Source organism: Aureimonas pseudogalii (assembly GCF_014196835.1).
Taxonomy (GTDB): domain Bacteria; phylum Pseudomonadota; class Alphaproteobacteria; order Rhizobiales; family Rhizobiaceae; genus Aureimonas; species Aureimonas pseudogalii.
In genome coordinates this window covers 1-57,671 of sequence record NZ_JACIEK010000008.1, presented here as the reverse complement: position 1 = coordinate 57,671, position 57,671 = coordinate 1, and the positions used below count along the sequence as shown (strand labels likewise).

Annotated in this window: 40 protein-coding genes and 3 tRNA genes (1 of these 43 running past the window's edge); 21 read left to right on the top strand and 22 right to left on the bottom strand. The window is 67.3% G+C overall.

Annotated elements, in window-relative coordinates:
• Both argS and GGR04_RS14675 read right to left on the bottom strand, forming a co-directional pair.
• Nucleotides 1–1,252, bottom strand: the 5' portion of a protein-coding gene (gene argS, locus GGR04_RS14680) for an arginine--tRNA ligase (protein ID WP_183200680.1). It extends 500 nt beyond the left edge of the window; the window shows 1,252 of its 1,752 coding nt (coding positions 1–1,252); the start codon lies at nucleotides 1,250–1,252; its stop codon lies beyond the left edge, outside the window.
• Nucleotides 1,253–1,342: 90 nt separating this feature from the next.
• A complete protein-coding gene (locus GGR04_RS14675; RefSeq protein ID WP_183200679.1) occupies nucleotides 1,343–2,557 on the bottom strand; it encodes a deoxyguanosinetriphosphate triphosphohydrolase in 1,215 nt (404 codons plus the stop codon).
• Nucleotides 2,558–2,718: 161 nt separating this feature from the next.
• Here GGR04_RS14675 and erpA point away from each other — a divergent pair, with 161 nt between their 5' ends.
• Together erpA and xth are read left to right on the top strand one after the other, a co-directional pair.
• Complete coding sequence (gene erpA, locus GGR04_RS14670) at nucleotides 2,719–3,072, top strand: iron-sulfur cluster insertion protein ErpA (RefSeq protein ID WP_183200678.1); 354 nt, start codon at nucleotides 2,719–2,721, stop codon at nucleotides 3,070–3,072.
• 58 nt (nucleotides 3,073–3,130) lie between these two features.
• A complete protein-coding gene (gene xth / locus GGR04_RS14665) occupies nucleotides 3,131–3,940 on the top strand; it encodes an exodeoxyribonuclease III (RefSeq protein ID WP_183200677.1) in 810 nt (269 codons plus the stop codon).
• An 18-nt stretch (nucleotides 3,941–3,958) separates the two neighbouring features.
• On the opposite strand, the gene GGR04_RS14660 is transcribed toward xth, so the two are convergent.
• The 8 genes from GGR04_RS14660 to GGR04_RS14625 form a co-directional block, all read right to left on the bottom strand.
• Complete coding sequence (locus tag GGR04_RS14660; RefSeq protein ID WP_246393173.1) at nucleotides 3,959–4,768, bottom strand: tetratricopeptide repeat protein; 810 nt, start codon at nucleotides 4,766–4,768, stop codon at nucleotides 3,959–3,961.
• A gap of 618 nt (nucleotides 4,769–5,386) precedes the next feature.
• On the bottom strand, nucleotides 5,387–6,739 hold the full coding sequence (locus GGR04_RS14655) for a long-chain fatty acid transporter (protein ID WP_183200676.1): 1,353 nt from the start codon (nucleotides 6,737–6,739) through the stop codon (nucleotides 5,387–5,389).
• A 319-nt stretch (nucleotides 6,740–7,058) separates the two neighbouring features.
• The gene (locus GGR04_RS14650; protein ID WP_183200675.1) at nucleotides 7,059–9,833 is read right to left on the bottom strand and encodes a valine--tRNA ligase; all 2,775 of its coding nucleotides are present in this window, start codon (nucleotides 9,831–9,833) and stop codon (nucleotides 7,059–7,061) included.
• Nucleotides 9,834–10,000: 167 nt separating this feature from the next.
• On the bottom strand, nucleotides 10,001–10,972 hold the full coding sequence (locus GGR04_RS23980) for a PopZ family protein (RefSeq protein ID WP_246393172.1): 972 nt from the start codon (nucleotides 10,970–10,972) through the stop codon (nucleotides 10,001–10,003).
• Between the two features lie 157 nt (nucleotides 10,973–11,129).
• Complete coding sequence (locus tag GGR04_RS14640) at nucleotides 11,130–12,506, bottom strand: TolC family outer membrane protein (RefSeq protein ID WP_183200804.1); 1,377 nt, start codon at nucleotides 12,504–12,506, stop codon at nucleotides 11,130–11,132.
• A gap of 278 nt (nucleotides 12,507–12,784) precedes the next feature.
• Nucleotides 12,785–13,435: a protein-L-isoaspartate O-methyltransferase family protein gene (locus GGR04_RS14635; protein WP_183200674.1), complete on the bottom strand. Its 651-nt coding sequence runs from the start codon at nucleotides 13,433–13,435 to the stop codon at nucleotides 12,785–12,787.
• A gap of 107 nt (nucleotides 13,436–13,542) precedes the next feature.
• Nucleotides 13,543–13,616: transfer RNA gene (locus tag GGR04_RS14630), tRNA-Cys, on the bottom strand.
• Between the two features lie 95 nt (nucleotides 13,617–13,711).
• Entirely contained in the window at nucleotides 13,712–14,065 is a 354-nt protein-coding gene (locus GGR04_RS14625; protein ID WP_183200673.1) for a hypothetical protein, read from the bottom strand.
• A gap of 184 nt (nucleotides 14,066–14,249) precedes the next feature.
• On the opposite strand from GGR04_RS14625, the gene GGR04_RS14620 reads away from it, so the two are divergent.
• The 8 genes from GGR04_RS14620 to GGR04_RS14585 all read left to right on the top strand — a co-directional run bounded on the left by GGR04_RS14620 (nucleotide 14,250) and on the right by GGR04_RS14585 (nucleotide 21,968).
• A tRNA-Asn gene (locus GGR04_RS14620) sits at nucleotides 14,250–14,324 on the top strand.
• 424 nt (nucleotides 14,325–14,748) lie between these two features.
• Nucleotides 14,749–15,465, top strand: coding sequence for a class I SAM-dependent methyltransferase (locus GGR04_RS14615; RefSeq protein ID WP_183200672.1), 717 nt, complete (start codon nucleotides 14,749–14,751; stop codon nucleotides 15,463–15,465).
• Between the two features lie 206 nt (nucleotides 15,466–15,671).
• On the top strand, nucleotides 15,672–16,712 hold the full coding sequence (locus tag GGR04_RS14610; RefSeq protein WP_183200671.1) for a cysteine synthase A: 1,041 nt from the start codon (nucleotides 15,672–15,674) through the stop codon (nucleotides 16,710–16,712).
• Nucleotides 16,712–17,455 carry an alanyl-tRNA editing protein gene (locus tag GGR04_RS14605; RefSeq protein WP_183200670.1) on the top strand — a complete coding sequence of 248 codons (744 nt, stop codon included), beginning with the start codon at nucleotides 16,712–16,714 and terminating at the stop codon, nucleotides 17,453–17,455. The genes GGR04_RS14610 and GGR04_RS14605 overlap by 1 nt, the downstream gene beginning before the upstream one ends.
• Nucleotides 17,456–17,530: 75 nt before the next feature.
• Nucleotides 17,531–18,382, top strand: a complete 852-nt coding sequence (gene sseA / locus GGR04_RS14600; protein ID WP_246393171.1) for a 3-mercaptopyruvate sulfurtransferase — start codon at nucleotides 17,531–17,533, stop codon at nucleotides 18,380–18,382.
• Nucleotides 18,383–18,399: 17 nt separating this feature from the next.
• Entirely contained in the window at nucleotides 18,400–18,921 is a 522-nt protein-coding gene (locus GGR04_RS14595; protein ID WP_183200668.1) for a GNAT family N-acetyltransferase, read from the top strand.
• A 43-nt stretch (nucleotides 18,922–18,964) separates the two neighbouring features.
• Nucleotides 18,965–20,935, top strand: coding sequence for a bifunctional 2',3'-cyclic-nucleotide 2'-phosphodiesterase/3'-nucleotidase (locus tag GGR04_RS14590; protein WP_183200667.1), 1,971 nt, complete (start codon nucleotides 18,965–18,967; stop codon nucleotides 20,933–20,935).
• Nucleotides 20,936–20,987: 52 nt separating this feature from the next.
• Nucleotides 20,988–21,968 (top strand): alpha/beta hydrolase, encoded by a 981-nt coding sequence (locus GGR04_RS14585; protein WP_183200666.1) that lies wholly within the window; start codon nucleotides 20,988–20,990, stop codon nucleotides 21,966–21,968.
• A gap of 15 nt (nucleotides 21,969–21,983) precedes the next feature.
• Here the strand turns inward: GGR04_RS14585 and ilvA are convergent, their stop codons facing one another.
• Both ilvA and GGR04_RS14575 read right to left on the bottom strand, forming a co-directional pair.
• Nucleotides 21,984–23,237: a threonine ammonia-lyase IlvA gene (ilvA, locus tag GGR04_RS14580; protein ID WP_183200665.1), complete on the bottom strand. Its 1,254-nt coding sequence runs from the start codon at nucleotides 23,235–23,237 to the stop codon at nucleotides 21,984–21,986.
• 286 nt (nucleotides 23,238–23,523) lie between these two features.
• The gene (locus GGR04_RS14575; protein ID WP_183200664.1) at nucleotides 23,524–25,314 is read right to left on the bottom strand and encodes an adenine deaminase; all 1,791 of its coding nucleotides are present in this window, start codon (nucleotides 25,312–25,314) and stop codon (nucleotides 23,524–23,526) included.
• 187 nt (nucleotides 25,315–25,501) lie between these two features.
• Between GGR04_RS14575 and GGR04_RS14570 the strand changes: the two genes are divergently transcribed.
• Nucleotides 25,502–25,588: transfer RNA gene (locus GGR04_RS14570), tRNA-Leu, on the top strand.
• Between the two features lie 358 nt (nucleotides 25,589–25,946).
• Entirely contained in the window at nucleotides 25,947–26,153 is a 207-nt protein-coding gene (locus tag GGR04_RS14565; protein ID WP_183200663.1) for a hypothetical protein, read from the top strand.
• Nucleotides 26,154–26,258: 105 nt separating this feature from the next.
• On the opposite strand, the gene wrbA is transcribed toward GGR04_RS14565, so the two are convergent.
• Complete coding sequence (gene wrbA / locus GGR04_RS14560) at nucleotides 26,259–26,855, bottom strand: NAD(P)H:quinone oxidoreductase (RefSeq protein ID WP_183200662.1); 597 nt, start codon at nucleotides 26,853–26,855, stop codon at nucleotides 26,259–26,261.
• Nucleotides 26,856–27,056: 201 nt separating this feature from the next.
• On the opposite strand from wrbA, the gene GGR04_RS14555 reads away from it, so the two are divergent.
• Nucleotides 27,057–27,821, top strand: coding sequence for a competence/damage-inducible protein A (locus GGR04_RS14555; protein WP_246393170.1), 765 nt, complete (start codon nucleotides 27,057–27,059; stop codon nucleotides 27,819–27,821).
• Here GGR04_RS14555 and GGR04_RS14550 read toward each other — a convergent pair.
• On the bottom strand, nucleotides 27,799–28,506 hold the full coding sequence (locus tag GGR04_RS14550; RefSeq protein ID WP_183200661.1) for an LssY C-terminal domain-containing protein: 708 nt from the start codon (nucleotides 28,504–28,506) through the stop codon (nucleotides 27,799–27,801). The two genes, GGR04_RS14555 and GGR04_RS14550, sit on opposite strands and share 23 nt — an antisense overlap.
• 101 nt (nucleotides 28,507–28,607) lie before the next feature.
• On the opposite strand from GGR04_RS14550, the gene gpt reads away from it, so the two are divergent.
• The 5 genes from gpt to GGR04_RS14525 all read left to right on the top strand — a co-directional run bounded on the left by gpt (nucleotide 28,608) and on the right by GGR04_RS14525 (nucleotide 37,227).
• Nucleotides 28,608–29,105, top strand: a complete 498-nt coding sequence (gene gpt / locus GGR04_RS14545; protein ID WP_183200660.1) for a xanthine phosphoribosyltransferase — start codon at nucleotides 28,608–28,610, stop codon at nucleotides 29,103–29,105.
• A 517-nt stretch (nucleotides 29,106–29,622) separates the two neighbouring features.
• Nucleotides 29,623–33,480 (top strand): vitamin B12-dependent ribonucleotide reductase, encoded by a 3,858-nt coding sequence (locus GGR04_RS14540; RefSeq protein WP_183200802.1) that lies wholly within the window; start codon nucleotides 29,623–29,625, stop codon nucleotides 33,478–33,480.
• A gap of 295 nt (nucleotides 33,481–33,775) precedes the next feature.
• Nucleotides 33,776–34,918 carry a nucleotidyltransferase domain-containing protein gene (locus GGR04_RS14535; protein ID WP_246393169.1) on the top strand — a complete coding sequence of 381 codons (1,143 nt, stop codon included), beginning with the start codon at nucleotides 33,776–33,778 and terminating at the stop codon, nucleotides 34,916–34,918.
• Nucleotides 34,911–36,719, top strand: coding sequence for a ThiF family adenylyltransferase (locus GGR04_RS14530; RefSeq protein WP_183200658.1), 1,809 nt, complete (start codon nucleotides 34,911–34,913; stop codon nucleotides 36,717–36,719). The genes GGR04_RS14535 and GGR04_RS14530 overlap by 8 nt, the downstream gene beginning before the upstream one ends.
• Nucleotides 36,720–36,843: 124 nt before the next feature.
• Nucleotides 36,844–37,227 carry a hypothetical protein gene (locus GGR04_RS14525; RefSeq protein WP_183200657.1) on the top strand — a complete coding sequence of 128 codons (384 nt, stop codon included), beginning with the start codon at nucleotides 36,844–36,846 and terminating at the stop codon, nucleotides 37,225–37,227.
• Between the two features lie 796 nt (nucleotides 37,228–38,023).
• Here the strand turns inward: GGR04_RS14525 and GGR04_RS14520 are convergent.
• Nucleotides 38,024–39,157: an SAVED domain-containing protein gene (locus GGR04_RS14520; protein ID WP_183200656.1), complete on the bottom strand. Its 1,134-nt coding sequence runs from the start codon at nucleotides 39,155–39,157 to the stop codon at nucleotides 38,024–38,026.
• Between the two features lie 805 nt (nucleotides 39,158–39,962).
• Between GGR04_RS14520 and GGR04_RS14510 the strand changes: the two genes are divergently transcribed.
• The gene (locus GGR04_RS14510; RefSeq protein ID WP_183200654.1) at nucleotides 39,963–42,008 is read left to right on the top strand and encodes a DNA cytosine methyltransferase; all 2,046 of its coding nucleotides are present in this window, start codon (nucleotides 39,963–39,965) and stop codon (nucleotides 42,006–42,008) included.
• Between the two features lie 297 nt (nucleotides 42,009–42,305).
• Here GGR04_RS14510 and GGR04_RS14505 read toward each other — a convergent pair whose 3' ends face one another.
• The gene (locus tag GGR04_RS14505; protein WP_183200653.1) at nucleotides 42,306–44,066 is read right to left on the bottom strand and encodes an ATP-binding protein; all 1,761 of its coding nucleotides are present in this window, start codon (nucleotides 44,064–44,066) and stop codon (nucleotides 42,306–42,308) included.
• A 3-nt stretch (nucleotides 44,067–44,069) separates the two neighbouring features.
• A complete protein-coding gene (locus GGR04_RS14500; protein WP_183200652.1) occupies nucleotides 44,070–49,793 on the bottom strand; it encodes a DUF3320 domain-containing protein in 5,724 nt (1,907 codons plus the stop codon).
• 210 nt (nucleotides 49,794–50,003) lie between these two features.
• On the opposite strand from GGR04_RS14500, the gene GGR04_RS23715 reads away from it, so the two are divergent.
• Both GGR04_RS23715 and GGR04_RS14495 read left to right on the top strand, forming a co-directional pair.
• Nucleotides 50,004–50,453: an ATP-binding protein gene (locus tag GGR04_RS23715; protein ID WP_210291807.1), complete on the top strand. Its 450-nt coding sequence runs from the start codon at nucleotides 50,004–50,006 to the stop codon at nucleotides 50,451–50,453.
• Between the two features lie 113 nt (nucleotides 50,454–50,566).
• Nucleotides 50,567–53,914: an ATP-binding cassette domain-containing protein gene (locus GGR04_RS14495; RefSeq protein WP_210291806.1), complete on the top strand. Its 3,348-nt coding sequence runs from the start codon at nucleotides 50,567–50,569 to the stop codon at nucleotides 53,912–53,914.
• A 60-nt stretch (nucleotides 53,915–53,974) separates the two neighbouring features.
• Here GGR04_RS14495 and GGR04_RS14490 read toward each other — a convergent pair whose 3' ends face one another.
• The 5 genes from GGR04_RS14490 to GGR04_RS14470 all read right to left on the bottom strand — a co-directional run bounded on the left by GGR04_RS14490 (nucleotide 53,975) and on the right by GGR04_RS14470 (nucleotide 57,344).
• Nucleotides 53,975–54,340: a hypothetical protein gene (locus GGR04_RS14490; protein WP_210291805.1), complete on the bottom strand. Its 366-nt coding sequence runs from the start codon at nucleotides 54,338–54,340 to the stop codon at nucleotides 53,975–53,977.
• Nucleotides 54,341–54,398: 58 nt separating this feature from the next.
• On the bottom strand, nucleotides 54,399–54,863 hold the full coding sequence (locus GGR04_RS14485) for a hypothetical protein (RefSeq protein ID WP_183200650.1): 465 nt from the start codon (nucleotides 54,861–54,863) through the stop codon (nucleotides 54,399–54,401).
• Between the two features lie 165 nt (nucleotides 54,864–55,028).
• Nucleotides 55,029–55,685 (bottom strand): Thoeris type III anti-phage system protein ThcA, encoded by a 657-nt coding sequence (gene thcA, locus GGR04_RS14480; protein ID WP_183200649.1) that lies wholly within the window; start codon nucleotides 55,683–55,685, stop codon nucleotides 55,029–55,031.
• Nucleotides 55,686–55,687: 2 nt separating this feature from the next.
• A complete protein-coding gene (thcB4, locus tag GGR04_RS14475) occupies nucleotides 55,688–56,848 on the bottom strand; it encodes a Thoeris type III anti-phage system protein ThcB4 (protein ID WP_183200648.1) in 1,161 nt (386 codons plus the stop codon).
• A gap of 7 nt (nucleotides 56,849–56,855) precedes the next feature.
• Nucleotides 56,856–57,344: a TIR domain-containing protein gene (locus GGR04_RS14470; RefSeq protein WP_183200647.1), complete on the bottom strand. Its 489-nt coding sequence runs from the start codon at nucleotides 57,342–57,344 to the stop codon at nucleotides 56,856–56,858.
• Nucleotides 57,345–57,671 lie beyond the last annotated feature (327 nt).

Below are 57,671 nucleotides of genomic sequence, written 5' to 3'. Positions count from 1 at the left end.
CGCGCCCGACCTCCTGCACCACGTCGGCCAACGTCACGAACTCCCCGGCCCGCTTCGACATCTTCACCGGCTCGCCGTTGCGGAAGAGCTTCACGAGCTGGCACAAAACCACGTCGGACTGCGCCGCGCCGCCCGAAACCGCGCGCGCCACCGCTTCCAGCCGCTTGACGTAGCCGCCATGGTCGGCGCCGAGCACGTAGACCATCTCGTCGAAACCGCGGGCGAACTTGTCGGCGAAATAGGCGACGTCGGCGGCGAAATAGGTGTAGCTGCCGTCCGACTTGACCAGCGGCCGGTCGACGTCGTCGCCCACCTCGGTGGAGCGCAGCAGGGTCTGCTCGCGGTCCTCCCAGTCGTCCGGCAGCTGCCCCTTCGGCGGTGGCAGCGTGCCCTGATAGACGAAGCCCTTGCCGCGCAGATCGTCGATGATCGCGGTGATGCGGCCGCCATTGCCCTCGTGCAGCGTCTTCTCCGAGAAGAAGACGTCCTGCTGGATGGCGAGCGCGCGCAGGTCGTCGCGGATCGACATCATCATCGCCGCGATGGCGTAGCTCTTGACGAGCGGCAGCCATTCGCTCTCGTCCTGCGCCAGGAGATCGCGCCCGTAGCGGATCGACAACGCGGAGCCGACGGTCTTCAGATAGTCGCCGGGATAGAGCCCTGCCGGAATGTCGCCGATCGGCTCGCCCAGCGCCTCGCGGTAGCGCAGGTAGACCGAGCGGGCGAGGACGTTCACCTGCTCGCCGGCGTCGTTGATGTAGTATTCCTTCGTCACCGCATCGCCGGCGAACGCCAGGAGATTGGCGATGGAATCGCCCACCACGGCGCCGCGGCAATGGCCGACATGGAGCGGCCCCGTGGGGTTGGCCGAGACGTACTCGACGTTCACCTTGCGCCCGGTCGGCTCGCCGCGTCCGTAGTCGGTGCCGGCCGCGAGAATGGCGCCGAGATGGCGCGTCCAGACCTGCGGATGAAGCCGCAGGTTGATGAAGCCGGGGCCGGCGATCTCGACCGCAGCGACATCCGGATCGGCGCGCAATCCTTCGGCGATGCGCTCGGCGAGATCGCGCGGCTTCTGGCCGAGGGGCTTGGCCAGCACCATCGCCGCGTTCGTGGCGAGGTCGCCGTGGCTGGCATCGCGCGGCGGCTCCACCGTGATGCGCGAGAGATCGACCTCGCCGGCTTCCATCGTTCGCAGAAGGGCTTCGACGCTCTGGCGAATGCGCTGCTCGAAGTCGGCGAAGAGGTTCATGGGAAGCATTCCAGACGAGATCGGAAGGACGAGCCCCGCCCCACCGGCATGAAAAGGCTACGCGAGGGGCGTGGGTGGCAAGCGGCGCGCCTAGCGCAAATCGGGGGTAGCGTCAAACAGACGCCGATGTTCGGCGAGGGCGAAACTGTCGGTCATGCCCGAGAGATAGTCGCAGACACGGCGTGCCAGACGCCCCTCGTCGAGCGAGCGCACGCTCTCGCTCCAGGCGCCGCCCATCGCCGCGGGATCGGCCCGGTAGCGCGCGAAGAGATCGGCGACGACACCCTCGGCGCGGTCCATCACGCGCATCACGCTGTCGTTGCGATAGACCCGGGCGAACAGGAACTCCTTCGTCTGCGCCGCCATCGCCCGCATGCGCGGCGAGAAGTCGATGAGCGTGCGCGACGCCGCCCGCACCGCGTGCGGGTCGCCGATGCCGTCCTCGCGGAGGCGTCCGAGCGAGGCGGCAATGACGTCCTCCACCATCCGCGTGATGTGACGGCGCATGATCTCGTGCACGGTGCGCGAGCGATCGAGATCGGGATAGCGCGCCGTCACCTCGCGCAGCAGATCGCCCGCGAGATCCAGCCCTTCCAGATCCTCCAGATCGATCAGCCCGGCGCGCAGCCCGTCGTCGAGATCGTGGGTGTTGTAGGCGATGTCGTCGGAGATCGCGGCGGCCTGCGCCTCCAACGAGGCGAAGCGATCGAGGTCCAGCGGGAAGACGGCGTCGAAATCGAGGATCGGCCGCGGCACAGGCCCCCCGATACAGGCATGCCGGCCCGTCAGCGGCCCGTTGTGCTTCACCAGCCCGTCCAGCGTCTCGAACGCGAGGTTGAGGCCGTCGAACTCGGCGTAACGGCGCTCCAGCGCCGTGACGATGCGGAGCGACTGAGCGTTGTGGTCGAAGCCGCCATGGTCCTCCATGCAGCGGTTGAGGGCGCGCTCGCCGGCATGGCCGAAGGGCGTGTGGCCGAAATCGTGGACGAGGGCGACCGCCTCGGTCAGATCCTCGTCCAGCCGCAGCGCGCGGGCGAAGGCGCGGGCGATCTGCGAGACCTCGATCGTGTGGGTCAGGCGAGTGCGGAAGTGATCGCCCTCGTAGGCGACGAAGACTTGCGTCTTGTGCTTCAGCCGACGGAAGGCGCTGGAATGGACGATCCGGTCGCGGTCGCGCTGGAAGGGCGTGCGCGTCCGGCTGTCGGGCTCGGGAACGAGCCGTCCACGCGAAGCCGCCGCATCGACCGCGAAGGGCGCCAGATGCTCGCGCCCGACGCCGATGCCGTGGAACGTCTCGTCGGCCATGAAGCGAAGTCCCCCGACGAAGATCCTGCGGCCCGCTCGCGCCGGCGCGGCAAGATGGGCGGCACCGACCGATTGACCGACCCGGCGCGCGTTCATACGTTAGGCCAGACGATCCAACAAGAAGAGGCCGCAAGGCCGCTTCGCCACCCCGGACATGCCCCATGAGCGACTCGTTCGCCGCCCCCGCCGCCCAGCCCGTCACGGTGTCCGACGCCGCCGCACGGCGCATCAATGCGATTGTCGCCAAGTCCGAGGCGGAGAAAGCGCTGCGCATCTCGGTGGAGGGCGGCGGGTGCTCGGGCTTTTCCTACAAGTTCGACCTGACGCACGATCGGGACGCCGACGACGTGGTGATCGAGAAGGACGGGGCGACCGTCCTCATCGATTCGATGTCGCTGGCCTACATGGACGGCGCGGTGGTCGATTTCGTCGACGACCTGATGGGACAGTCCTTCCAGATCCGCAATCCCAACGCGGTGGCCTCCTGCGGCTGCGGCACGTCCTTCTCCGTTTGACAGGACGAGGCTCCGCGCGGCAGGACGGGCACGCCTCCTGCCGCGCGAGTTCGACCCCATGCTGATCGCCACCTGGAACATCAACGGCGTCAAGGCCCGCCTCGACGTGCTTCTCGCGTGGCTCGACGAGCGCCAGCCGGACATCGCCGGTCTTCAGGAGATCAAGAACGTCGACGAGACCTTCCCGCGTACCGAGCTCGAAGCGCGGGGCTGGCATGTCGAGACCCACGGACAGAAGGGCTTCAACGGCGTCGCGCTCCTTTCGAGGCAGGCGCCCGTCTCGGTCGAGCGCGGCCTGCCGGGCGATGCGCTCGACGAGCAGGCCCGCTTCATCGAAGGCGTCTGGCGAATGGGTGATCGCGACATCCGCGTCGCCTCGCTCTATCTGCCGAACGGCAACCCGATCGGCACCGAGAAATTCACCTACAAGCTGGCCTGGATGAAACGGCTGGAGGCCCACGCGCGCCATCGGCTGGCGGACGAGATCCCGTTCGTGCTGGCGGGCGACTACAACGTCATTCCCCAGCCCGAAGACGCCCGCAACGCCAAGGCCTGGGTCGACGACGCGCTGTTTCAGCCCGAGACACGCGCCGCCTATCGGCGCCTTCTCGGCCTCGGCCTGACAGATGCGGTGCGCGCCTCCACCGACAAGCCGGGCACCTACACGTTCTGGGACTATCAGGCCGGCGCCTGGCAGCGCGACAACGGCATCCGGATCGACCATGTGCTGCTCTCGCCCGAGGCCGCCTCGCTCCTGAAGTCGGTGGAGATCGATCGACACGTCCGGGCGTGGGAGAAGCCCTCGGATCATGTGCCCGTGGTGGTCGAACTGGCCCTCGGTGATTCCTCGCCTTCGATCGAGGCCTAGCCTCGATTCGGATCGCCGTCAGTCGCCGCCGGCATCCACCTGATCGGCATAGGCGAGCGCAGTGCGACGGTCGTCCTCGTTGGAGAGCGAGAACGCCTCCTCCTGCAGCGGACGGATCCAGTCCTTGTCTTTGGCAGGCGCGAGCTTGAGCGCCCTTGTGAGCATCGCCAGGCCGCGCACCGGCTCGGCGCGCAGCGAGATCGTCTCGCCGTCGAACAGAAGGTAACCGAGCAGCGCTTCGGCCTTGGCGTAGCCCTTGCGGGCCGCGAGCTTCAGCCAACGCGCGGCCTGCTTCGGGTTGGCCTTGCCGCCCTCGCCCGCCAGCAACATGCGGCCGAGCTCGAACTGCGCACGGGCATCGCCGAAATAGGAGGCGGCGTGCGAATAGAGCTGCCGTGCCTGCGAGGGATCGGCGTTGACCGGCGTTCCCGGAATGCCGTTGCGGGTATATTCAGCCAGAGCCACCACGGCGCTGGCGACATAGGCGGCGTTCGGCGAGGAGGACGTATCGTCCTCCTGATCGCGCACGATTTGTTCGAACATGCGGAACGCCGCGTAGTCGTTTTCCACGACGCCATCGCCATCGGCATACATCTGCCCGAGCTTCCAGCGGGCGCCGGCATGGCCGAGATCGGCCGCCTGCTGCAGCGCCTCGATGGCCTCGGCCTTCTCGCCGCGCTTGTAGGCGGCAAAGCCCAGCGAAAACGCATCGCGCGAGCTCGGCGCCTTCGTCGAGACGCTGCCGGCGTCGAGCGCCTGCGCGCCGGGCGTCGCCATCAGCAGCCATCCGCCGGCGCAGGCCCAGACCAGCGCGTCAGAGACCCGCATGGACCGCCCCGCTCTCGGCAGCCGCGACGCAAAGGTTCGCACCAATCACCGGAACCCAGGGGCCCGTGACGTTGGCGAAACCTTCGAGGCGATCTGTCCCATGCCGCCGGATCGTCATCATCGCGCGCAGAGTCCCTTCGGCGGCGTCAGCACCCGGTGCGACACGGCGCCCCGGCTTCGAGCCCGAGCGTAAGATCGATGTCTGAAGATTGTTGCATCGCGCCTCGCCGACGAAGCCGCCTGCACACCATCCGGATGGCCCACGCGCCGCGCAAGAGCCGGTACGCCGAATACGGCGGACGGACTGGCCGGCTTCTGCCTTTCGCGGATTGTGACGCCCATCGATTTCCTGCCCTGCGTCCGTCGCTGCTGGAGCGGCGAGTCGTTTCGATCGCACGACTGGCTGCCCGCCCCTTGACGTTGGGTGGCCGTGTTTTATGGCGGCAACACGGCACCAACCCGCTGGCTTCGTTCTTAAATGATGCTGCACGGCAATAGTGTTGCCGACGATCCACACTCGCATTCGGCGAGAAAACGAGGCCGTTGCGACACACTTTAAAAAGCGAAAGGCGGCCGCCCCATCGGACGACCGCCTTCGATGATCCAACAGATTCGAATTTAGAAGTTGAGCTTGATCGAGGCGTTAGCCGCGTAGACGAAGTCGTTGCCGACCGTTGCGTTGTAAATGGCGCCGTTGGAGACGGATTGCGCGCCGTCCGTCCAATAGCCGATCAGTCCGCCGATGCGCAGTTCCGCCCAGTCGTTGTTCTTCAGCGAAAGGCCGCCGGACAGCGTGTAGAGGTCGGTGTAGGTGGTTTCCGCGCCCGTCGAGACACCGCTGTCGTAACCGATCGACACCGAGCCCGAGACATATTCGTTGAAGGCCTTGCCGAGGCCGATCGAGGCTGAATAGCCGTCGTCCCAGTAGTACGGGCTGACGCTGCTGTTGCCTGCGACGGTTGTGATCACGGCGCGGTTGGTGCTCCAATCGGTCCAGCGGAACGAGCCGAGAAGGAGCGTGCCCTCGGCAATGCCGGTCTGCGCGTTGATGTAGAGGCTCTGCGGGCTCGTAGCGGTGTTCTGGAAGGCCGGCAGGCCTTCCGCGAGCACGCTCCCACCCTTCGGCAAGGCGTTGATCAGAGCGGTGGGCACGGTGATGCCGGAGCGCGAGAGCAAGGCCGCGGCGGTGGGCACGGAAACCTGCGCGCCGTTGGCGAGGCGCACGAAGGCGTCGCTCGTCGCCGACAGGGAGCCGGTGCCGGTGATGTCGTCGTGTTCGACCTCAGAGCGGTAGAGAACCTGGGCCCGCAAGGCGATCTCGGGCATCTCGAAGGCGGCGCCGACCCGGTAGCCGGTCTTGTAGTCGGCCTCGGTCTGCGCGTTGAGCGCGACCGGCACGAGAAGCTGCGCACCGAGGCTCCCGAGCGCGGCCTGCAGCGACGCGGGAAGCGAGGTGCCGAGGTTGCGATTGGCGAGGCTCGTTCCTTCGAACGTGAAGTCCTCCATGAAGAGGCCGCCGAGCAGGCTGAAGCGCATGCCGTCCTGGGCATAGCTCAGGCGGCAGGTGGCGCTGACCTCGTTCGACTGGAACTCGAGATCGCGCACCCGCGATCCGCCCGGGAAGGGCGCCGGCTGGGCGCCACCCGGCAGGTTGGAATAGTCGCCCTCGGCCGCGAAGGCCTCGACGAAATTCCCGACGCAGGCGCCGGTGTCGTTGCCGAACTTCACGGCCGCGCTGGGGATGCGATAGGTGCCGGTATAGGTGCCGTAGTCGCCGCGCACGCCGTTCACCGAGTCGAAGCCGCGCTGCGGATCGACATAGGTGAAGCCGAGCCGGGTGGTCATCGTGCCCTTGTCGTAGAGCACGTCGGTGTCCGCCGTTCCCCGCTGGAAGCCTCCGGCCTGCGCCGGTGCCCATCCCGCGAGCATGGCCAATGCCGTTCCCGCCGCCAGCCGCTGCCAATCGATCATGTCGTTCCCCCGATGCGTCGCGCCGGACTGTCGCCGCCCGATCATGCGCGAAGCTTCCCACGAAGTCGTCACAATTGGAAAGAGTGGGAGTTTGCCGGAGTCCTTCTTCGACAAGCGCTCGAAGACGACACATCGGGCATCACGCCCGCGATCAGAAGTTTCACGCAAGACTCTGCGAAGAAGCAACTTTCAAACTCTGCTCTGCGGAAAGGAAGACGCATTGCAGAGCGAAGGCCACAGGGCGAAACTCTTCCCTAAACGGAAGAGTTTCGCCGACCGTTGCGCGAATGCGACAGCGCGACGGTGACCTCGCCGACGATCAGGCCAGCATGGCGATGGCCTGCCGCAACTTCTCGGCCTCGGCGAGATAGGCGGCGCGCTTCTCGCGCTCCTGATCCACCACGTCGTCCGGTGCGTTCGCCACGAACTTCTCGTTGGAGAGCTTCTTGTCGATACGCCCGACTTCGGCCTGCGCCTTCGCTTCGGCCTTCTGCAGCCGCGCCCGCTCGGCGGCCACGTCGATCATCCCCGCCAGCGGTAGCGCGTAGCTGCCTCCACCCACCACGAACTGCGCCGATTGCGGCGGCGCCGTCGCCGACAGCTCGATCGAGGACAGCCGCGCCAGCCGGCGCAGCGCCGGCTCGTGGCGTTGCAGGCGCCCGCGGGTCGTCTCGTCCGCGTCCACCGCCACGAAGGCCGCTTCGGCTGCCGGCGACACGTTCATCTCGGAGCGAACCGAGCGGATCTCGCTCACCAGTGCCACCAGCCAGTTGAGATCCGCCGCGGCCTCCTCGTCCGCGAAGTCGATCAAAGGCCAGGCGGCGTGACAGAGCAGCCCCTCGCGCCCGGCATCGACCGCCGTCACGGCCCAGAGCTCCTCGGTCAGGAACGGCATAAACGGATGCAGCAGCGCGTAGATACGGTCGAGCACGGTGCCGGCGACCCGCCGCGTCTCGTGCTTGGCGGCCTCGTCCTCACCGAGGAACACGGGCTTGGCGAGCTCGAGATACCAGTCGCAGACCGTGTTCCAGGCAAAGCGATAGATCGTGCCGGCCGCGTCGTTGAAGCGGTAGGCTTTGAGCGCGTCGTCGACGTCGGCCACGGCTTTCGACAGTTCGGTCATCACCCAGCGGTTGAGTGGCAGCGTCAGCGCCGCGGGATCGACGTCGTGCCCATGGATCGCGCCGTTCATCTCGGCAAAGCGCGTGGCGTTCCAGATCTTGGTGCCGAAGTTGCGATAGCCAGCGATGCGCTGGGGATCGAGCTTCACGTCGCGCCCCTGCGCCGCCATGATGGCGAGCGTGAAGCGCAGCGCATCCGCGCCGAACTCGTCCACGAGGTCCAGCGGGTCGATGACGTTGCCCTTCGACTTCGACATCTTGGCGCCGTTCTTGTCGCGAACGAGGGCGTGGACGTAGACCGTCTCGAACGGCTCCGTCTCCATGAAGTGCAGCCCCATCATCATCATCCGGGCGACCCAGAAGAAGATGATGTCGAAACCGGTGACGAGCGCGCTCGTCGGATAGTAGGTCGCGAGCTCGGGCGTCTTGTCCGGCCAGCCGAGCGTCGAGAAGGGCCAGAGCGCCGACGAGAACCAGGTGTCGAGAACGTCCTCGTCGCGCGTCAGGAACCCGTCGCGCGCCGCCGGATCGTCCGCCAGCTGCCGGGCCTCGGCATCGCTGATCGTGCCGTTGGTGACGTAGTGCGCGAGGGCCGCGGCGGCGGCGACCTCCTCGTCCTCGTCCACGAAGATCGTGCCGTCCGGGCCGTACCAGGCGGGGATCTGGTGGCCCCACCAGAGCTGGCGCGAGATGCACCAGGGCTGGATGTTCTCCATCCAGTCGAAATAGGTCTTCTCCCAGTTCTTCGGGACGAAGTTGGTGCGGCCCTCGCGCACGCTGGCGATGGCAGGCTGCGCCAGCGTCGCGGCGTCGACATACCACTGGTCGGTGAGGAAGGGCTCGATCGGCACGCCGCCGCGGTCGCCGTGCGGCACCATGTGCGTGTGCTCCTCGACCTTGGCGAGGTAGCCTTCGCTGTCCATCCAGTCCACGAGCATCGCCCGCGCGGCGAAGCGGTCGAGCCCCTCGAACATGGCCACGGCCCGCTCGCCATCCGCCGGATACAGGCCTTCGAGGAAGTCGGCATTGTCGCGGATCGCGATCGAGCCGTCGACCGCCAGCACGTTGATGCGGCGCAGGTCGTGCCGCGAGCCGACCTCGAAGTCGTTGAAGTCGTGCGCCGGCGTGATCTTCACCGCGCCCGATCCCGATTCCGGATCGGCATAGTCGTCGGCGACCACCGGGATCAGGCGCCCGATCAGCGGCAGGCGGACGCGCTTGCCGACGAGCGCCGCGTAGCGCTCGTCCGACGGATTGACGGCGACGCCGGTGTCGCCGAGCACGGTCTCGGGGCGCGTCGTCGCCACCGTGATGAAGGTCTCGGGATTGGCCGGGTCGTAGTCGCGCCCCTCGACGGGATAGCGGAAGTGCCAGAGCGATCCCGCGACCTCCTTCTGCTCGACCTCGAGGTCGGAGATCGCGGTCAGGAGCTTGGGATCCCAGTTGACCAGCCGCTTGTCGCGGTAGATCAACCCCTCGCGATAGAGCTGCACGAAGACCTTACGCACGGCACGCGACAGGCCGTCGTCCATGGTGAAGCGCTCGCGCGACCAGTCGCAGGAGGCGCCGAGACGACGCAGCTGCTTGAGGATGCCGCCGCCCGACTCCTCCTTCCACTCCCAGACGCGCTCGACGAAGGCGTCACGGCCCATTGCCCGCCGGCCCGGCAAGCGACGCTCTGCAAGCTGGCGTTCCACCACCATCTGCGTGGCGATGCCCGCATGGTCGAGGCCGGGCTGCCAGAGCACGTTCTCGCCGCGCATGCGGTGAACGCGCACGAGAACGTCCTGCAGCGTGTTGTTCAGGGCGTGGCCGATATGGAGCGACCCCGTCACGTTCGGCGGCGGAATGACGATCGAGAAGGGATCGGCGCCCGGCTTGGCGCCCGCGCCGGCGGCGAAGGCATCGGCGGCCTCCCAACGGTCGGCGATGCGAGGCTCGATCGTCGCCGCGTCGTAGGTCTTCTCGATCATGGGGAGGTCCAGCTGTCAGCGAAACGTTGCCGCATCGGTTACAGGGAAGATTTCGCAAGTGTCAACGAGATCAGGGGCCGATGGCGGATCGGTGCCGGCGCGGCGACGGAACGAAAAAGGGGCGGCTCGCGCCACCCCTCGTCCCTTCCGATCGCCAGGAGGTTCGCTCAGCGACGGCCACCCCGCGCCATGCGCTCGATCTCCTCGCGCACGAGACGCTCGACCATGCGCGGCAGGTTGTCGTCCAGCCACTCCTGCAGCATGGGCCGAAGCATCTCCTGCGCCATGGACTCCAGCGACTTCAACTCGCCGTTGCGGATCGCCTGCGCCAGTTCGTCGAACGAGGCGGCGACGAGATTGCCCGTCATGTCGGAGGCGAGCGGCGATGCGCTCGTATCGTGGATCGGCGCATAGAACGTCGATTCGGGGCCAGCGGCGGCCCGGCGATCACGCTCGTCGGTGTTGGCGGGCTCGAAGACGCCGCGGTCGGACAGGGTGGATTCGGTTCCCATGGCGCTCTGATCCTGCAAGATAGGGGTCTCGTGCGCGGGCGCATCGAACGACGCGAAACCGGCCTCCGGCGTCACGTCGCCATTCCCGTCACCGTCATGGGTGTCGGCAAATTCCGGTGCCGTCTCCCGCGACTGGTCGCGTGCCGCCGAGTCGGCATTCGCCGAAACCTCGACCGCCGCCGCCGCATCGTCATAGACCGGTTCAGGCGCATCGACGAACGAAGGTGCGGGTTCGCGCATCGGCGCAGCCACCGTCGGCGGCACCACCTCGAACGAGCCCCAACTGGCGGCGAGTTCCGTTTCCAGCGCCGCCGTCAGCCGGTCGTCATCCTCCTCGGACCGCTCGCCCGGCGCCGTCACTGCGACGCTCGACGAAAGCGCCGCGCCTTCGACACGAGCGACATCTTCGGCGTCGGCCGGGAACTCGGCCGGCGCGCGGGCGGTCGGCAGATCGGACTGCAGGGAGGCCGGAGCGATGCCGAAGGCGTAGGGGGCTCGCTGCAGACGGGCGGACGCGAGGCCCGCATTCGGCGCGCCGTTTCGGTCCTCGCCAGTTTCGATGATTCGCCGGATCGATGCCAGGATCTCGTCCATCGACGGCTCCTGCGCGACGTTCGCCTTGCTCATGTTGATCAGCACCCGATTCGATCGGCGGCACGTCGCCGCCGATCATTGGGAGGATGCTAGACTCAATTCGAATGAGGTTGAATCCCTGCCGACGCGAGATCGCCGCTGTTCAGAGGTTTTTTAACGGATCGTTAGCGGATCATCTCCAGGCCGGGCGTCAGCGACCGTCCGGGGTGCGCAGCCCGTACCACTTGTCCTGCACCTGCTGGTAATGCTCGTCGGGCTCGTAGCTGTCGACCGCCAGCGCCAGACGCTCCGGCTGCAGCTGACCGACCGCGGAGGTCAGCGTGTAGGCCGCGACGACGGCGTCCCGCTGGGCGCCGGCCAAGAGAATCTGCGCCGTGATCACGTCGGACTGGGCGTTCAAGACGTCGAGCGTCGTGCGCTGGCCGACGTTGCGCTCCTCGACGACACCGTTCAACGCCAGCTCGGCGGCGGCGACCTGCGCGCGGTAACCGATGACGTTGGCATCGGCGGCCTGACGCTGGGCCCAGGCGGTGGCGACGGCCGAGCGCACCTCGTCGCGCGTGAGATCAACCTCGATCCGGCGCTGCCCCAACACTTCCTTGGCCTGGCGAACGCGCGAGGCGACGATGCCGCCCTGGTAGATGGGAACGGACAACTGCGCCGTGACGGTGCCCGCCACCTGATTCTGCGTCAGAACATCGACGCCCGGCAGGTTCGACGCATTGGGCGTCTGATCCGACAGCGAATACTGATTGTCGACCTGTCCGTTCAACGACACGGTCGGCAGGCGCGCGCCTTCGGCGGACTTCACCTGGAAGCCCGCGGCATCCACGGCGTATTGCGTGGCGAGAATCGCGGGATGCTGGCTCTGCGACACCTCGATGGCCCGCGAGACGCTGCCGGGAACGGCGGCCTTCGGCGGCAGGGTGCCGGCATCGAGCTGGCCCGGAGGATCGCCGATGACGTCGAGATACTGCGATTCGCTGCTGGCGACCTGCGCGAGAGCGCTGTTGAGCAGCGCGGTCGCCAGGGCCTGCTCGGCTTGCGCCTGCGCCACGTCGGTGCGCGTGCCCTCGCCCACGTCGAACCGCGCCTGCGCGGCGCGAACCTGCTCGTTCAGAAAGTTCAGGTTCTGACGGCGAAAGGCCGCGATCTCGCGGTCGCGGCGCACGTTCATGTAGACGGTAACGGTGTTCAGAAGCGTGTTCTGAACGGTGTTCTCGAGATTCTTCTGCGAGGCGCGGACCTGCGCCTGCGCGGCGTTGACGTTGTTCGGCGTCCGAAACCCGTCGAACAACACCTGGTTCACCTGGATGCCGGCCGTGATGACGCCGGTTCGGCTTCTCGAGGACTGCAGGTCGTCGCCGAGGGTGGTGCGCGAGCGCGTCGCCGTCGCCTGCGAGACGCCCGTCACGGTCGGCCGCAGCCCGGCTCGCGCCTGCGGCACGTTCTCGTCGGTGGCGCGCAGCTGCGCACGCGCGACGTTCAGCTGGTGATTGTTCGCGTAGGATTTCGCAAGGGCACCCCGCAGGCTTTCGGCACCGGCGGTTCCAGCGCCGCTAATCATGAGCAGGGCCGATACCGATGCCAGGATCCAGGAATTCTTGCGCAAGGGCTCACTCCAGATTCGGGCGGTCGATCCGCAGAACACCGGATCAAAAGCTATACACGGACAAGCCACGCCCGAACCTTGGCGACTGCCCTCTTTGGAAGTGAACCGAAGCTTGCGCCGACGCCAGAGGAGTCGGCCCGACGGCTCGGGTTTTGCTGCCGAGTGTGGCCTCGGGAAAACACTTCCCGTACGTATAATCAACGAATCGCGCATCCGCGACCCGAGATCGAATGTCAGAACACGAAGGACTGCTTGCTCTCGAAACCAGGGAGCGGCTTCACGCTGCAATTGAAGCCGAAGCGGTCGGACAGGATGCCGTCCTCCTTCGTGTAGAGCTTGGCCATCGCCGACAGGCCGTAGCCCTCGACGACCACGAGACGCCCGCGATCCTTCAACTGGTCGAAGAAGGTCGCGGGGATTTCGCCGACCGATCCCTGGAAGACGATCACGTCGAAGGGCGCCTCGGTCGGCACGCCCCCGACCAACGGCCCGGTCACCACGGCGCAGCTGACGATGCCGAGCGCGTCCAGCGTTTCCGAAGCCCGATTCGCGAGATCGGCATTCTCTTCGAGGGCCACCACCGAGCCGCCGAGATGCGACAGCACGGCCGACGAGTAGCCCGTGCCGCAGCCGACGTCGAGGATGACGTCGCCTGGGCCGACCTGCGCCAGCTGCAGCAGCTTGGCGAAGGGCGACGGCTCCATCAGGTAGCGCCCGCCACCAAGCGGAATGTCTTCGTCGATATAGGCCAGCGGCTGACGCTGGTCGGGAACGAAGCGCTCGCGCGGCACGGAGAGAAAGGCCCGCAGGATCTCGTGCGACGTGACGTCGGTCGTGCGGATCTGGTTGTCGACCATCTTGGTGCGGGCGGCAGCGAAATCCATGGCAGGTCCCGGAAAGGTTGTTTCGGCGACTCCCCTTAGGCGCGCGCACGCACACTGGCAAGCACCGCGCGGTGTGCCGGGATGGGATCGACCAAGAGAAAAGGGGCTGGAGGCCTCGGAGGGAATCGAACCCCCGTGCAAGGATTTGCAGTCCTCTGCGTAACCACTCCGCCACGAGGCCTCGACGAGGGGCTACCTACTTCGCGGCGGCCCGCCATGCAAGGGGCGGACGATCGCTCGATGCGATTCCCGCCGGTCGGCCGGCGTCATGCCGTCTCAGCGTCGTCCGAACGAAGGGATCCGGACCCAGGCAAAGCGCCCCTTCCTCGTTTCCGCCCCGGATCGCACCAGCACGGCCCGCGCCCGGCGCCGCCGACCCCATTTGACGTCTGCCCTGCGACGCCATCGGCGCACGAAGCGCAGGTCGATGGAGAGGATCAGAAGGCCCAGCGGCAACATCCAGATGCCAAGCACCGGCAGAAAGCTGAACACGCCCCCGATCATGAAGGCGACGCCCATCGTCATGCGCGCGATTCGGTTGGCCGGGAGCCGCAGCGTGCGACCGAACAGTTCGATCGTGTTGCCGCGAAGGCGGAAGAGGTCCCGCTTGGGCGGCGAGGAGGGTGTCATGAGGAATGCGCTCCCGGACGAAATGCGTCGGCGTCTCATAGCGACACATGGTGGCGAGCGGGTTACGGCGGAACCGCGCCGAATTGGAGGCGGGCAAATTATTTCGCGGTTTCGCGACGACGCGGGTTGGCAAATCGAATTTTCGGCTGCTATAGGGGCCTCGTCCGCAACCGATGCGGACCGTTCCCCGGTAGCTCAGTGGTAGAGCAATCGACTGTTAATCGATCGGTCGCTGGTTCGAATCCGGCCCGGGGAGCCAAGTCTTTTCGCTCGGCGTTCAGCACCAATCCAAACGAAATTGCGAGCAGCGCGACAAGGCGGCAAGTTTTCCAGCTCTCGTCTTTGCGACCGTGCGCTCGTCTTCCCTACCAAGGTTTCCGCACCGTAACGGTCTGCTCGCATCGACGATGATCGGTGGCGGGCACGATAGGGCGACCGCCTGAGAGCGGACCTGTGCGCGGGGATGAGAGCTCCAAAGATCCTCCTTAAGGTTTACAGCAACGGTCGGTAGACAACTAAGCCATGATGAGAGCTGATCAGGGCAAGGGGACGGCCGTCATCTTGTCAAAGCTTCGATCGAGACCTTCGAGCGAAGCTTTGAACTCCGCGAAACCGCCCTCCGCTTCGTGATGATCGACGGCCCATTTGCGGCCGGGCGACCGACAACGGGAGATGGGTCGGCGATGGCATTGAGCTTCAGCGAACGTGCCTACCGCGCGCTCACCAACAGACTTCCCGTCGACTGGGCCGTCAGGCTCGATCTGGCGCGGCCGGGCTATCACTGCAGTTGGGGTGGCCCGATGAACGGGCAGGTCCGTCGCCGTCAGCTCGTCAAAGACATTTTCGAGGCCGTGCCGATCGACGAGGTGGTCGAGACCGGGGCCTTTCGCGGCACCACCACCTGCTTCCTGGCGGAGGTGTCGAAGGGCGACGTCCATTCCGTCGAACTCGTCGAGCGATTCTACAAGTTCGCGGCGGTGCGATGCGCCCGCGAACAGCCGAAGATTCGGCTCGTGCACGGCGATTCGCGGCTTTTCCTCAAGGCCCTGGCGGACCGCCCGACGCATCCGTCCACCTTCTTCTACCTCGATGCGCACTGGCAGGAGGACGTTCCCCGACACGAAGAGCTGCGGATCATCCACGCGCGCTGGAGTGACGCCGTGGTGATGATCGATGATTTCGAGGTTCCGGGCGACCCCGGATACGGCGTCGCCCTGTATGGCGGTCACCCGTTGAACGAACGCTACCTGCCGCCGCTGGCGGGCTGGAGCCGTTTCTATCCCGCCGTTGCCTCGGCCGACGAGACGGGCGCCCGCCGGGGATGCATCGTGCTGGCGACCCGCCGCCATGCCGACCGACTCGACGGTCTCGGGCTGCTGCGAGACCGCAAGGATCTTTAAGCGCCCGTCCGCCCGTGCCGATCAGCGAGGCCCATCGAGCGAGGCGACGTTTCCTGCCGTGAACAGGGGATGGCGCGGGGTCGTCGGCGGTCTTGCTCGAGTCGGCTGAACTTTGCGCCACGAGCGCGGTTGTTGGAACGACGGTTCTTGCCGCTTCGCGAGGGCGACCCTACGGTTCGACGACCGCAACCAGCGCTGCAGAGACCATGTCCCGCTTCCCCTCCGTGATCGACGCCATCGGCAACACGCCGCTCATCCGTCTTGCCAAGGCGTCCGAACTCACGGGCTGCGAGATCTACGGCAAGGCCGAATTCATGAATCCCGGCCAGTCGGTGAAGGACCGCGCCGGGCTGTTCATCATCCGCGACGCCGAGGAAAAGGGTCTGCTGCAGCCCGGCGGCATCATCGTCGAGGGCACCGCGGGCAACACCGGCATCGGCCTGTCCCTCGTGGCCGATGCGCTCGGCTACCGCACCGTGATCGTCATTCCCGACACGCAAAGCCAGGAGAAGAAGGACGCGTTGCGCCTGATGGGCGCGGAGCTGATCGAGGTTCCCGCGGTCCCCTACAAGAACCCGAACAACTACGTGAAGCTGTCGGGCCGTCTCGCCGAGCAGCTCGCCCGCAGCCATCCGCAGGGCGCCATCTGGGCCAACCAGTTCGACAACCTCGCCAACCGCGACGGGCATGTCGTCACCACCGCCGAGGAGATCTGGCACCAGACCGACGGGCAGATCGACGGCTTCGTCTGCGCGGTCGGCACCGGCGGCACGCTGGCGGGCGTCGCGATGGGCCTGAAGCGCCATTCCGGCCACGTGAAGATCGGTATCGCCGATCCCGAGGGCGCCTCGCTCTTCAGCTACTATACCGAGGGTGAACTCAAGGCCGAAGGCTCCTCGATCACGGAGGGAATCGGTCAAGGCCGCATCACCGCCAATCTCGAAGGGTTCACACCGGACTTCGCCTATCGCATTCCCGACGCCGAGGCCCTGCCGATCGTGTTCGATCTCATCGGCGAGGAAGGCCTCTGCCTCGGCGGCTCGTCGGGCATCAACATCGCCGGCGCCATCCGCATGGCGCGCGAGATGGGTCCCGGCCATACGATCGTGACGATCCTCTGCGACTACGGCAACCGCTACCAGTCGAAGCTCTTCAACCCCGAGTTCCTGCGTTCGAAGAACCTGCCGGTGCCTGGCTGGATCGGCCGAGAGCCACAGTTCGACGTGCCCTTCGAGGCAGCGTCCTGATGGCCGGCGAGACGGAAGCCGCCTACGCGGACGACGCCTATCTCTCGACCCTCGAAGCGCGTCTCCTGCGCCTGGAGGGCGAACGCGGCCTCGTGTTCGACCGCACCAACTTCTACGCCAGCAGCGGCGGACAGCCGGGCGACACCGGCTTCGTCGAGACGGAGGACGGCCGGCAGATCGCGATCGCGGACACGCGGTATGGCGAAGACCGGGCCACCATCGTGATGATGCCGGCGGAGGACGAGGCGCTCCCCTCGCCAGGCGAGACGCTCGTGCTGCATCTCGACTGGGCCCGGCGCTACAAGCTGATGCGCATGCACACGGCCTGCCATCTCCTCACTGTCGCCTGCCCCTATCCGGTGACGGGCGCGGCGGTCGGCGAGGACGAGAGCCGCGTCGATTTCGACATTCCGGAGGCCGCCGCGGACAAGGCGGAGATTACCGCCCGGCTGATGGACCTCGTGGAGGCCAACCATCCCGTCTTCACACGCTGGATCACCGATGCCGAACTCGACGCGAACCCCGATCTCGTGAAGTCGAAGAACGTCAAGCCGCCGCGCGGCGGCGGGCGCATCCGCCTCGTCTGCATCGGCGACGACGGCACTGTCGACACGCAGCCCTGCGGCGGCACGCATGTGCAGGAGACGTCCGAGGTCGGCGAGATCCACATCGGCAAGATCGAGAAGAAGGGCAAGGAGAACCGGCGGTTCCGCATCCGATTCGGCCCTCTTCCGGCCAGCTGAGCCCGGCATCCCTTCCACCGGTCTCGGCGCCCGTTTATGCTGCGCCGAACCGACCATACGCTAGGGCATGCCGACTTGACCGCCAACCCCTTCCTCATCGCCCCCGCCGATCTCGCCGAACATCTCGGACGCCCCGGCCTGTCGGTCGTCGATGCCTCTTGGTATCTGCCGGCACAGGGGCGGTTCGCGAGACCCGAGTTCGAGGCGGGGCACGTTCCCGGCGCGGTGTTCTTCGATCAGGACGCGGTGGTAGACGAGACCGCGGCGCTGCCGCACACGCTGCCGAATGCCGAAGCGTTCGCTGCGGCGATGACGGCGCTCGGCATCGCCGACACCGACACGATCGTCGTCTATGACGGGCTCGGCTTCTTCAGCGCCCCCCGCGTCTGGTGGATGTTGCGCGCCTTCGGTGCGCGCGACGTGCGCCTCCTCGACGGCGGCTTTCCGGCGTGGACGGCGGCCGGTCTGCCCGTCGAGACGGGACCGGCGCGGCCTCGCACCGCCGCCTTCCGGGCCGAGCTCGATCCAGGTGCCGTGGTCGGCTTCGAGGCGATGCAGTCGATCGTCGCGGACGGCTCGCGAGAGATCGCCGACGCGCGCCCGGCCGAGCGCTTCCGCGGCGAGGCGCCGGAGCCGCGCGCGGGCGTGCGATCCGGCCATATGCCGGGTGCGCGATCGGTACCGATCGGCTCGCTCGCGGAAGGTGGACGCCTGAAGCCGCCGGAGGCGCTGCGCGGCGTCTTCCGCGAGGCGGGCGTCGATCTCGACCGACCCGTGGTCACGTCCTGCGGCTCCGGCGTCACGGCGGCGGCGATCAGCTTCGCTCTGGCCTCTCTCGGCAAGCGCGACGTCGCGCTCTATGACGGGTCGTGGACCGAATGGGGATCGAGCGAGACGACGCCGGTCGAGACGGGTCCCGCCCGTTGAAGGCCGAAGTTCGATCGATGCGCATTCTCAAGACCATCGTCACCCAGCTCGTGATGCACCAGCCGCCCGAGCAGCCGACGCCGTTCCCCGCCAGCGGACGCCACCATGCGGTGCTGGCGGTTCGCCGGATCCCGTTGGACTACTACCGCTATCTCTACGACGCCGTGGGGCGCCCCCATCACTGGACGTCGCGCATTCTGAGCGATGCCGGGCTGCAGCGAGAGATACACGGCCCGAACGTTCGCATCCGCGTACTCTATTGCGATGGCGCGCCGGCCGGCTGGTTCGAGCTCGATGCCGGCCGCGCGCCGCGCGAGACGCGGCTCGTGCATTTCGCGGTCCTGCCGCAGTTCCGCGCCATGGGATTGTCGCGTCCGCTGCTCTCGCAGGCGATCCTCGCCGGCTTCGAGGAGCATCCGGGCGCCCTCACTGTCGAGACCAACACGCTCGACCATCCCGCCGCCCTGCCGCTCTATCGCAAGATGGGTTTCCGTCCGGTCTCGACCCGCGAGGTCTCGACGCCGGCCTATGGCGACTGACGACGGGTCACTCGCCGACGCTCGATCGAAGAAGGAGGGACTGATGGCACCGACCGCGTTGAACCGCAGAGACTTCCTCGTCGCCGGCGCGGCCGTCGCCGGCGCCGCGTTGCATCCGTTCAGCGCGAAAGCGACTGAGCGGCAGGCGCATCTGCGCATCATGGAGACGACCGATCTCCACGTGAACGTCTTCCCCTACGATTATTACGCCGACAAGGAGACGCCGACCGTCGGCCTCGCCCGCACCGCCACCATCATCGACCAGATCCGTGCCGAGGCCACAAACACGCTTCTGTTCGATAATGGCGACTTCCTCCAGGGCAACCCGATGGGCGACTACGTCGCCTTCCAGAAGGGCATGAAGCGCGGCGACGCCCACCCCGTGATCGCGGCGATGAACGTGCTCGGCTATGACGCGGGGACGCTCGGCAACCACGAATTCAACTACGGGCTGGATTTCCTCGCAAACGTCATCGCGCCCGCGAACTTTCCGATCGTCAGCGCCAACCTGGCGAAGGGCGCGCTGGTCGCCGATCCCGCGTCGGACGAACGCATCGTGCCACCCCACGTCATCCTCGATCGCGAGATCGCGCTCGGCGACGGCTCGCGCCAGCCGATCCGCATCGGCGTCATCGGCTTCCTGCCGCCGCAGATCACCGTGTGGGACGCGCAGAACCTCGCCGGCAAGGCCTCGACACGTGGCATCGTCGAAACAGCGCGCGCACTGGTGCCGCGCCTGCGGGCGCAGGGCGCGCAGATCGTTGTGGCGCTCTCGCATTCGGGCATCGCAGCGGGAAGCGCGGACGATGCCGGCCTCGAGAACGCCTCGCTGCAACTGGCGGCGGTGGAGGGCATCGACGTCGTGCTGACCGGGCACCAGCACCTGCGCTTTCCCGGCGAGGACTTCGCCGGGATCGAGAACGTCGACGCGGTAGCGGGTACGCTGCACGGCAAGCCCGCTGTCATGGCGGGCTTCTGGGGCTCCGATCTCGGACTGGTCGATCTCCTTCTGGAGCGCCGGGGCGAGGGCTGGGCCATCGTCTCCGCAACGAACGAGCTGCGCCCGATCTTCGAGCGGGTGGACCGCACGCCGCGAGCTCTCGTCGAGAGCAAGCCGGAAGTGCTCGCCGCAGCCAAGGCCGACCACGAGGCGACGCTGACCTATGTGCGCACGCCCGTCGGCGAGACCACGGCGCCGCTCTATTCGTATTTCGCGCTCGTCGCCGACGACCCGTCCGTGCAGATCGTGAACCAGGCGCAGCTCCGGTACATGAAGGAGATCCTGAAGGGCACGCCCCTCGCCGCGCTGCCGCTCCTGTCGGCGGCCGCGCCCTTCAAGTCGGGCGGTCGCTCGGGGCCGGACTACTACACCGACATTCCCGCCGGCCCGATCGCGATCCGCAACGTCGCCGATCTCTACCTCTATCCCAACACCGTGCAGGCGGTGAAGGTGACGGGCGCCGGCGTGAAGGACTGGCTGGAAATGTCGGCCGGCATCTTCCAGCAGGTCGAGGCCGGCGGAAGCGACCAACCGCTGATCGCGGACGGGTTTCCCTCCTACAATTTCGACGTGATCGACGGCGTGACCTACCGGATCGACGTGACGAAGCCCGCCCGCTTCGACCGAGACGGCAAGCTCATGGACGAGGGGTCCTCGCGCATCGTCGATCTCGCCTTTGGCGGCGAGCCGATCGACCCCGCGCAGGAGTTCGTCGTCGTGACCAACAACTACCGCGCCGGCGGGGGCGGCAAGTTTCCGGGCATCGGGCCGGACAAGATCGTCTTCGTGGCGCCCGACGCCAACCGCGACGTGTTGATCCGCTACATCGTGGAGAACCCGCGGATCGACCCGGCGGCGGACGGCAACTGGCGCCTCGCCCCCGTGCCGGACACCACGGTGCTCTTTTCGACGGGTCCGGCCTCGGCCGCCCATCTACAGGACATCGCCGCGTTGAAACCCGAGAGCGCGGGACGCACCGACGACGGATACGCCCGCTACCGGTTGCACCTGTGACGCGATCGCGCCATTGCGTGGCCACTCCTTTCCGCCAACCCCGGACTTTCGCTTGCGCCTTCGCCTGATCCTCGCCGCCCTCGCCCTTCTCGCCGTCGCAGCCGCGGCCGTCTGGGTCTTCGGACCGAGGGAGCCCGCGCGCCTCGCGCCGACATTCGACGCGTCGGCGATCGGCGACGACCCGGTCGCCTATCTCGCCCGCACCGAGGCCGACATCCCCAATCTTCGATCAAATGCCGAGAAGGAGATCGTCTGGGCCTATCCGGCCTCGCGCTCCAAGACGCCGATCGCCCTCGTCTACATTCACGGGTTCTCGGGTGCCAAGGGCGAGACGCGTCCGCTGGCCGACGAGGTCGCCAAGCGCCTCGGCGCCAACCTGTTCTACACGCGCCTGACCGGCCACGGCCGCGACGGCGCCGCCATGGCGGAGGCGAGCGTCGGCGACTGGGTGGACGACATGGCCGAGGCGACGGCGATCGCGCGGCGTCTCGGCGAGCGCGTGGTGGTGATCGGCACCTCGACCGGCGCGACGCTGGCGACGCTGGCCGCCAGCCGTCCCGATCTCTCCACCGATCTCGCGGGGCTCGTGGCAATCTCGCCGAACTATGCCGTGCAGAACTGGCGCTCGTTCCTGCTGACTCTGCCCTTCGCGCGCGAGATCATCTCCTATCTCGGCCCCGAGACCTACGGGGCCGCCAAGGCGGAGATGACCGTCGACGACGAGTGGACGACGAGCTATCCGACGCGCGCGCTGCTGCCGATGGCGCGGCTGGTGGAAATCGTGCAGGGGCTGGACTTCGCGAGCCTCCGTCTGCCCGCGCTCTTCGTCTACTCGCAGGGCGACAAAGTGGTGGATCCCGCCCGCACGGACGTCATCGTCGGTCGCTGGGGCGGCGCGCACCAGACGATCCTGGTGACCGATTCCACCGACCCCTCGCAGCACGTCATCGCCGGCGCGATCTCGTCGCCCAACACGACGGAGAGACTGGCGGGCGAGATCGCGGACTGGATCCGCGCCCTACCCGCCTCGTGACCCGTCGAGGCAGCTTCAGATCAGGAGATCGGCGATCACCTGGTTGTCGGTGATGTCCTGATAGCGGATGCCCTCGTCGGCGAAGCGGCGCAGCAGGATGTCGAAATTGCCGGGATCCTTGGTCTCGATGCCGAGAAGGATCGAGCCGAACTCGCGCGCCGATTTCTTGAGGTACTCGAAGCGGGCGACGTCGTCGTCCGGCCCGAGCAGCGAGAGGAAATCCTTCAACGCGCCCGGCCGCTGCGCCAGCCGCAGCACGAAATACTTCTTCCGGCCGCCGTAGCGCAGCGCCCGCTCCTTGACGTCGGGCAGGCGCTCGAAGTCGAAATTGCCGCCGGAGACGACGAGCACGACGGTCTTGCCCTTGAGCTCGGGGCCGAGCGTACGCAACGCGTCGATCGCCAGCGCCCCGGCCGGCTCCAGCACGATGCCCTCGGTGTTTAGGATCTCGAGCATGGTCTGGCAGAGCCGCCCTTCCGGCGAGAGGATCACCTGCTCAGGCGCGAAGCGGCTGAGCACCTCGAAGGGCAGTTCGCCGATCTCGGCCACGGCCGCGCCGTCGACGAAGCCCTCCATCTGCGGCAGTTTCACCCGGCGGCGCTCGCGCAGGCTCGTCTGCAAGCTGGGCGCACCCAGGGGCTCCACGAGGCGGAACTTCGGGGCGCCCTCGCCCTCGAAATAACGCGCCATGCCGGAAGCAAGACCGCCGCCGCCGACAGGTAGCACGAGCATGTCCGGCGTCTCACCGTCGAGCTGGCGCACGACCTCCAGCCCAACGCTCGCCTGGCCCTCGACGATGTCCTCGTGGTCGAAGGGCGGCACCATCGCCGCGCCGCTCGTTGCGGCATAGGCCTTGGCGGCCGTGTAGCAATCGTCGAAGAAGTCGCCCACGAGCTCGATCTCGACGGCATCGCCGCCGAAGACGCGGGTCTTGTCGATCTTCTGCTGCGGCGTCGTCACCGGCATGAAGATGCGGCCTTTCAGGCCGAAATGCCGACAGGCGAAGGCGAAGCCCTGCGCGTGGTTGCCGGCGGAGGCGCAGGTGAAGCTGGCAGCCGTGTCACCCGCCTCGATGCGCTTGCGCATGAAGTTGAAGGCGCCGCGGATCTTGTAGGAGCGGACCGGCGTCAGGTCCTCGCGCTTGAGGAAGATGCGCGCGCCGTAGCGGGCGGAGAGGTGCTCGTTGAGCTGCAGCGGGGTCTCGGGAAAGAGCGCGCGCAGCGCCTCTTCCGCGCGGGCGACGCGGGCGACGAATTCGGAGGTGGACATCGACGGGACATTTCGGTCGGAAGTCCGCCGCTCGGGGGCCGGACTTCGGGAAAGGTTCGGGAGCGAACGCGGCGTGCCGACCATTCGATCGGACCGACGCGAGCCGGACGCGCTCGGCGCCGCAGCTGCGAACAGCGGACGGGCTAGAGAGCGCCGGCGCCGATAATCGGGAACGTTGCTCCGCCGATCGATGATTTCAATGCCATCGCACGTCCCCTTTCCGCTCTCCCGTTGCCGACCAAACGTCCATCGGCGATCCCGCGTCTTTTGTAAAGCGAGCCCGGCGTCATACGAAGACGTCGACGATCTCGAACCGATCGACGTCGACCAGCCCCTTGTCGGAAATGCGCAGCGACGGGATCACCACCAGCGCCAGCAGCGAGTGCTGCATGTAGGCGTTGTTCAGCGTGCAGCCGGCCTCGCGCATCGCCGCGATCAGCCGGTCGGCCTTCTCGGCGACGATCTCGGCCCGCTCCACCGACATGAGCCCGGCGACCGGCATCTCGATCAGCGCCTTCTCCTCGCCGTCCGCAAAGAAGACGACGCCGCCGCCGACGTCTCCCAAGCGGTTGGCGGCCTGCGCCATCGAGGCGGCATCCGTGCCGACGACGATCATGTGATGGCTGTCATGCGCGACGGTGGAAGCCATCGCGCAACGGCCGCGATAGCCGAAGCCGGAGACGAAGGCGTTGGTGACGGTGCCGGTGGCGCGGTGGCGCTCGACGAGGGCGATGCGGCAGACGTCCTGCGCGAGGTCGCCGGGCACCTCGCCGTCGATCACCGGCAGCGTCACGGTGAGCGCCCGCGTCGGGGCCTGGTTCTCGACCACGCCGATGACGCGCGCCGTCACCTCGTTGCGCCCGGCGGGCGCTTCGAGCGTGAAGTCCGCCGCCGCCAATTGCCGTCCGAGGCGGACCGTGTTCTTGGCGCTGTCGGGATAGGGATAGGCGGGAACGTCGATCGCCAGCCGTCCCGCCTCGGCGACGAGCACGCCGCGCGCGTAGACGGCGTCGATCCGCAGCGCCGCGAGGTCGGAGACGAGAAGAAAGTCGGCGCGCCGCCCCGGCGTCACCGACCCGATCTCGCGCTCCAGGCCGAAATGCTCGGCGGTGTTGATCGTCGCCATCTGGATGGCGGTCACGGGCTTCAACCCCTGCGCGATCGCATGGCGCACCACGCGGTCCATGTGCCCCTCGCGGATGAGCGTGCCGGAATGGCAGTCGTCGGTGCAGAGGATGAAGTGCCGGGAGTCGAGGCCCATCTCGGTCACGGCCTTGATCTGCTCGGCGACGTCGTACCAAGCCGACCCCAAGCGCAGCATCGCCTTCATGCCCTGCCGCACGCGCGCGACGGCATCCTCGGCGCGGGTGCCCTCGTGGTCGTCGGCCGGCCCGCCCGCGACGTAGCCGTGGAAGGCGCGGCCGAGATCGGGCGAGGCGTAGTGCCCGCCGACCGTGCGCCCGGCCCGGCGCGTCGCGGCGATGGCGCCGACCATGGTCGGATCGTTGGCGGCGACGCCCGGGAAGTTCATGACCTCGCCGAGCCCGATGATGCCCGGCCAGGTCATCGCCTCGGCGACGTCGGCCGGCGAGATTATCGCGCCCGCCTCCTCCAGCCCCGGCGCCGAGGGCACGCAGGACGGCATCTGCGTCCACACGTTGATCGGCTGCCCCAGCGCCTCGTCGTGCATGAGGCGCACGCCCGCGAGGCCGAGCACGTTGGCGATCTCGTGCGGATCGATGAACATCGAGGTCGTGCCGTGCGGCATCACCGCCCGGCAGAACTCCGTGACGGTCACCATGCCACTTTCCACATGCATGTGGGCGTCGCAGAGGCCGGGCACGACGGTTCGCCCCGCTGCCTCGACGATCACGGTATTCGGCCCGATCGCGTGCGAGGCGTCGGGGCCGCAATAGGCGAAGCGCCCGGCGACCACGGCGATGTCCGTGTCCGGCAGGATCTCGCCGGAGTGGACGTTCAGCCAGCGTGCGCCGCGGATCACGAGGTCGGCGGGGGTGCGTCCCATCGCCACGTCGACCAGCCGCGGGGCGACGTCCTCGAAGCGCTCGATCGTCATGGCGTCATGTCCCTGCTCGTTGGCTTGAACGACACGCTTAACCTCGAAGGCCCGCGAAATCCAAACGCCCGGGTCGCGGCATGACGAACGGGAAGGATTGAGACGACGACCGGGACGGGGTATCGCTCGCATCATGCGAGCGCCGCCTTCTACTTGGGACGGTATCCCCGCGGCGCAGCGCCAGCATGCGGACTTGGTGAAACCGGTAGACACAAGGGGCTTAAAACCCCTCGCCCGCAAGGGCTTGCGGGTTCGAGCCCCGCAGTCCGCACCACCTGCCTTCCCGGTTCGCGCGGGAGGTCGAGACCTCGGCAACTCGCTCGGGCCTGCGCGAGATCGGCCGAGGATGTCGCAGTCGGCGCCATCGAGGCCCCCACGGCAATTCTTTCGGAAAGGAATGGACCGGGCGGACGCTTTTGCCAGAAGCGGATGAATTCCCGTCGAGCGTTGTTGAAGACAAATCTAGAACGGTCGTTCAACTGTAATTGTCTGAGGAGAAGCCGGCCGTATGAAACATGACGGTTTGGTTAAAGTGCTTAGGGACGACTGCTGAGGACTTGTCGAAGGGATGCCGGTGTGATGTGATCGACACACAGATCGAAGAAATTCGGGAGAGTTCGGGGAGGACGTTCATGCCAGCCAGTCATCGCATATCGCAGGCACCGCCCGTCCAGTCCGACGAATGGCTCGAACTTCCCGACGAGACGGTCGGCACTCTTCTCCGCCAGCTCCAGAGCGACAATCACGCATTCGACAGCCTCCGCGAGGCCTTGGAACGGGACTTCCACGAGGTTCGGCGTGGGGAACGCGACCCCGCATGGTTGGACGCTCTCGCCTGATGGCGGGCTGAGGCCCCATCGGTTCTCGCCCATCGTTTCATCTGAAAAGCCGCCGAGGATCGCTCCCCGGCGGCTTTCCTGCATCCATCGTTCGACGTCGCGCGCTCAAGCGAGCTTGGCGGCGATCTCGGCGATGTGCTTGCCCTGGAAGCGGGCGCCGTCGAGCTCGATCGCGCTCGGCATGCGCGAGCCGTCGCCCGCCGCGATCGTCGTGGCGCCGTAGGGCGAGCCGCCGACGATCTGGTCCATCGCCATTTGCCCCTGGAATGAATAGGGCAGGCCGACGATGATCAGGCCGTGATGCAGCAGCGTCTTGTGGACCGAGAAGATCGTCGCCTCGTTGCCGCCATGCTGGGTGGCGGACGACGAGAACACGCCGCCGACCTTGCCGATCAGCTTTCCCTGTGCCCACAGACCGCCCGTGCGATCGAAGAACGTCGCCATCTGCGAGGCCATGTTGCCGTACCGCGTCGGCGTGCCCACGATGATCGCGTCGTAGTTCGCGAGGTCGTCCGGCTGCGCCTCGGGAAAGTCGTGGTCGGTCTTGAAGTGCGAAGCCTGCGCCACTTCGGCGGGAACCGTCTCGGGTACGCGCTTGACGTCGACCTCGGCGCCGGCACTGCTCGCGCCCTCCGCGACGGCCTTGGCCATCGCTTCGATATGACCGTAGCTGGAATAATAGAGAACGAGAACCTTCGCCATCGCGGTCCACCTTGCTGCTGGAGCCCGGATGTTGAAACGGCCTCCGGGTCGTGGGCCTCGGCGGGAGATAGAGCGCGTCCGCCGGCGGAAAGCGAGACGCGGCACGGTGACGGTGCGTCTTCGCCGCAGCCCCTTCCTCCATCCCCTTGCGCTTCGGCGGCGCAGGATCATCTGCAGCCTTCCCCGACGAAGGAGCTTCCGATGAGCGATACCCATCCCGCCCCCCGCGCCGCCATGCTGGCCATTGGCGACGAGATCCTGTCGGGGCGCACGAAGGACCGCAACATCGGGCACCTGGCCTCGGTGCTGACGCTGGCCGGCATCGACCTGAAGGAGGTTCGCATCGTGCCGGACGAGACCCCGGCGATCGTCGAGGCGCTGAATGCCTTGCGGACCACCTACGATTTCGTGTTCACCTCCGGCGGCATCGGCCCGACGCATGACGACATCACGGCCGACGCCATCGGCGCGGCCTTCGGCCTGCCCGTGACGGTGCACCGGCAAGCGAACGAGCGCCTCGCGGCCTCCTATCGCTCGCGCGACCTGCCCTACACCGAGGCGCGCCAGCGCATGGCGCGCACCCCCGAAGGCGCCTCGCTGATCGACAACCCGATTTCGGTCGCGCCCGGCTTTCGCGTCGAGAACGTCTTCGTCATGGCCGGCGTGCCGTCGATCTTCGCCGCGATGCTCGACAACGTATTGCCGACGCTGCCGAGCGGTCCGGCGATCCAGAGCGTCGCAATCACCTGTCCACTTGGCGAAGGCGACATCGGCGGCCCGCTCGGCGAGATCCAGAAGCGCCATCCCGGCACCGCGATCGGCTCCTATCCGAAGTTCGACGGCCAACGCTACTCCACCGAACTCGTGATCCGCTCGCGCGATCCAGCCGCGATCGAGGCGGCGCGCGTCGAGGTCGAGGCGATGATCGCGACCGTTTCGGCTGCTACGGGTGCGGCGAAAGCGTGACGATCGAGGCCATGCCGTCGGTGCGATAGGGCGAGCCCTCGCCGTTGCGCCCGTTCGCGGTGGCGCCGATGCCGGTTTCCATCCGCAGAGCGGCGACGCGGCCGGCGTGCTGGAGGTCGTTCACGAGCGCACTGCGCGCTTCGTCGATCTCGGGCGCGATGTCGTGGGTCACGGCGCCCGTGTAGTGGCTGAAGCCGACGCCCGCGTCGAAGGTGACCGAGCCCAGCCAGAGCGGCGCCTCGGTGTCGTCGCCCGGCGACATCCGCCAGAAGCGCACGTGCTGGCGCCGATCGGCGCTCCCGCCCACCGGCTTCTCGAAGGCCAGCGCTTCCACCTGCCCCTCGTAGAGAAGCGGACTGACCGGCGCTTGGCGATAGGCGCGGTCGAACAGGACGCTCGCGGCGATGCGAAGGCTCGAAAGAACGGTGACCGGATCGGCCGGATACCAGCCCGCCGCCGCCATCGCGGCTTCGACGTCGCCGCGCGTGCCGAGCAGGCCGATATTGATGGGATCGCCCGGCCGGCCGTCGAGCGTTGCCGTCACCATGGGCCGCAGCGTGCCGCCGCTTCGCGCGTCGTACTGGGTCCAGAACCGCGGCAGCACGACATAGGCGCAGAGGGCATAGAGGACGACGAGGCCGAGGCCGGTCAGCAGCGCGTATCGTGTCCGATGCCGTCGTGCCATCGCCTCGCCTTCCCCCGTGCGGCGGCGCCGGACCGACCGGCGAACCTTGCTCCCGCATTCGCGACAAGCTATCGCAGCGGCCAGCCCTGAGGAGTGTTGCGATGTCCGCGCCCGAGAAATCCTTTCCCGTGTCCTGGGAGCAGTTTCACCGCGACGCGCGCGCCCTCGCCTGGCGGCTTGCCGGCCAGCGGCAGGAGTGGAAGGCGATCGTCTGCATCACCCGCGGCGGCCTCGTGCCGGCTGCGATCATCGCGCGCGAACTCGGGACGCGGCTGATCGAGACGGTCTGCATCGCCTCGTATCACGACTACGACACGCAAGGGGAATTGCGCGTTCTCAAGGACATCGCCCCGGCCCTGCGCGAGGACGACGGCGACGGCATCCTGATCGTCGACGACCTCACCGACACCGGCAAGACCGCCGCACTCGTGCGCGCCATGCTGCCGAAGGCCCATTTCGCCACCGTCTACGCCAAGCCGAAGGGCCGGCCGCTGGTGGACACGTTCATCACCGAGGTGAGCCAGGACACCTGGATCTTCTTTCCTTGGGATCTCGGTCTGACCTTCCAGGCGCCGATCGCCAAGGGCTCGGCGGGCTGAAATTGCAGGAGCCGTTCTCCAAGAGGGAAAACGGCAACGGCTCCCTGAATGACCCTTCGATCGCGCCATCGGCGAAGCTTGCGCAGGGCCTGCGGCATCTGCGCCGCATCGTTCGCGACGACCGAACCTGTCGATCCCGGGAGCCGCGCGCCTCGCGATCGGCCGGCTTATGCTCACAATCCACAGGCTCCTTCGACCGGCTCGCAAATGGTAAAAAAGAATCTGTCCGGTGGCATAGCCTCCGGTCGCCTGTATGCCACGACGGAAAATCCAACGAATCCAGCGGTCGTCCGCTGACACGGACCAAGCGAATCGGAACGCGAGCCGATGGACTCCGATCGACCCGTTTGACAAGATCTGCCCGAAGCGGGAAATTCACTATATGTAGGGAGATGAAGAGGCGCTGACACAACGGCTTGTTGGAAGCTATGGCTGCCTCACCAAATGAGCGCTCCACTCCGACGGCGATTGGCACGGACGGATTTCGCGCATCGGCTGAAGGAATGCACCTATGGGCATGAAGATCGAGCGCCGATACACGCGGCCGGGCCAGGGCGCCTATGGCGGCGTCGAGTTCCGCAAGGCGACCAGCGAGATCCGCAATCCCGATGGCTCGGTGGTCTTCCGCCTCGCCGACATCGACGTGCCCGCGCAGTTCAGCCAGGTGGCGTCCGACATCCTCGCCCAGAAGTACTTCCGCAAGGCCGGCGTGCCGAAGATCCTGCGCAAGGTCGAGGAGAACGACGTTCCCTCCTGGCTCTGGCGCTCGGTCGCCGACGAGGAGGCGCTGGCCGCCCTACCCGCCGGCGAGCGTTATGGCTCGGAGATGGACGCCCGGCAGGTCTTTGACCGTCTCGCTGGAACCTGGACCTATTGGGGCTGGAAGGGCGGCTACTTCAACTCCGAGGACGACGCATCCGCCTTCCGCGACGAGCTCGCCTTCATGCTCGCGACCCAGAAGGTCGCGCCGAACTCGCCGCAATGGTTCAACACGGGCCTGCACTGGGCCTACTGCATCGACGGCCCCGGCCAAGGCCATTTCTACGTCGACTACCGCACGGGCGAGCTGACGCGCTCGACCTCGTCCTACGAGCATCCGCAACCGCACGCCTGCTTCATCCAGTCCGTCGCCGACGACCTCGTCAACGAGGGCGGCATCATGGATCTCTGGGTGCGCGAGGCGCGCCTCTTCAAGTACGGCTCGGGCACGGGCTCCAACTTCTCGTCGCTGCGCGGCGAGGGCGAGAAGCTGGCCGGCGGCGGCCGCTCGTCCGGCCTCATGAGCTTCCTCAAGATCGGCGACCGCGCGGCAGGCGCCATCAAGTCGGGCGGCACCACGCGCCGCGCCGCCAAGATGGTCGTGGTCGACATCGACCATCCCGACATCGAGAAATATGTCCAGTGGAAGGTGCGCGAGGAGGAGAAGGTCGCCGCTCTCGTCACCGGCTCCAAGACCGTCTCCAAGCACCTGAAGCTCATCCTCGCGGCCTGCGTGAACTGCGAGGGCCCGGAGGGCGACTGCTTCGAGCCGATGAAGAACCCGGCGCTCAAGCGCGCCGTGCGCGACGCCAAGAAGGCGATGGTTCCCGAGAACTACGTCAAGCGCGTCATCCAGTTCGCGCGCCAGGGCTACACCGACATCGACTTCCCGATCTACGACACCGACTGGGATAGCGAAGCCTACCTCACCGTCGCCGGCCAGAACTCGAACAATTCGGTTCGCGTCACCGACGCCTTCCTCCAGGCCGTGGAGCAGGACGGCACCCACGATCTCGTCGGCCGCACCACCGGCAAGGTGACCAAGACCCTCAAGGCCCGCGAGCTGTGGGACCAGATCGGCTATGCCGCCTGGGCCTCTGCCGATCCCGGCATCCAGTTCCACACCACGATCAACGACTGGCACACCTGCCAGGCGGCAGGCGAGATCCGCGCTTCGAATCCGTGCTCCGAGTACATGTTCCTCGACGACACGGCCTGCAATCTCGCCTCGATGAACCTCCTGCAGTTCCGCGAAGCCGGCCCGGCCGGCACGGCGCGCTTCGACGTCGACGCCTACGAGCATGCCACGCGGCTCTGGACGATCGTGCTCGAGATCTCCGTGCTCATGGCGCAGTTCCCCTCGAAGGAGATCGCCCAGCGCTCGTTCGACTACCGCACGCTCGGCCTCGGCTTCGCCAATATCGGCGGCCTGCTGATGACCGCCGGCATCCCCTACTCGTCCGCCGAAGGCCGGGCGATCTGCGGCGCGCTCTCGGCGATCATGACCGGCGTCTCCTATGCGACTTCGGCCGAGATGGCGCGTGAGCTCGGCCCCTTCCCGGACTATGAGCGCAACGCCGAGAGCATGGGCCGCGTCATCCGCAACCACGCCCGCGCCGCCCATGGCCTCGCCAACGGCTACGAGGGCCTCGCCGTCGAGCCGGTGCCGCTCGACCATTCCTCGCTGAAGGACAAGCGCCTTTCGGCCCGCGCCAAGGCAGCCTGGGTGCAGGCGCAGGAGCTCGGCGAGAAGCACGGCTTCCGCAACGCACAGGTCTCCGTCGTCGCCCCCACCGGCACGATCGGCCTCGTGATGGACTGCGACACGACCGGCATCGAGCCCGACTTCGCGCTGGTGAAGTTCAAGAAGCTCGCCGGCGGCGGCTACTTTAAGATCATCAACCGCGCCGTGCCCGAGGCGCTGCGTTCGCTCGGCTACAGCGAGGCGCAGCTTGCCGAGATGGAGGCCTACGCGGTCGGCCACGGCAATTTGAACCAGGCCCCGGCGGTGAACCCGGGCAGCTTGCGCGCCAAGGGCTTCGACGACGAGCAGATCGAAGCGCTCAACGCCGCGCTCGGCCAGGCCTTCGACATCAAGTTCGTCTTCAACAAGTGGACGCTCGGCGAGGCTTTCTGCCGCGACGTGCTCGGCATCTCCGACGAGCAGCTGAACGACATGTCGTTCGAGATGCTCCCCTTCCTCGGCTTCTCGCGCAAGGACATCGACGCCGCCAACGTCCACGTCTGCGGCGCGATGACCCTGGAGGGTGCGCCCTTCCTCAAGTCCGAGCATCTGGCGGTGTTCGACTGCGCCAGCCCGTGCGGGCGCATCGGCAAGCGCTCGCTCTCGGTGGAATCGCACATCCGCATGATGGCGGCCTCGCAGCCCTTCATCTCCGGCGCGATCTCCAAGACGATCAACATGCCGAACGACGCCACGGTGGAGGACTGCAACGCCGCCTACATGCTGTCGTGGAAGCTGGCGCTGAAGGCCAACGCGCTCTACCGCGACGGCTCCAAGCTCTCGCAGCCGCTGAACGCCTCGCTTCTGGCGGACGACGAGGACGAGGACGACGTGGTGCAGGAGGCCGCCGAGGCGCTGATGGCCTCCCCGGCCCCGGCGCGCGCGGTGGAAGTCGCCGAGCGCATCGTCGAGCGCATCGTCGAGAAGGTCGTGCGCGACCGTGAGAAGCTGCCGAACCGCCGCAAGGGCTACACCCAGAAGGCGATCGTCGGCGGGCACAAGGTCTACCTGCGCACCGGCGAGTTCGACGACGGGCGCATCGGCGAGATCTTCATCGACATGCACAAGGAAGGCGCCGCCTTCCGCGCGATGATGAACAATTTCGCCATCGCGATCTCGCTCGGCCTGCAGTTCGGCGTGCCGCTCGACGAATACGTGGAGGCCTTCACCTTCACGCGCTTCGAGCCGGCCGGCATGGTGCAGGGCAACGAGGCGATCAAGAACGCGACGTCGATCCTTGACTATGTGTTCCGCGAGCTGGCGGTCTCCTATCTCGGCCGCCACGACCTCGCCCATGTCCAGCCGGAGGATTTCGGCGCCTCGACCATCGGTCGCGGCGTAGAAGGCGACAAGCCGGCGCCGCTGCCGATCTCGTCGGGCATGGTGCGCGGCCAGACCGCGAAGTTCCGCCTCGTCTCCTCCACCGACCCGCAGGGTTCGGCCGGCGCGGCGCCGGCCGCTCCGGCGCCGAAGCCCACCGTGACGCCCGTTATGGCGGCGCCGACCGCGCTCGCCACGGTGTCGCGCAGCGCGGCACCCACCGCGCTGGCGCCGCGCGCCGGCGGGGCCGGCAATCAGGCGGCGGCGTTCAAGCGCGACTACGAGAGCGCGCCGCTCGCCGAGCCCGCTCCCGTCGCCGACGTCTCGCCGGCGCAAGGGTTGTTCGACAGCCCGCTGGCCTTCCCGGCCTCCGATCGCGACGTCTCGCGCGTCGAAACCGCGCCGAAGGCGACGAGCGCCGAACGCCGGGTCCAGGCGATGATGAAGGGCTACACGGGCGACAGCTGCTCGGAATGCTCGAACTTCACCATGGTCCGCAACGGCACCTGCCTGAAATGCGACACCTGCGGCTCGACCAGCGGCTGCTCCTGACGCCTCGACGCCACCTGTCGGGATGCCCAAAGTTATGAATTGGGCGCCAAAGTTGTAAACCGGCCGCGGCCAATTCGCGCTGGATAGGAAACTAGACCTACGCTAGATGCCGCTGAAACAGCAGCGGAATGAATGGAATAACCTGCGCGGCCTGTGCCGCGCAGGTGAAGGAGGGGGAACATAGAGGGATCAGATGGGACGGGGCGGTGCGCCGGACCCAACAGCAGACCAGGAGATCGACATGAACGCAGTCACCGGCTTCATCACGCCCGAGGCCGAGCGCTTCCTCGAGGCCATGGCCGAAGAGCTCGAGATCCCCCCCTCACGTTACGAGCAGGCGGACTCCCGTTTCCATTCGCTGGGCGACTGGTTCGGCCGGCCCGAGTCGACCATCCACCATTACGACCCCCAGATATACGTCCAAGGGTCGTTCCGCCTCGGCACCGCCATTCGGCCGTGGACGGAGGCCGAGGATTACGACGTCGATTCGGTCTGCGTACTCCGCCTGCTCGACAAGGGATCCATCACCCAGGCTCAGCTCAAGTGGCTCGTCGGGTACGAGATCGAGCTGTACGCGAAGGCGCACGGGATGGCGAAGCCCGTCCGAGAGGGGCGCCGCTGCTGGGTCCTGGAATACGCGGACGGCGCACAGTTCCACATGGACATCGTGCCCGCCGTCCCGAACGAGGCGGACCAGCGCGCCTTGCTCCAGCGCCACATGCTCGACGCGGCCGTGGCCAAGACGGCGGTCGCGATCACGGACCGCGAGGACGTGGGCTACCGCATCCTGACGCGCGACTGGCCCAGGTCCAACCCGAAAGCCTACTCGGAATGGTTCCGCGCCAAGGTCGTGGCCGTCGAGGCCAAGCGGCGGAAGGACGGCATCCGCGCCGAGGTCGAGAACATGCCCACGTTCAGGATCAGGACGCCGCTCCAGTCGGCGGTCATGATCCTCAAACGGCACCGCGACCGGATGTTCGCCAAGCGTCCGGACGAGCGCCCGATCTCCGTGATCATCACGACGCTTGCCGCGCATGCCTACGGCGGCGAACTGACCATCGGCAAGGCGCTCGTCTCCATCCTCTCGCGCATGGACCAGTTCATCGAGACGGTGAACGGCGTCGACTACATCAAAAACCCGACCGACCCTCTGGAGAACTTCGCCGACAAGTGGGGGAAGCATCCGGAGCGCAAGGCGGCCTTCCACGAGTGGCTCAGACAGGCCCGCGCCGACTTCTACAACGCAGCCGTCATGACGGCAAAGCAGGACATGGCCAAGGCGGTCCAGGATCGGGTCGGCGTCGGCCTCGCGGAGCGGGCCAGGGCCCGAGCCGTGGGCATCGGCGCCCCGGCCTTCCTGTCGGGAACGGCGATCGGTTCGGCGGCGGCCGCCAGTAGCGGCTCGGTCCGCGCCGCCGGCGGGGGCCGGAATGCCTGACGGCGCCGTCCTGGCGGAACGCAGGAGTTCCGCGGAGGGGGCGGTCGACGCGTGGTTGCGGGCGAACTCCGCGGATGTCCGTCGCCTGCGCCCAGACGAGCTGTCGTCGCTTCGGACGAAGCCGGTCGCCGGTTGGCGGCTTCCGGTCGAGCTGGCGGACGCGGTCAGGCTGGTGGACGTCCTCGTGGGCGCGGGCTTCCCGTTCGATCCCCCGCGGATCCGCTTGGTCGACGAGCCGAAGTTCGGAGCCTGGCCGAACGTCGAGCGTGACGGCTACCTATGCCTGGCCTCCGGCACCACCACGTTCTCGCCGGACGATCCGGTCGGCATGGTCGCGAACGTCCTCGCGCTTGCGCTCGGCGTCGGCCACCTGGTCGGCACGCCCGCCGGCGACGAGGTCCATCGCGAGGACATCCTCTCCTACTGGTCGGCAACCAGGACATTGGGAGGCGTCCGCGTGCTGAGCCTGCTCGATCCGGAGCTGGGCTCGCGATGGGTGCGGGCTTGGAAAGGCAGGCACCTCCTCCTGGCCGAGGACGACGGGACGATCGAGCGCTGGCGGCGCAACCTTTACGGCAAGCCGTCGCGCCGCGACGGGGAGACCGGCCCTGCGTTCCTCCTGCGGCTGGACCGTCCGCTCGTGCCCGCGGAGATGCCGGAGACGGCGGCGGACGTGCTGGCGCTGGCCGAGCAGGCGGGCTGCGACAAGCTGCTGCGCGAAACGCTTTCGGCCCTTCCGGACGCGCTTCCCGTGGCGATCGCGATGCCGTCGACCGCGGGAACCGCCATCACGCTGGTGGTGGTGCGGCGGCCCGACGTCGAACGGGGCCGCGATCCGCTGACCGCGGGCTTCCGACCCGACCGCGTCCCGCGGGCGCTTGCCGTCGGGCGGTATTTCGGCGCCACCTCCGCCCGCAGGATTCGAGCGCAGCGCGCGGATCCCTCCTGGATCCACGGACGGGACGGCGATCCGCGCTTGCGACGGCTGCGGGACTCGCATGTCGTCGTCCTCGGCTGCGGCTCCGTTGGCGCACCCGTCGCGGTCCTCCTGGCCCAGGCAGGCGTCGGGCGCCTGACGCTCGTCGACATGGACGTGCTCAAGGCGGCGAACGTCGGGCGACACCCGCTCGGCATGGGCGAGGTCGATCTGCCGAAATCCATGGCCCTTGCGGTGAAGCTCGGACGCGACCTGCCCCACCTCGATGTGTCCTACGAGGTCGCCAGGGCGGGCGACATTCTGCGGCAGCAGGAGGACCTGTTGCTCGGGTGCGACCTCATCGTTTCGGCGATGGGCGACTGGCCGGCGGAGGCGATGCTTGACGAGTGGCATCAAGCCGTCGGCACCGCCGCTCCGCCCGTCGTCTACGGATGGACCGAGGCGCATGCGGTCGCGGGACATGCCGTCTGCATCGCCCCGGGGGGCGCGCCGTTCCGTGCCGGACTGGACGAGACGGGGCTTCCGCTCCTGCGGGTGTCGGAATGGCCGGGCGGCCCGACGTCCAGGCGGGAGCCAGCCTGCGGCACGGCCTACGAGCCGTACGGTCCCATCGAACTCGCCCCGATCGTGACACTGGTCGCGGAACGGGCCCTTGACGCGCTGCTCGCGCCCCCGCTCGTCTCTGACCACCGCGTTGCGGTATCGTCGGAAAACAGACTGGCCGCCGCGGGTGGCGCGCGGACGCAGAACTGGCAAGTCGTTGTCGGGAATGGATCCGGAGTTCGCGGCACGTTCGAGTTCGGTTGGCCGAAACACGTCGATGATACTACCGAGCCGATCTCACCCCGCGCCGCAGCCCTATAGCCCTTTCGGTAACTGCCTCAAACTCGCTCGCCGGACACTTTGCGGCGCCAACGGCGCACATGCGCCGAACTAGCGTACTTCCTTGCATCGGCATCATGTAGCTTTCGGTCGAGGGAGAACAAGAATGCCATACGTGCTTCTCACCTGCGGGCGATCTTGGCCCGGAGGCTTAGAAAGTGGTCGCTTCAACTGGCTCGCGCTGCCTGCTACCAACCAAGAGCTTGAGTCGCATGTCGACTACGCGGTCAAGGTCGATGCGCAGGAGGCGGCCGACTTAAAGGAATGGGGCGACGACGGGCCGCGCTGTTCACCTTGCGGGATCGACGCATACGTGGCGGTTGCCGAGGCCGAATGGGAAACGATGGAGAACCTTCGATGCCTAGCATCAGTGGCTCATCGTTCGTCCGTCTTGCACCTTGAAGATTTAAGCTCAGCTAAAGCTTTGGTCGAAGAACTCACTTCTCTTGGCGCAGTCATGTCAGACCGTGCTCGACGGTCCGGACAATGAATGCGGGGATGTACTTTGCGGGCGCATTGAGAAAGTTTCGATCCGGCTGAAGTTCGCTCTGCTTGCGAAGGTTCTCGTATCGAGGCCTGTCGGTTTCGCGTCGGGGCGGCTCGAATGACGCCCGACAGAGTGTCGCCCCATGCTGCATGTCGATCCACAGTGCCGAGAACGTTTCATGCTGCCCCTGGTACCAGAACCGCAACCACAGATCGCGTTCTGGAACTCCATTACGGCGCAAGCCAGTCCACGGCGGAAAATCTATGAGCAGTACGAGCGTCTGGGGTAACCAGCTCTCTGTCAACGCTCGATGCTCCCAGACCCTAAGCTCGTCCGCCGACCCAACGATCGTCAAAAACTCCTCGGGAGACAGGCAAGGTGCCAATGTCCTGATCGCGGAGTAGTGAAGTCGCCAATTCTCGATGAACGCCCTCCTCAACTCGATGCCTCCCACAACATCCGGTTCAACTGGCGTCATCCGGAGATATGGTTCGCCTGCTGGCCTTGACGCTGGACAATTCAACCCGACCCTATGCCGGAAGAACTGTATGCGTTGCGGAGCACCTCGCACCGCGTACATGTTTCCAAGACACGCCGGGCATTGGGCGTCGGGAGCGATGTAGTCGTCGCCAGTCCGCGCGGTCTTGGCTCCGGTCTCAGAAACGTATTCGGCTACCGTGACCTTCCTGCGAGTTCCTGGGAAGTACGCCAACCGCATGCACAAGCTCCGTTCCTAGGCTTCTCGCAGCTTCGAATGCAGCTTTCGGATTACCCTAGCAAGCTGTTCCCTTCAGTTGCATTACCCGATTCTCAACGTCGGGATGAACCCACCTCGCGTCCTGTTCTGGTCCCAGACCCGCATCGGCAGGTCGGCCTTCGGCATCCGGGCCCTGCCGAACTCGACCGCCGCCGAGTTCGGCAGCGCCGGGAAGATGTTGACCTCGGCGCCCTCCCCATGGACGGCCTTGATCCGGTCGAGGAGGGTGCGGACGCGCCGCTTGAACTCCGACAGGTCCTGTGGGCGGCGCATGATGTCGTTGTGCGGATCCTCGGCCGTCAGGGACCAGATGGCTACGTCGTCCCCGAGGACGGCTGTGATGCGATCGTCGGTAACGGTCGCGCTGAGGGCCAGCCTGAGGGCGACCGCCGAACGCCCTGCCGCGTCCCCAGGCACGGTCTCCACGAAGCGGATCGCGGGCTGCCCGGGCTGCCACCGCCAAGTCGCGGGCTCGCGGTGGCGCTGGTGGACCACCGCGGGCACGATGTCGCCGATCAGGCGGCCGAGTTCCATCAGGAGGGGCTGCGGCGCCAACGCGAAGACGTTCAGGTTGCGGATCTCCTGCACCTCGACGCGCCCCCTGACCTTCGCGTCGAAGTGCCTGCGCAGGTTCTCAGCCTGGAAGTGCCAGTAGTCCTCCTCGTCGTCTTTGTACGCGCACGACACAAGCGAGAGGTCGATGGTCTGCCGCGACGCCGGATGGTGATCGGGCGGCATCGCGGAGAGGATCGCCTTGGTCGACACGAGGGACTCGCTCCCGCCGATGTCCGCGGCGAAGCGGACGACGTGCGAGGCCCGGTCGGGGTCCATGTCGGCGACGATAGCGATGCGCTCCTCATGCTCGCGCTTCATTTCGAGGAGAACCGCTTCTGAGTGCTCCTCAACCTCCTCGACGTCGATCAGCTTGTGGTGGGTGGCGCAGAGGAGCATCAGGTTTTCGAGGGACTTCGCGAGCTCCGGTGATCGCACTGGGTCGCCGCGCGGTCCCTGCGCCGAGTCCGCGACGACATGTGCAACAAAGCCGAACGTGCCGTCCTCGTTGCCCGAGATCAGGTCGCCGACGAGTTCCCTGTTGCAGCCCCTGTACTGGCATCGGCCGGCCGAGAATGCCCAGAGGGCGGCATGCTTCTTCGGCCCGACGTTGGTTTTCGCCATTCATCCTCCAGGTCGTCAGCGCGCTGTCCAAGCAATCGACGGCATCCAGAATGCGACGGGAACCCAAGCTCGCAGAGGAGAATGGAAACCAAAGCAGTTCCGCTCTCCCCTCTTGGTCCGAGTCTACGTGGCCTAGTGGGCGACGCCGTACGCAGATCGGCTGCGCGCAGTTGCGTAGTAGCTCAATCGCACCAAGACCACTCGAACTTGGGAACGGGTATCCCCAGTTCGTCAAGCGCTTCGTTCACCAGATTTTCCGGAATCTTTGCGAACACATTCGGGGCTGGGAACGTGATGTACTCGCTATTACGCTCATAGACCACGTGCAAGTCAGACCTACCCACTCTGCTCCAGCCAAGGGAATTCAGATACCCTTCAACATCCTCAAACTTGAAGCAGTAAATCATTCAGCGTTGACCGAATGTCCTGGCGGACTCAGCGGTCTGAAGCTCTTCCTCGGCGGCCCGACGCTGTTCTAGCTTCTTTCTTCGATCGTCTTGGATTATCCGCAGCACAGCGTCCGCTTCGCTGCACGCGACGGTCCTACTGGGAGCGGCGATGAACAGCCCTTTTACGTCAGGGGAGGTGATGACGTGGTAGCGACCATCCAATATCGTCTTATGCGTGAATCGAACGTCCATCTTCGGTTCTCCTGATCGAAATATGAGCCAGGGGCCATCCAAGATCAAGTTAACGCCCGCGCCCGCATCGCACGAACTGTCGATCGGAAGGTGTCGGACGCGAAGACGTGGATGATCGAGGCTGTGACCCGACAGTCGCCGATGGTCCGTTACGCATAGCCACGATGCGGCCTCGCTCGATCGAGCGGTCCGCCCAGCACGTTGAAGAAGCGGCGGGGTTGCTGAAGGGCAGTTTCGGCGCTTGGGTCCGGCACGAGTGCAAGATCGAGCCGCGGACCGTCCTTGGCTATCGGAAGGTGGCACGCCACCTATCGGGGCATCGGAAGTTTCTGGTCAAACAGAAGCTGACACCTTCGGCCGCGGTGATCCTCGCCTCCGCAAAACCCGAAGGTCGGGAGGCCGCATTGCATTCGCTCCGGTCCGGGAGGCGCATCAACGCCGACGAAATGAAGATCGTGGTCTCGTCGGGCGAGACCAGAAAGTCGGCAACGTCGGGATTGCCCGCTTTCCGAAAGGCGGCCAACTCGCATGCGTCCGACGTCGCCGGTCGCCTCGGTCGCCTGGTCGCGGAAATCAATTCCGCTCTGGAAACCCACTCTCCCGCCCTACTCGACCTCGCCAAGGGCGCACGCCCGCTTTCACTCCAACTCGTCGCAATGACGTGGATAGGAGACCCGTCGAGCGAAGATGGAATCCGCGTTCTCTCCCGGGCCCTGGAGGATTTTGCGAAAGCGCGCAAGTCCGGTCAGCTCGAGGAGTCGGCGCACGGACTGGTCGAGAGGTTCGCGAACTTCGGCAATGTCGAGGAACCCAAGGCCACGGCGCCCGCGCCGGAAGCCGCTCCCGACACCCGGACGGCAAACCAGCGGCGCCGCGCCCTCACCTCGATCAGCACGCCGTTCAAGCACGGCCTCACGAGCTTCGAGGTCTGCGCGGGTGGCGGCGGCCAGGCTTGCGGCCTGTCAAAGGCTGGGTTCCAGCATGTCGGGATGTTGGAAATGGATCCCGACGCCTGCGAGACGCTGCGCGCGAACTTCGGCGCCGATCACGTCATCGAGGCCAACCTCGTCGGCTACGACCCGGGCGATGTCGGCCCGATCGACCTCTTCGCAGGGGGCGTGCCCTGCCAGAGCTTCTCGAAGGCGTCGTCGAAACGGAACGGCGAGGACGACGACCGCGATTGCTTCCCCGAGGCGTTGCGGCTGATCGAGCGCATGAAGCCGCGCGCCGTCATGCTGGAGAACGTCGAGGGCCTCTTCGGCCCCGATTACGACATGTACCGCCACCGCATCCTCGGCAGGCTCGGCAAGCTGGGCTATGCCTGCGAGTGGCGGAAGGTGCGTTGCGCCTGGTTCGGCATTCCCCAGACACGCGTCCGCACGATCCTCGTCGGTTTCCTGGAGGCCGACGCCATGTCACGCTTCAGGTGGCCCGAGGCCGTAGCCCACTACAAGGACGAACCCTATCCGGTGATCGGTGCGATCGACTGGTGGCTACGTTCGGGCGGATACGTCCCCTCGGACGAGGTTACGGACGCGTTCGACTGCGTTGCCCCGACGATTCTCGGTGGCAGCACGAAGAAGGAGAGCATGGATTTCGGCCAGCGAAAGACGGCGGAGAAGTGGAGGGCGATGACGCTCATCACCACCCGATGGGGCGAGCTTCCCCCGGCGCCCGGACACGACGGACCCATCCTTCCGGCGAACGGGCTGATCGCTGCGCTGCAAGGGTTTCCGGCCGACTGGAAGTTCCGCGGCGATAGGCATCCCGTCTACCGCCAGATCGGCAACGCGTTTCCGCCCGTCGTGGCGCTGCACCTTGGCTGTGCGGTCGCGACCGCGCTGACGGGCATCCATCACGACCCGGGCCGCGCGATCAGTTTGCAGGGTACCCGGTTCCGGCTCGAACCCGTGCGGTCGACGAACGCCGACGGCACGCCGCGCGAGCCGAGACCTCCCGCGTCCGCCCTGCTGCCCCAAACGCGGGACCTCCGGATCAGGAAGCTGGCGGCGACGTCGTCGATCCTTCTTCGCGAGAACGAGGGCGAGTTCCCGCACGAGAGCGTCTATCCGCCCCACGAGGGCGACGACCGCGAGGAAGCCGAGCTGGAGCACTACGTCTGGTACTGGGGGAGCCTCGATAAGGAGCGCGTGGCACAGGCCGCTGCCGACGGGGCCGGGAGCGGCGTTCCGCCTGCGGCGAAAATATGAGGACGCACAGGCGTGGTCGATCCCGTATGCGTCACGACGCCAGGACCTCGCAAAGTACGGCAAAGCCGAAATTACCCATTCTCCTCAGGTTAGGGTTTTTCCTTGGCACAGAAATCAAGTCTGCGTTACCGGACAGCGGCGGCAGTTGCAGATGAGTAGAGAGTGCCGCCGACGAAGCCGGGAGCGGTAGTCCGCCTGCGGCAGCGGCAAAGGGGTGAGGACGCGCATACGCTGTTCCGCACGCATCCGAGTTTTTGGCCATACCTACGGCCGGCAACATCGGGACGCAGCGGCGCGTCAGTCGCCGATGCCCTTCAGGATCCATTCCAGCTCGTCGCGCGCCGACGAGATCAGTCCGAGGTAGGATTGGATCTGCACATCGGGGGCGAGCCTCGTCACGTCCAGTGTCGCAAGCGGCCCTCTGCCCAGCATCAGGATACGGATGCCCCCCAACGGAAGCTGACGGCCGAGATCGTCCCGGTACGCTTCCGCCTGTGCGACGTCGTTGCGGTCGATGGCGTGCGCGGGACGCTTGAACTCGATGAGCGTCTTGGTGCCGTCGGACGCCTGGCCTAGGAGAAGATCCGGCCGCTTGGCCGCCCGCAACGCTTCCGGTTCGTCGCGGCCGAAGCGCCGCAGGATGTCCCGCAAAGTCCGGTTGGAAGACATCGTCGCGTAGCCACGTCCGAGGACCCACAGGTTCGTCTCGATCGCCCTGTGGACGTCGGCCTCCAGCGTCTCCTTCCGCAGGACCAGCTCCTCCAGCATGTCGAGGAAGCGAAGCCGCACGGATGCCTGCCGGCCGATGGCGGAGAGTTCCAAGATCCCGAATTCGGCCAGCGAGTCCGCGAAGTCGCTGACCTCGGCCTTGCTCGCGGCGCTGATACGCTGAAGGATGTCCCAGTAGGCATCGTACTCGATGGCGTCGAGCGCGACGTCGGCAATGGCCTCGATACGGTCGGCACTCTCCTCATAGAAACGGACGAGTATCCGGCGGATGGCCTCCTCCGCATACTTTCTCCTGAACTCAGGCAGTGCGGCGATGCGCTCCTGGAGCCGCTTCGCGATGCGGGCGCGCTGAAGGCTCATGTCGTTTGCGAACGCAGCTTTCAGGGCAGCCTTCACCTGCCGGCGAACGAACTCGGCTATCTCCGCGTAGGCCTTGCTGCTCTCGTTCAGCCCGCCCCAGTCTGCGGCAACAAAGTCGTCGTTCCCGTTGACCTCGATCTCGCCGAAGACCCGGCGCGCCAACTTGCCCGGGATATCCTCGTCCTCTTCGAGTCCGAACATCGAAGGCTCGCCCACACTCTTCCCGTCGACCCGAACGACGATGCCAGGACGCCCATGCTTGCCCTTGCCTCCTGCCACCGTGAAACGCAGGTCGACCGCCCCGGCGGCGGGGAGGTTCTCCGCTGCTCGGGAAGTAGTCCCGGGAACGTCCTCGATCGTCAGCTTCTTTCCGTTGACGCTGACGGAGAAGTCGTCCTGCCGCGCGTACTCGCGGACGAGGATTTCGCGCAGCTTGTCCGCAACCGGGAAGTTCAGACGGTCCTCGAGGGCAGACAAGGTGACGGTCGTTCCTTTCTCACCCGGCGCAGCCACGGTCTCCTCGAGCGGAAGGTCGACGGTCTCGAGGTCCCGATCGGTTTCGAGCAGGATCCGCTTGTCGATAAGGACGCTGCTCCTCACGCCGCCGGACACCGTATCGATCCGCATCTCGCCCGCGAGGAGGAGTCCCGCGAACTTGCCTATGCCCTTGCGACCCTTGACCCTGCGTTTGCGTCCAGGCGTGACCGCACCTGCTCGGAGACGTCGGTCGCCGGCGATCTTCAGGTACTCATTGCGCAAGGCCGCCGACGTCATGCCGACGCCGTCGTCGCGCACGACGACGGGATCCCCGCTGAGAGCCTCGGGCAGCGTGACCCAGACGTTGGGCGCGTCCGCGTCCCAAGCGTTGTCGACGAGCTCACGCAGCGCGAGCTCGCTTGATCGATACCCTTCACCCAAAAGGCGAGCGAGGCGCGTGTCGACCTGGAACCTGGCCTTGGCACCGGTCAACGGTCAGGCCTCCATAGATGCATGGGAAACCGCACCGTCTCGGACGTCCCCGGCATTCGAAGCGTCCTCCGTCTCCGGGCCGCCGACCGATCCGGTGCCTCCAGTCGTTCCGTCGGCGCCTTCCCGCCTGACCACCGTCGCGGCCAATCCAGAGACCGGTGCAGAGCTCGCAACGAGCATCCCGTCTTTCCTGTCGACCAACTTCCTGTCGATCAGGTCAGCGATCACCGATACGATGGCCCACCTGAGCTGCGAGTTGCTCGACCGAAGTCCTACCATCCGCGACAGCATGCGCACGACCTCGTCGTCCGTCGCACCCAGGTTCTCGACTACGATCGCGAGAACCCCGGTCTCAAGTTCCGACGGGGGAAGCATCTCGACCTTTCGGAGGCCACCGGACGACGCGTTGCGACGGTCGCGTACCACGATGGTAGCGTCGGCGTCCGAGAGGAAGTCGCCCGTGCGCACGATACCGCCATGCACCACCGCCCGCTCGACGCCTTGCTCGACGGCAGCCTGGATCCGTGCGCCCGCGCGCTGGAGCCCGAACGCGTCGCGGACGCGGGCGACGACCTCGTCGACGTGGACGGGGGACTCGACCTGCACGACCTGCGTCACGAGGTCCGCCATCCGCCCGACGGGGGTCTCGTGCAGGTCATACGGTCCGGGGCGGGTCAACGTCGCCTCGACGTAGGCCGTGGCAGCCGCGCGCTCCTCGGGGACGGCGTCGCCGAGCCCGACCTCCGTCACCTCGCCGCGATCGACCGTGACGATCTCGATCGGCACCGCGCGATGGGCGGCGAGGCCACGCTCCATGCGCTCGTCCAGCTTCGCCTTCGCCGCTTCGATCGCGGCTACGGTGCGATCGAGCTGCTCCTGCGGGCGCTGGAACCAGTCAGTGCTCCAGACGCGGTGAATGATCCAGCCGTGGTCCTCCAGCACCGCCTGGCGCAGGCGGTCACGGTCGCGGGCCGAGCGCGAGGAATGGTAGGACGCGCCGTCGCACTCGATGCCAATTAGGTAGCGCCCCGGGCGCTCGGGATCGGACACGGCGAGGTCGATGAAGAACCCGGCGATGCCAACCTGCGGATGGACTTGGTAGCCCTTCGCCTGGAGCGCGCTCGCGACCTGTTCCTCGAACACGCTGTCCATGTCGCGGCCGGTGGCCTGCGCGATGGAGAGCCGGCCCGTCCTCGCATAGTGGAGGAAGAGCTTGAACGCGAGGATGCCAGCACCCTTGCCGCGCTCGACGTCGATGTCCTCGTCGGTGATCGAGGCGTAGACCTCGCAGCGCCGCTTGGCGCGAGAGATGAGGACGTTCAGGCGCCGCTCGCCGCCCTGCGCCCCGAGGGGGCCGAACCGCATGGCCATGGTGCCTTGCGCGTTCTTGGCGTAGCCGACCGAGATCATGATCACGTCGCGCTCGTCGCCTTGCACGTTCTCGAGGTTCTTGACGAAGAACGGCTCCGACGGATGGAAGTGGAAGAACTCCTCTGTGTCGGGGTTCAGGCGGCGGAGGAGTTCTACCTCGTCCTGAATCGCCCGCCTCTGGGAAACCGAGAAGGTCGCGACGCCGAGCGACTGCTCGGGGTTCGTCTTGGCGTGCCGGATGACCGCCTCGGCGACGACCCTCGCCTCGACGGCGTTCACGGACGTGCCGCCGGAATCGAAGACACCGTCGGGAACGTGGTGGAAGCGCAGCCCCATCCCGGCCTCGGTCGTATAGGGACTCGGCACGATGAAGAGCTTGTTCTGGTAGAACTGCGTGTTGGAGACCGCGATCAGCGACTGGTGGCGGCTGCGGTAGTGCCAGCGGAGCATGCGTTGCGGTAAGCCACGGGCGGTGAACAGCCCGAGGATGCTCTCGATGTCACCGACGCGCGCGCCGTCCTCGTCGTCGTCCTCGTCGCCCCCGCCTGTCATCTTCGAGAAGAACTTGGTCGGCGGGAGCTGGCGTTCATCCCCGACAACGACAACCTGCCGGGCGCGGGCGATGGCGCCCAGCGCGTCGACAGGCTGGATCTGCGAGGCCTCGTCCATGACGAGCAGGTCGAAGGTGAGCCTGCCCGGCGTCAGGAACTGTGCGACGGACAGAGGACTCATCATCATGACCGGCTTCAGCGCCTGGACGGCGGGGGCCGCCTTCTGCATGAGCTGGCGGATCGGCATGTGGCGGCTGCGCTTGGCCATCTCACCGCGCAGGATGCCGACCGGACCGACGCCGCCGTCGCGCGGCGGGATGCGGCGATGGTGGGCGCGCACCACCTCGAGGCTCGCCGCCTTGATGCGCTCGCGGTCGAGGTTCGCGAACTCACGCACTTGGCGACCGTGGAGGTTGCCGTCGAAGCGGCCGAGTTCGGGATTGGCCCGGATCAGCTCGTCGAGGATCGCCTCGTGGTACGCGATCTCGAACGAGGGAAGCGTCTCGGGCGTCGACAGGCGGCCGTCCTCGAGTTGGTCGACGAACACGGACATGCCGTCCGCGCGTGCACGGTCGGCCCGGTCGCGGTAGGAAACCCACTTCGAGAGCTGTTCGGAGTTGTCGAGCCAGGCCTCCATCCGTTCGCAGCAACGCGCGAGCGCCACGTCGCCGTAGCCGTCGGCGCCAAACAGGCTCCGGGCGTCGGCCATCAGGAAGGCGGCGACCTCCGCCAGCGTGCCCTGCGCCGCGTCGGATGCGGCGACGGCACGTCCCGCCCGCTCCGCGACCGCGGCTCGGTCGGGCAGGCGCGCGGCGAGGTGCCGAAGGTCGCCGTGCGCCCCGATCCACTCGACGGCTGCCGCCAGAGCGTTCCAGTCCGAATCCTTGCCTCGCCAAGCGGGGCCGAACGCCTCACCGCCGAGGTCGGCACGCTCGTCGAGAGACCGGGCGGCCGCCTGCCAAGCCGCGACGCGCGCGACGACGCCAAGGCGGTCGGGGAGGCCATCGGGAACGGTGCGCATGATCTCGCGGCAGAGGCCATCGGCCCAGGCGAGGTTGCGGGCCCGGGCCTCGACAAGGTCGAGGGACGCGCGGTCGGCAGATACGGCGTCGGCGAACGCGGGGCCGGCCGAGGGGCCAAGGTTCGTCCAGAGCGTCTCGAGCAGCGGCTTGGCGACGTCGACGTGACGAAGGACCAGCGCGGCGTGCTCGCCCACGACCTGACGCTCGGCGAGCCGTCCGGCGATGAGGCGCGGCTCCGCGCCGAGGCCACGCAGCGTGCGCATCCAGGCGACGAGGGCGAGAAGCGGAGCGGACGCGGAGCGCTCGCCGCGCCAGTCGGCGCCGAACGCGGAGCGTCCGAAGGCGTCGTCGTCGCGCACACGCCTGGCGGAGGCCTGCCCCTTCGTCAGCGTGTCGAGGAGGTCGACGACCTCCTGCGTCGGCATGTCGGGGTTGCGCAGGATGGAGCGGACCAGCGCCTTCGCCTTCCGGTAGTCGCCGTTGAGCGACTTCAGGAACCCGGTGTTCGTCGCCAGCGCCTGACGGGCGGCAGAGACCTCGGTCGTCCAGGCGACGTCGAGGATTCGGTCGCCCATCGTCGCGCGCGCGCGCTCGAGCGTCTCGACGGCCTCCGCGAGGTCGCCCGCCTGCTCGATGCCCTGGTCCCAGACAGTGGCCGCGAAGGCCTCGGGGCTGGCGTCGGGGGCGGCGGCCACGCGCTCGCCCGTCGTTATGAGGCGGGAGACGGCGGCGAGCGTGTCGACCGGGCCCGGGACACCGAGTTCGGAGGCGAGCCGGTCGGCCTCGGCACGCAGGCGCGGAAGCAGGTCCACGAGCTCCGCGGCCCGGCCGAACGCCGCCGCGGGGAAGTCGCGCGGCAGCCAGGCGAGCTGGGCCTCCAGTCCTTCGATGGAGGTGCCGAGCGCCAACGGATGGACCGCGTCGCCCAAGGATTCACCCTGCCGCCGGAAGTCCGCGCCCGCGGTCACGAGAGCGGCGATCGCCCCGCACCGATCATCCCAAGCCCCGGCCCGGAGCGCCTCAGGCGATAGGTCGGGCGCACGGGCCAGGATGTCCGCGCGCTCGCACAGGGTGGCTGCCGCCGCGAAGGTGTCGGGCTTCGGCTCCAGTTCCAGCGTCCCCGCCAGTTCCTCGTACTCGATCTCGAGTTCGGCAACGGCCGACCGGAGCGCCTCGATGCGCGGCAGCAGCCGTTCGAGGGTCGTCGGCAGGACGAGGTCGAGGCCGACTCCATGCCATGGGTGGCGGACGGGCAACCCGATCTCGTCGACGCGCTGGGTCAGCTCGACGAGGAGGCGTCGCCGCGCCGACAAACCGTCGGGCGTCCAGCCCGTCGCGCCCGCGAGCGTCAAGTCGACCGGCCGCTGTCCCTCCTGCCGCAGCTTCGTCAGGGTGCCGAATACCTGGTAGGGCGTCAGGCCCGACGCAGCGTGCGACACGTGCATGCGCTCGGCGTGGAGGTTCAGGACGTCGCGAGCCTCGCGGAGCTTGGCCGCGAGGCTCGACGGGAACTCGCCGCGTGGCGAGCCGAGCTCCCATGTCCGGCGCAGCTCCTCGAGGAGGCCCCGCTTGTTCGCCTTGTTGCTGTGGAGCTCGAGGCAGGCGTCGCCGACCCCGGCGTTGTCGAGGCGGCGTTTGACGACCTCGAGCGCCGCCATCTTCTCGGCGACGAACAGGACGGTCTTCCCGTCGGTGACGGCCGACGCGATGACGTTGGCGATCGTCTGGGACTTGCCCGTCCCGGGCGGCCCCTGGATGACAAGGTCGCGGCCGCGGCGGACGTCGTGGACGGCAAGTGTCTGCGACCCGTCGCTGTCGACGATGTGGAGCATGTCGGCAGGATCGATGTGGCGGTCGATCCTCTCGTCCTCCGACAGCAGGGGCTCGCCCGCGTCGAAACCATCGGACAGGAGCGACCGGATCGTCGACTGGTCGGTGATGCGCCCGTCGGCGGGCCAGTTCTCGGGATCGAGGTCCCGGTACATCAGGAACTTGGAGAACGAGAAGAAGCCGAGGACGATGTCGTCCGGCAGGACGGACCAGTCGTCCTTCGTCGAGACGGCCTCGGTGACCTCCCGGAAGTAGGCGTCGGGGTCGAACTCGTCGCCGCCCTCGAAGGACGGAAGACGGAGCTTGTGGACGCGGTCGAGGTAGGCTTCGAGTGAGAGGTTCGACGTCTGGTCCTCCGGCCGAACCCGCAGGCGGAAGCGCTCGCCGGCCGTGCCGCGCTCCAGCTTGACCGGCACGAGGACGAGCGGAGCGTGGCGGATGTTCTCCTTGTTGTTCGGGTCGACCCAGCGGAGCATGCCGAGCGCGAGGAAGAGGACATTCACGCCCTGCTCCTCCTCCAGCGTCCGGGCGTCGTGGTAGAGGTCGAGGAGTCGCTTCTGGAGGCCCTTGGGGGTCATCCGCGTCTGAAGCTTGGTGTCGAGGTGCCGCTTCGCGCGGCCCTGCTCGTCGAGCGCCTCGTCGACGTCCTCCGGCAGCGCGAGGTCGACGGCGGCGAAGTCCTCCTCCTCCGTCTCGTTCCCCTTACCGGACGCGCCGCGGTCGGGCCGGCCCGCCGCGAACGTGAACGCCTTCGCGTCTTTGGCGAGCAGTCGATAGACCTCCGCGGATCGCTCGTCGACCACGTCAATCGTCTTCGCCGCCTTCGACATGCGCGGCACGTTCAGGAGGCGGTTGCGGGCCGAGAGGTCGAGGAGTTCGGTCCGTGCCCGCTCCAGCTTCTCCTCGATCGGAAGGCTGCTTTGGTAGATCGAGGCGGTCTCGGCTTCGGACATCGAATCCTCACAGGACAGAAGTTCGGTCGACTAGAGCGCATAGGATTCGCGGACGCAATCTGCGCACGAGCCGGGCTTGTCCCCTCCACAGGACCGAAACATCAGCCAACCACGGGAGCGCCGCCCGGGTCACGGTTCGGGCGAGCGTTCCCGCGCGGTGGACACGAACGCAACCCGAAGTCGAGAATGCCGCACGAAAGGATGATTCGCATGAACGACCTCCCGCGGACGGCAGTCGCCCTCCACCTCCTCACGATCGAGACGTTGCTGGACGACTTGATCGGCGGCCGGACCGTCGCGCTGGAAAACGGGCCGACGCTGGCGCTCGACGACGGGCCGCGCTCGGCCCTCGACTGGTACCGCCGCAACCGCGACAAATGGTCCGGCAATCTGCGGGGCGACGACGCGGACGCAATTGTCGACGCCGTCGGGGCCGCGCCGCCGCCCGCGCGCTCGGAACGGCCGCCCGCGGTGGCCCGCCCGACGCGGGTGCTTCGGCTAGCGAGGGTCCGAGCGCATCGGTTTGCGGGTCTCCATTCGTACGGCTGCACGGGCGAGGACACGCATTTCGTCTTCGACGCAGGCAAGCCGGTCACCCTACTGGAGGGCGTCAACGGGTCCGGCAAGACCTCGCTCGCGAACGCGGTCTGTGGTGTCTGACCGGCCACTTGATCCGTTCCCAGCGGCAGCCAGGGCCCGGGACGGCGGAATACCCGTGCGAGGTCGACCGCGGCGGGACGACCACGAAGCACGACAGCTCGTCGGTCACCCCGATGCCCAGGGCCACCGACACCCTTCCCGTCGACGGGACGCCGCTGCCTGCGGACACCTGGGTCGAGGTAACGTTCGCGGATGAGGACGGCGAACTTCTGGCACCCCTGAGGAGGAAGCAGGCGCGCACCTCCCGCGGCAAGCTCGTGGAGGAGGAGCCCGACCTCGATGCGGTCGGCCTTGACCCCGTGGCCTGGCGCATCCCGACGGTGATGCCCGCCCTCATACCGCACCTCGCCGTCGGCGGCGCGTCGGAGCTGGGCGAGGCCGTCGCTCGCCTCACCGGCCTTGCCGCGCTCGTCGACCTCTCCAAACATGCGGGGAAGGTTGCCGAGCGCGCTGGCAAGCAGATGGTCAAGGAGCTGGTCGAGGAGCTGGTCGAGGATGTGGGAGAGATAGCTCGGCACCATGTCGAGGCCGCCGGCGATCTCGACAGGATCGTGGAGACATCTCCCTCTATGCGTCGATGGGGAGGCCTCTCCCAGCCGGCGGACGCCGATGCCCGGGACCGCCTCGCGGCGGCCGCCGAGTTCTTCGGATCCTTGAAAGCGGACGCGTTCGGAGACGCGCGCAACGTCCTCGGCGATGGATTCGACCCCGAGAGCAAGACGGACCGTGACGGACTCGAGAAGGACGTAGGCCCGGCCGCGGACCAAGTCGCCAAGTTCGCGGACCTGCCCTCGATCAAGCGGCTGTCGTCGCTTAAGGTCGACGAGTCGGCGCGGGAGGACACGCTCGCCCTCCTTTCGGAACTGGAAGGCCAGGCAAGAGCCATCGACGAGATGGCGGCGAGTCCCGACCGCGCACGCAGGGAACAGCTCTATGCCCGCGTCTCATCATGGATGCGCGAGCACGGGCACGTCGACGACACCTGTCCAGTCTGCATCCGGTCGCTCGACGGCGTCACCGATCCCGAGAGCGGCGCGGCGGTTGGGTCGCATCTGGCGGAGGCGGAACGCGAGTTTCTGGCGCATGCCGTGGCAGACTGGGCCATCCACTGGCGGGGTGCGCTGGCGGACAAGCTGCCGGAGGCGCTCGCATCCGAAGCGAAGAAATCCCTCCCCGCCTCGCCGGCGGAACTTCTGCGCAAGGGCTTCGTCGACGAGTTGTTCGCGACCGAGGGTTTCCTAGGGATCCTTTCCCCGCTGCGGACAGACACAGCCGACCTCGTGAAGGAATGCCTGGAGGCGCTTCCTCCGTTCGACGAGCCGACGCGCCGCCCGCTTCCGCCGTCCGTGGCGCGCCAGGCCGCGACGTTGCAGACGTCCATCGACGCAGTCGTGCGCGCAGTGGCCTTTGCGGACTGGCTACGGGCCAACACGGCCGCCGTGCGATCAGCCTGCATCGCCGTTCGGGACGGGAACGAGGGCGGGAAGGAGCCGTCGAGGGCCGTCGGTCGGCGATTGTCCGCGCTACGGGACATGGTTCGGGACGCCGTCCCGCTCAACTCGGCGATCGACCTCGTCGGTCGGCTGGCGAGGATACAGGCGAACCATGAGGCGAAGCGGGGCAGGATCGCTCTCTGCCAGCGCACCGCCGCAGCGCTTGGGGAACTCGTGCCGCTCGGCGGGCTCGCGCAGGCGCAGGTCGACCTCCTGCGCGAGCGCCTGCACCGGCGCGCAGATCACTGGCGTCGCATGTTCTTCATGGACCCGACGACCTTCTCGCCCTCCCTCGCGGACACGCGGATGGACGCGAGCGGGATCCTGGCGTTGCAGGCGGGCCGCCTCGGCGTCACCGCGCCCGCCCAGCACGTCTCCAATGCGTCCTCGCTCCGTGCCGCCGTCCTCGGTTTCTTCATGGCCTTCCGTGAGCACGTGCTGGCGACGCGCGGCGGTTTGGCACTCCTGTGCCTCGACGACCCGCAGGAGCTTTTGGACAACGACAACAAAGAACGCCTGGCCCGGGGCCTGTCCTCGCTGGCCGCGGGCGGCGCACAGATCCTCGTGACGACCCACGACCGCAAGTTCGCCCGCTCGCTGGTCGCCGAATGCCGAAGCGACGACCGCGTCCTGCACCTGTCCGTTCACCCCGTGAACGCCAACCGTCTCACCGTTGCCCTCGCCCCTGCCGTGGAGGAAGTCGACCGCAAGCGCCATGCCTTCGATTCCAACCCGGATTCGGCACGCGATGCCCAGGACTACGCCTCGGACCTGCGGGTGTTCATGGAGGCCAGGCTCGGCGACCTCTTCGACAACGCGGTCCATCCCGCCTACGCAGGGCAAACGCGGGCACCGACGCTGATCACGCTCGTCGACCGCTTGCGCGCTCTCGTCGCATCGGGAGGCGACGACCTGTTCTCACATGCCGTCGTGCGCCGGTTCGCGGAGGATCCCGCGCTCGCGGAGGGCGCGGCCCCGCGCCGCATCTTGAACCAGTCACACCACGACAAGGCCTCGATCGGCTACGCCGACGTCCTGTCGGTGCGCGACGCCTTCCACCGCCTGCGGACCGAGGTGGAGAAGGTGCACGAACAGTTCCGCCTTCACAGGTGGCGGGAGCCGCTCACTCCCGCGGAGGAAGGCACCGGATCGGTCGTCCCGTTCCCCGCCATGCGCCGGCCTTCCTTCTCCGTGCCCGTGTGTCCCGATCTCGCTGCCTTCTCTGGCAGCTTCGGCCCGGAGGGGTCGCAGGACATGCCGACGGAGACGGTCGACGGTAGCTGGTTCGACAACAAGGCCCTCTTCTACGTCCGCGGCGACTCGCTCGGCTTTGCCGTCCCGTCCGGTTCGGTCGTGATCGTGGAGGCCGACCCGTATCCGGGCCGTGACCAGAACCTCGTCGTGGCAAAGACGAAGGGCCAGTTGATGGCCCGCCGGATGGTGAGGGCGCCCGGCGCCACCGGCGTGTCCCTGTCCGCGCAGATGCCGGATCCGCGCAGGAGCCGCTCGACGATGACGTTCGACGAGAGCAAGGTTCGTCTGCATCGCGTCGTGGGAGCGGTGTTCACGGACATGCCGCCACCGGAGGGCGCTCGGAACGAGGCGGCCGCGGTCGACGACGTCCCCGAACTCCGCCGCGTGCAGATCGCATACCGCGTCAAGGAGGACAGTGCAGTACCGCTTGTTCTGCCGGGCCAGACTGTCCTCGGCGGCGCCGAACTGTCCGCCGCCGACCTGGACCAGTGGGAGGGAAAGTTCGTTGCGGTGACTCTGGACGATGGGAAGAGCATCTTCAAGCGCGTCGGATCCCGGCTGCCAGGATCCTTGTCGCATCTCAGACAGTTCGAGACCATTGGCGGACTCGGGGGATCGCTGGTCGTTGCGACCGAGGCGGTTGAAGGCTCGAGAGACGTTCCCCTAATGGTTAGGGCGCGCCAGATCGTCGGAGTGCTGTACGACGCCGGTTGACCGACTGGCGATCACCTTCGCCGAGGCGCTGTACTGCGCAGAGTTGGGCGATGGCAGCCTTCAAGCCGCGTCGGCGCTGGCGCAGTGAGATGGCGTAGGCGCCCGAAGGGCATGATGGGCGAGCGTGACCGGGGCGAAATGCCCCGAGATGCCCGCGGCTCCCTCCACCACGCCGTCCGTCGTCGACAGCGGGAAGTGTTCGGGACACCCATCGACCGCCGCCGCTCCTCGTTGCGCCGCATCCGAACTTCGTGCCGGGTTCAGCGGATCGCTGGTCTGGAACACACGTTTCATCGAATGCGGATGCGACTTCGGGCGCTGGAGCCCGGAAGAGGCCGTCGTCACGGGCCTCCTTCGTCGCTTCGATCCGGCCACGAGCACGCGCTCGTGTGGCGGGTCGAGAAACTCCTCCAGCACCTGTGCCACCAATCCGGCCGGGCGCGGCGATCGTCGACCGCCACCACCGCCTCGGCCGGCCCGGAAGCTACCGCCCGTAGCCGCCGACCACGCGCGGCCTCATAGTGTCGCTCGGATCGTCCCGCCACGAGTCGAAGCCTGTCGAGTTCGGCGCCTCGATGATCCTGATGCCGCTCGGCCCAGCCACGACGGGCGGGACGACCTTCAAGCGCCCGTCTGCATCCAGCTCGACATAGGGGTAGAGTCCCAGGAACTCGCGGCCCCGGTAGTAGCGCTCGCTTTCCGACAGCACCGGAAGGACGGCCACGCGGGCCCTCGCCCCGTCGAACCATCCGAGCTCCCAGCACATCCAGAGGGACTGGTCCGCTCCCTGCGTGTCTAGGAGCAGCAGCGTGTCGCTCACGCTCATCGTCGCCCTCACGAACGCTGCGTTCGCGGGCGTGATTTGGCTTCGGCCTGCCTCGGGCGCGTCGATCCAGTCGCAGAAGACGGCGTAGCCCTTCGACGTCAGGAGGTCGTAGACGCCGAGCACGATCTCCGCGTCCCGCGTCGTCTGCGAGAGGAAGATGTCGTAGCGGTCGAGGCGCCGTCGGGCGACCCGTCATAGGTACTCCAGCACGCCCACCCCGAGCGTGCCCGCCCGACGGTGCGCCCTCGCCCGCATGTCCTCCCTTCGAAGGAAAGCCATGGCGCCCCCTCAGGTCTGGTTCCCAGGCCGCCAATACCGCAGCTCCGGATCGGCGGGCTGGACGTCGGGGGTGCTGAAGCGCTCCTCCCTCACGGAGATCCCGAGCTGTCGATGGAAGAGCGCGACGTAGTCCCGTTCCCTCGACAGCTCGACGGGAAGGTCGCCGGCTCGCTCTGCCACGTCGAGCGTCGCCCCGCCCGTCGAGACGACCGGGACCACTGCGGCCTTCGGCTGGAGCCGCCGGAACATCTCGTACTCCTCGACGATGCCGCCCATGCCGCCGATGAAGACCGCCGCCTTGAAGGAGTGTTCGGAGAACATCCGCTCCCGCATCGCGGCGAGGCTCCTGTCCCGGTCGCCCGCGACCTCGTCGGTGTAGGTCACGTTCCGGAAGCGCTGGTTGTCCTCGGGAAACTGATCGGCGAAATGGCGGGACTGGTACAGCCGCACCCAGCGTCCGTAGTCGACCCCGACGTCCTGCGCCACGACCCAGACCATGGGAGTGATCGCCGGGTGACCGCCCCAGACGAGGACGCGCCGGCCCAGCGTGACGTGGACCAGCGCCGAGACCGCGGAACAGATCGCGACGCTGTCGGCGGTCGACGCGTGTCGGGGCGCCCGCTTCTGGTCCGGCACGCTCGCCGACAGGAAAATGACGTCTTCCACGCTCAAGCCTCCCAGGCCGCGAGCGTCCAGCCCGCTTCCGATACCTTGATTGCGCGCACGGCCCGGATGTTCTCGTCAAGCCACTTCAGGTGGGCGCCCCAAGCCTCGCGGATCCCGACGTGGTCGTAGACGAGGACCGGGATCTCCCGCTGGTCGGCCCGTCGCGACTTCTCGGCGATGTCGTTCAGGATCTCCGCGGTCGGCACGCCGACCACCGGATAGGCCCAGACCTTCTTGCCGTCCGGCAAATCCAGGGCGATGGCCCGATGGGCACCGATGCCCCCGACGATGGCGCCGATCTTCTCCGCGTCCGCCCTCAGTTTCCCGGTGATCGCCATGTACCGCGCGGCGATGCTGCGGCTGCGAAGCCGTTCCACCTCGAGCACGATCCCGTCGGCGACCTCGTCGACGATCGGTCCCTCCGGGCCCTCGAGCTCGTTCCCGTCGAGGTAGATCGTCTCGGCCATGTCGGTGAGCTTGTTGGGCACGTGGGCGGGCCAGACCACCCGCAGCACCTGGATGTCGGTCGCCCTCGCGCGCCCGAGCTCCTGCCGTGTCCACTTGCTGTCGAAATATCCCGGCGTGTCCAGCATGACCATGACGTCGGAGTCGACGAGGCGGTGCCAGAGGACCTCTTGGAACGGCTCGCCGGGGCGTATGTCGTGGGTGTCCAGGAACACCTCGAAGCCGCGGCTGGAGAGGAGGTCGTGAAGCTGGACCGCGGCGGACCGGGACTCGATCCTGCGGTAGCTGACGAACACGCGCCGCTGGCGCCGCAGCAGCCCGACGCACTCGAGGAGCGCGGTCGCGAGCTCCCTCATCCCGGGATCGTCCGCCCTGCGGCGCAGTCCGTTGGCGGGCTGGAGGAAAGGTGGGATCTCGCGCCCGAAGTCCCCGTCCGCGGCGACCGTCGGGATCACCGGCACGCTGGCGCGCACGAGGTCGGCCGCCGGGCCGTCGTCGTCCGCGTTGTCCCCGCCGAAGTAGGCGGCGGCGAACGCGACTGCGTCGTTCCGGTCCCCGACGCTCCGTCCGTCGCGGACCGCGACGTCGTCGCCGATCACGAGGTCGAACTCGGCTAGGAGGGTGCCCAGGGTCCCGGTCAGGAGCCGCCGGTCCTCCGCCGTGGCGCTGCCGAGTATGGCGAGTTCGTAGACGCTCATCGCAGCCTCAACGTCCCGAGGCCCGCGCCGCCGCCTCGATCCAGGCAGGCATGTTGCGGTAGCCGTCGTCGTCCACCCAGTCGTACGTGCTGTAGAGACGATTGAACGGCGTCGCGCCGGGGCCGTCACCGGCCGACCAGTAGTCGAGCGGGTTCAGCCCCCGGGCATCGACCCCGAGTCTTGGGTCCTTCACCTTGTGAATGTCGATCGCAAGGATTCCCTTCCCGAGGTCGTGGCTGCGCCTGATCTCATGGTTCACCCATTTGCGGCTTTGGGTCTCCGCACCGAACAGCACCACCGTCACAGAGGTCCCCCTCATCTGGTCGTCGATCCACCTCTCGATGCCGCCGGCGCGACGTTTCGCCTCCTCGAATTCGGCCTTGTCATAGAACGGCTGCGCCTCGCCGTCCGCCCGCACGACCCAGGAGTTGCGTACCTGCATGACCCGAAAAACGTCGCGTTTGTAGTGAAAGCTAAAGAAGACCTTGCGAACCATCGGCACCTCCGTGGGCCCCGAAACTAAGCCGACCCGTGGCACGCGTTCCAGTGGCAGGGGAAGTTATCCTCAGGAACCGAGCGTCGTGATCCACGACCATGGCTGACGGGTGCGAGGGGCCGCGGGCCGCTTGTTTGCGGCAAACCCCGCTGCGGCCCGACTTTGGATCGGCTCCCTCCTGGCCGCCCCAACGGCGCGGCCGGCGACCGCCCCCGCCGTGGTCGCGTTGCGTGACCGAGGCTGTGTCAAAACCCTGATTTGAGCTAGACTTGTGATCTCACCTGGGGGAGGTCGGCATGGGTCGGTTCATCGAAGGGGAAGATCGGC

Coding starts and splice junctions, on each gene's coding strand:
- GGR04_RS14675 (WP_183200679.1), bottom strand. CDS start 2,557: ATGGCCGACGAGACGTTCCACGGCATCGGCGTCGGGCGCGAGCATCTG.
- erpA (WP_183200678.1), top strand. CDS start 2,719: ATGAGCGACTCGTTCGCCGCCCCCGCCGCCCAGCCCGTCACGGTGTCC.
- xth (WP_183200677.1), top strand. CDS start 3,131: ATGCTGATCGCCACCTGGAACATCAACGGCGTCAAGGCCCGCCTCGAC.
- GGR04_RS14660 (WP_246393173.1), bottom strand. CDS start 4,768: ATGCGGGTCTCTGACGCGCTGGTCTGGGCCTGCGCCGGCGGATGGCTG.
- GGR04_RS14655 (WP_183200676.1), bottom strand. CDS start 6,739: ATGATCGATTGGCAGCGGCTGGCGGCGGGAACGGCATTGGCCATGCTC.
- GGR04_RS14650 (WP_183200675.1), bottom strand. CDS start 9,833: ATGATCGAGAAGACCTACGACGCGGCGACGATCGAGCCTCGCATCGCC.
- GGR04_RS23980 (WP_246393172.1), bottom strand. CDS start 10,972: ATGAGCAAGGCGAACGTCGCGCAGGAGCCGTCGATGGACGAGATCCTG.
- GGR04_RS14640 (WP_183200804.1), bottom strand. CDS start 12,506: ATGATTAGCGGCGCTGGAACCGCCGGTGCCGAAAGCCTGCGGGGTGCC.
- GGR04_RS14635 (WP_183200674.1), bottom strand. CDS start 13,435: ATGGATTTCGCTGCCGCCCGCACCAAGATGGTCGACAACCAGATCCGC.
- GGR04_RS14625 (WP_183200673.1), bottom strand. CDS start 14,065: ATGACACCCTCCTCGCCGCCCAAGCGGGACCTCTTCCGCCTTCGCGGC.
- GGR04_RS14615 (WP_183200672.1), top strand. CDS start 14,749: ATGGCATTGAGCTTCAGCGAACGTGCCTACCGCGCGCTCACCAACAGA.
- GGR04_RS14610 (WP_183200671.1), top strand. CDS start 15,672: ATGTCCCGCTTCCCCTCCGTGATCGACGCCATCGGCAACACGCCGCTC.
- GGR04_RS14605 (WP_183200670.1), top strand. CDS start 16,712: ATGGCCGGCGAGACGGAAGCCGCCTACGCGGACGACGCCTATCTCTCG.
- GGR04_RS14595 (WP_183200668.1), top strand. CDS start 18,400: ATGCGCATTCTCAAGACCATCGTCACCCAGCTCGTGATGCACCAGCCG.
- GGR04_RS14590 (WP_183200667.1), top strand. CDS start 18,965: ATGGCACCGACCGCGTTGAACCGCAGAGACTTCCTCGTCGCCGGCGCG.
- ilvA (WP_183200665.1), bottom strand. CDS start 23,237: ATGTCCACCTCCGAATTCGTCGCCCGCGTCGCCCGCGCGGAAGAGGCG.
- GGR04_RS14575 (WP_183200664.1), bottom strand. CDS start 25,314: ATGACGATCGAGCGCTTCGAGGACGTCGCCCCGCGGCTGGTCGACGTG.
- GGR04_RS14565 (WP_183200663.1), top strand. CDS start 25,947: ATGCCAGCCAGTCATCGCATATCGCAGGCACCGCCCGTCCAGTCCGAC.
- wrbA (WP_183200662.1), bottom strand. CDS start 26,855: ATGGCGAAGGTTCTCGTTCTCTATTATTCCAGCTACGGTCATATCGAA.
- GGR04_RS14555 (WP_246393170.1), top strand. CDS start 27,057: ATGAGCGATACCCATCCCGCCCCCCGCGCCGCCATGCTGGCCATTGGC.
- GGR04_RS14550 (WP_183200661.1), bottom strand. CDS start 28,506: ATGGCACGACGGCATCGGACACGATACGCGCTGCTGACCGGCCTCGGC.
- gpt (WP_183200660.1), top strand. CDS start 28,608: ATGTCCGCGCCCGAGAAATCCTTTCCCGTGTCCTGGGAGCAGTTTCAC.
- GGR04_RS14540 (WP_183200802.1), top strand. CDS start 29,623: ATGAAGATCGAGCGCCGATACACGCGGCCGGGCCAGGGCGCCTATGGC.
- GGR04_RS14535 (WP_246393169.1), top strand. CDS start 33,776: ATGGCCGAAGAGCTCGAGATCCCCCCCTCACGTTACGAGCAGGCGGAC.
- GGR04_RS14530 (WP_183200658.1), top strand. CDS start 34,911: ATGCCTGACGGCGCCGTCCTGGCGGAACGCAGGAGTTCCGCGGAGGGG.
- GGR04_RS14525 (WP_183200657.1), top strand. CDS start 36,844: ATGCCATACGTGCTTCTCACCTGCGGGCGATCTTGGCCCGGAGGCTTA.
- GGR04_RS14520 (WP_183200656.1), bottom strand. CDS start 39,157: ATGGCGAAAACCAACGTCGGGCCGAAGAAGCATGCCGCCCTCTGGGCA.
- GGR04_RS14510 (WP_183200654.1), top strand. CDS start 39,963: ATGCGGCCTCGCTCGATCGAGCGGTCCGCCCAGCACGTTGAAGAAGCG.
- GGR04_RS14500 (WP_183200652.1), bottom strand. CDS start 49,793: ATGTCCGAAGCCGAGACCGCCTCGATCTACCAAAGCAGCCTTCCGATC.
- GGR04_RS23715 (WP_210291807.1), top strand. CDS start 50,004: ATGAACGACCTCCCGCGGACGGCAGTCGCCCTCCACCTCCTCACGATC.
- GGR04_RS14495 (WP_210291806.1), top strand. CDS start 50,567: ATGCCCAGGGCCACCGACACCCTTCCCGTCGACGGGACGCCGCTGCCT.
- thcB4 (WP_183200648.1), bottom strand. CDS start 56,848: ATGAGCGTCTACGAACTCGCCATACTCGGCAGCGCCACGGCGGAGGAC.
- GGR04_RS14470 (WP_183200647.1), bottom strand. CDS start 57,344: ATGGTTCGCAAGGTCTTCTTTAGCTTTCACTACAAACGCGACGTTTTT.